This is a genomic window from Buchnera aphidicola (Rhopalosiphum padi), assembly GCF_005080845.1.
GTDB classification, from domain to species: Bacteria; Pseudomonadota; Gammaproteobacteria; order Enterobacterales; family Enterobacteriaceae; genus Buchnera; species Buchnera aphidicola_AO.
In genome coordinates this window covers 173,015-230,685 of sequence record NZ_CP034858.1, presented here as the reverse complement: position 1 = coordinate 230,685, position 57,671 = coordinate 173,015, and the positions used below count along the sequence as shown (strand labels likewise).

50 protein-coding genes, 1 other RNA gene and 1 pseudogene (2 of these 52 running past the window's edge) are annotated in these 57,671 nt (G+C 25.0%); 18 read left to right on the top strand and 34 right to left on the bottom strand.

Annotated features, from left to right (window positions below; genetic code table 11):
* From lpdA to D9V76_RS01065, 4 genes are all read right to left on the bottom strand, one after another.
* Positions 1-1,245, bottom strand: the 5' portion of a protein-coding gene (gene lpdA, locus D9V76_RS01080) for a dihydrolipoyl dehydrogenase (protein WP_158337013.1). It extends 186 nt beyond the left edge of the window; 1,245 of the gene's 1,431 nt are visible here — the first part of the coding sequence; the start codon lies at positions 1,243-1,245; its stop codon lies beyond the left edge, outside the window.
* 25 nt (positions 1,246-1,270) lie between these two features.
* Positions 1,271-2,479, bottom strand: a complete 1,209-nt coding sequence (locus tag D9V76_RS01075) for a 2-oxo acid dehydrogenase subunit E2 (RefSeq protein ID WP_158337718.1) — start codon at positions 2,477-2,479, stop codon at positions 1,271-1,273.
* 31 nt (positions 2,480-2,510) lie between these two features.
* The gene (gene aceE, locus D9V76_RS01070) at positions 2,511-5,177 is read right to left on the bottom strand and encodes a pyruvate dehydrogenase (acetyl-transferring), homodimeric type (protein ID WP_158337012.1); all 2,667 of its coding nucleotides are present in this window, start codon (positions 5,175-5,177) and stop codon (positions 2,511-2,513) included.
* Positions 5,178-5,407: 230 nt separating this feature from the next.
* Positions 5,408-6,457: a GMP reductase gene (locus D9V76_RS01065; protein ID WP_158337011.1), complete on the bottom strand. Its 1,050-nt coding sequence runs from the start codon at positions 6,455-6,457 to the stop codon at positions 5,408-5,410.
* 141 nt (positions 6,458-6,598) lie between these two features.
* On the opposite strand from D9V76_RS01065, the gene coaE reads away from it, so the two are divergent.
* Complete coding sequence (coaE, locus tag D9V76_RS01060) at positions 6,599-7,246, top strand: dephospho-CoA kinase (protein WP_158337010.1); 648 nt, start codon at positions 6,599-6,601, stop codon at positions 7,244-7,246.
* Positions 7,247-7,264: 18 nt separating this feature from the next.
* Here the strand turns inward: coaE and D9V76_RS01055 are convergent, their stop codons facing one another.
* From D9V76_RS01055 to truA, 4 genes are all read right to left on the bottom strand, one after another.
* Positions 7,265-7,654: an NUDIX domain-containing protein gene (locus D9V76_RS01055; RefSeq protein ID WP_158337009.1), complete on the bottom strand. Its 390-nt coding sequence runs from the start codon at positions 7,652-7,654 to the stop codon at positions 7,265-7,267.
* Between the two features lie 34 nt (positions 7,655-7,688).
* The gene (gene secA / locus D9V76_RS01050) at positions 7,689-10,313 is read right to left on the bottom strand and encodes a preprotein translocase subunit SecA (protein WP_158337008.1); all 2,625 of its coding nucleotides are present in this window, start codon (positions 10,311-10,313) and stop codon (positions 7,689-7,691) included.
* 202 nt (positions 10,314-10,515) lie between these two features.
* A complete protein-coding gene (mrcB, locus tag D9V76_RS01045) occupies positions 10,516-12,735 on the bottom strand; it encodes a bifunctional glycosyl transferase/transpeptidase (RefSeq protein ID WP_158337007.1) in 2,220 nt (739 codons plus the stop codon).
* A 148-nt stretch (positions 12,736-12,883) separates the two neighbouring features.
* Positions 12,884-13,675, bottom strand: coding sequence for a tRNA pseudouridine(38-40) synthase TruA (gene truA / locus D9V76_RS01040; RefSeq protein ID WP_158337006.1), 792 nt, complete (start codon positions 13,673-13,675; stop codon positions 12,884-12,886).
* Between the two features lie 306 nt (positions 13,676-13,981).
* Here truA and dksA point away from each other — a divergent pair, with 306 nt between their 5' ends.
* The 3 genes from dksA to panC all read left to right on the top strand — a co-directional run bounded on the left by dksA (position 13,982) and on the right by panC (position 16,199).
* Positions 13,982-14,437 (top strand): RNA polymerase-binding protein DksA, encoded by a 456-nt coding sequence (gene dksA / locus D9V76_RS01035; RefSeq protein WP_158337005.1) that lies wholly within the window; start codon positions 13,982-13,984, stop codon positions 14,435-14,437.
* A 97-nt stretch (positions 14,438-14,534) separates the two neighbouring features.
* Positions 14,535-15,326, top strand: coding sequence for a 3-methyl-2-oxobutanoate hydroxymethyltransferase (panB, locus tag D9V76_RS01030; protein ID WP_158337004.1), 792 nt, complete (start codon positions 14,535-14,537; stop codon positions 15,324-15,326).
* A gap of 15 nt (positions 15,327-15,341) precedes the next feature.
* Positions 15,342-16,199 (top strand): pantoate--beta-alanine ligase, encoded by an 858-nt coding sequence (gene panC, locus D9V76_RS01025; protein ID WP_158337003.1) that lies wholly within the window; start codon positions 15,342-15,344, stop codon positions 16,197-16,199.
* 8 nt (positions 16,200-16,207) lie between these two features.
* Here panC and hpt read toward each other — a convergent pair whose 3' ends face one another.
* Complete coding sequence (gene hpt, locus D9V76_RS01020) at positions 16,208-16,741, bottom strand: hypoxanthine phosphoribosyltransferase (RefSeq protein WP_158337002.1); 534 nt, start codon at positions 16,739-16,741, stop codon at positions 16,208-16,210.
* Between the two features lie 750 nt (positions 16,742-17,491).
* Between hpt and thrA the strand changes: the two genes are divergently transcribed.
* The 3 genes from thrA to thrC are packed head-to-tail and all read left to right on the top strand — an operon-like array spanning position 17,492 to position 22,181.
* The gene (thrA, locus tag D9V76_RS01015; RefSeq protein WP_158337001.1) at positions 17,492-19,939 is read left to right on the top strand and encodes a bifunctional aspartate kinase/homoserine dehydrogenase I; all 2,448 of its coding nucleotides are present in this window, start codon (positions 17,492-17,494) and stop codon (positions 19,937-19,939) included.
* Positions 19,940-19,958: 19 nt separating this feature from the next.
* The gene (gene thrB / locus D9V76_RS01010; RefSeq protein WP_158337000.1) at positions 19,959-20,888 is read left to right on the top strand and encodes a homoserine kinase; all 930 of its coding nucleotides are present in this window, start codon (positions 19,959-19,961) and stop codon (positions 20,886-20,888) included.
* A 3-nt stretch (positions 20,889-20,891) separates the two neighbouring features.
* Positions 20,892-22,181 (top strand): threonine synthase, encoded by a 1,290-nt coding sequence (gene thrC, locus D9V76_RS01005; RefSeq protein ID WP_158336999.1) that lies wholly within the window; start codon positions 20,892-20,894, stop codon positions 22,179-22,181.
* Positions 22,182-22,255: 74 nt separating this feature from the next.
* On the opposite strand, the gene ychF is transcribed toward thrC, so the two are convergent.
* From ychF to D9V76_RS00990, 3 genes are all read right to left on the bottom strand, one after another.
* Positions 22,256-23,344, bottom strand: coding sequence for a redox-regulated ATPase YchF (gene ychF, locus D9V76_RS01000; RefSeq protein ID WP_158336998.1), 1,089 nt, complete (start codon positions 23,342-23,344; stop codon positions 22,256-22,258).
* Between the two features lie 63 nt (positions 23,345-23,407).
* Complete coding sequence (gene pth, locus D9V76_RS00995; RefSeq protein ID WP_158337716.1) at positions 23,408-23,938, bottom strand: aminoacyl-tRNA hydrolase; 531 nt, start codon at positions 23,936-23,938, stop codon at positions 23,408-23,410.
* A 163-nt stretch (positions 23,939-24,101) separates the two neighbouring features.
* The gene (locus D9V76_RS00990) at positions 24,102-24,713 is read right to left on the bottom strand and encodes a Fe-Mn family superoxide dismutase (RefSeq protein ID WP_158336997.1); all 612 of its coding nucleotides are present in this window, start codon (positions 24,711-24,713) and stop codon (positions 24,102-24,104) included.
* A gap of 342 nt (positions 24,714-25,055) precedes the next feature.
* Here D9V76_RS00990 and rnt point away from each other — a divergent pair, with 342 nt between their 5' ends.
* The gene (rnt, locus tag D9V76_RS00985; protein WP_158336996.1) at positions 25,056-25,703 is read left to right on the top strand and encodes a ribonuclease T; all 648 of its coding nucleotides are present in this window, start codon (positions 25,056-25,058) and stop codon (positions 25,701-25,703) included.
* Positions 25,704-25,819: 116 nt separating this feature from the next.
* Here the strand turns inward: rnt and grxD are convergent, their stop codons facing one another.
* The gene (gene grxD, locus D9V76_RS00980; protein WP_158336995.1) at positions 25,820-26,146 is read right to left on the bottom strand and encodes a Grx4 family monothiol glutaredoxin; all 327 of its coding nucleotides are present in this window, start codon (positions 26,144-26,146) and stop codon (positions 25,820-25,822) included.
* Between the two features lie 128 nt (positions 26,147-26,274).
* On the opposite strand from grxD, the gene ssrA reads away from it, so the two are divergent.
* Positions 26,275-26,652, top strand: a transfer-messenger RNA (tmRNA) gene (gene ssrA, locus D9V76_RS00975).
* 29 nt (positions 26,653-26,681) lie between these two features.
* Here ssrA and bamE read toward each other — a convergent pair.
* Complete coding sequence (gene bamE / locus D9V76_RS00970) at positions 26,682-26,996, bottom strand: outer membrane protein assembly factor BamE domain-containing protein (protein WP_158336994.1); 315 nt, start codon at positions 26,994-26,996, stop codon at positions 26,682-26,684.
* 161 nt (positions 26,997-27,157) lie between these two features.
* Positions 27,158-28,036 (bottom strand): NAD(+) kinase, encoded by an 879-nt coding sequence (nadK, locus tag D9V76_RS00965; RefSeq protein ID WP_158336993.1) that lies wholly within the window; start codon positions 28,034-28,036, stop codon positions 27,158-27,160.
* A gap of 107 nt (positions 28,037-28,143) precedes the next feature.
* On the opposite strand from nadK, the gene D9V76_RS00960 reads away from it, so the two are divergent.
* Entirely contained in the window at positions 28,144-28,710 is a 567-nt protein-coding gene (locus tag D9V76_RS00960) for a nucleotide exchange factor GrpE (protein ID WP_158337714.1), read from the top strand.
* 104 nt (positions 28,711-28,814) lie between these two features.
* On the opposite strand, the gene ung is transcribed toward D9V76_RS00960, so the two are convergent.
* A complete protein-coding gene (ung, locus tag D9V76_RS00955; RefSeq protein WP_158336992.1) occupies positions 28,815-29,480 on the bottom strand; it encodes a uracil-DNA glycosylase in 666 nt (221 codons plus the stop codon).
* Positions 29,481-29,599: 119 nt separating this feature from the next.
* Between ung and D9V76_RS00950 the strand changes: the two genes are divergently transcribed.
* A complete protein-coding gene (locus D9V76_RS00950; protein WP_158336991.1) occupies positions 29,600-30,196 on the top strand; it encodes a peroxiredoxin C in 597 nt (198 codons plus the stop codon).
* A gap of 114 nt (positions 30,197-30,310) precedes the next feature.
* Here D9V76_RS00950 and D9V76_RS00945 read toward each other — a convergent pair whose 3' ends face one another.
* A complete protein-coding gene (locus tag D9V76_RS00945; protein WP_158336990.1) occupies positions 30,311-31,021 on the bottom strand; it encodes a DUF2076 domain-containing protein in 711 nt (236 codons plus the stop codon).
* A 275-nt stretch (positions 31,022-31,296) separates the two neighbouring features.
* On the opposite strand from D9V76_RS00945, the gene gyrA reads away from it, so the two are divergent.
* From gyrA to yfaE, 4 genes and pseudogenes are all read left to right on the top strand, one after another.
* Positions 31,297-33,819 (top strand): DNA topoisomerase (ATP-hydrolyzing) subunit A, encoded by a 2,523-nt coding sequence (gene gyrA, locus D9V76_RS00940; protein ID WP_158336989.1) that lies wholly within the window; start codon positions 31,297-31,299, stop codon positions 33,817-33,819.
* 97 nt (positions 33,820-33,916) lie between these two features.
* Positions 33,917-36,208, top strand: coding sequence for a class 1a ribonucleoside-diphosphate reductase subunit alpha (gene nrdA / locus D9V76_RS00935; RefSeq protein ID WP_158336988.1), 2,292 nt, complete (start codon positions 33,917-33,919; stop codon positions 36,206-36,208).
* Positions 36,209-36,258: 50 nt separating this feature from the next.
* Positions 36,259-37,389, top strand: a complete 1,131-nt coding sequence (nrdB, locus tag D9V76_RS00930) for a class Ia ribonucleoside-diphosphate reductase subunit beta (RefSeq protein WP_158336987.1) — start codon at positions 36,259-36,261, stop codon at positions 37,387-37,389.
* A 1-nt stretch (position 37,390) separates the two neighbouring features.
* Positions 37,391-37,650: pseudogene (gene yfaE / locus D9V76_RS00925) on the top strand (class I ribonucleotide reductase maintenance protein YfaE).
* A 9-nt stretch (positions 37,651-37,659) separates the two neighbouring features.
* Here yfaE and pta read toward each other — a convergent pair.
* Complete coding sequence (gene pta / locus D9V76_RS00920) at positions 37,660-39,783, bottom strand: phosphate acetyltransferase (RefSeq protein ID WP_158336986.1); 2,124 nt, start codon at positions 39,781-39,783, stop codon at positions 37,660-37,662.
* A 54-nt stretch (positions 39,784-39,837) separates the two neighbouring features.
* Positions 39,838-41,040: an acetate kinase gene (locus tag D9V76_RS00915; protein WP_158336985.1), complete on the bottom strand. Its 1,203-nt coding sequence runs from the start codon at positions 41,038-41,040 to the stop codon at positions 39,838-39,840.
* Positions 41,041-41,173: 133 nt separating this feature from the next.
* On the opposite strand from D9V76_RS00915, the gene nadE reads away from it, so the two are divergent.
* Positions 41,174-41,980: an ammonia-dependent NAD(+) synthetase gene (gene nadE, locus D9V76_RS00910; protein WP_158336984.1), complete on the top strand. Its 807-nt coding sequence runs from the start codon at positions 41,174-41,176 to the stop codon at positions 41,978-41,980.
* A gap of 26 nt (positions 41,981-42,006) precedes the next feature.
* Here nadE and sirB1 read toward each other — a convergent pair whose 3' ends face one another.
* From sirB1 to prfA, 3 genes are all read right to left on the bottom strand, one after another.
* On the bottom strand, positions 42,007-42,816 hold the full coding sequence (gene sirB1, locus D9V76_RS00905) for an invasion regulator SirB1 (protein WP_158336982.1): 810 nt from the start codon (positions 42,814-42,816) through the stop codon (positions 42,007-42,009).
* Positions 42,817-42,977: 161 nt separating this feature from the next.
* Positions 42,978-43,808, bottom strand: coding sequence for a peptide chain release factor N(5)-glutamine methyltransferase (prmC, locus tag D9V76_RS00900; protein ID WP_158336980.1), 831 nt, complete (start codon positions 43,806-43,808; stop codon positions 42,978-42,980).
* Positions 43,805-44,890 (bottom strand): peptide chain release factor 1, encoded by a 1,086-nt coding sequence (prfA, locus tag D9V76_RS00895; RefSeq protein WP_158336978.1) that lies wholly within the window; start codon positions 44,888-44,890, stop codon positions 43,805-43,807. The genes prmC and prfA overlap by 4 nt, the downstream gene beginning before the upstream one ends.
* A 329-nt stretch (positions 44,891-45,219) precedes the next feature.
* Here prfA and ispE point away from each other — a divergent pair, with 329 nt between their 5' ends.
* Both ispE and D9V76_RS00885 read left to right on the top strand, forming a co-directional pair.
* Positions 45,220-46,095, top strand: a complete 876-nt coding sequence (ispE, locus tag D9V76_RS00890; protein WP_158336976.1) for a 4-(cytidine 5'-diphospho)-2-C-methyl-D-erythritol kinase — start codon at positions 45,220-45,222, stop codon at positions 46,093-46,095.
* A 73-nt stretch (positions 46,096-46,168) separates the two neighbouring features.
* The gene (locus D9V76_RS00885; protein ID WP_158336974.1) at positions 46,169-47,116 is read left to right on the top strand and encodes a ribose-phosphate pyrophosphokinase; all 948 of its coding nucleotides are present in this window, start codon (positions 46,169-46,171) and stop codon (positions 47,114-47,116) included.
* 83 nt (positions 47,117-47,199) lie between these two features.
* Here D9V76_RS00885 and D9V76_RS00880 read toward each other — a convergent pair whose 3' ends face one another.
* The 12 genes from D9V76_RS00880 to nuoG form a co-directional block, all read right to left on the bottom strand.
* On the bottom strand, positions 47,200-47,457 hold the full coding sequence (locus D9V76_RS00880) for a CvpA family protein (protein WP_158337712.1): 258 nt from the start codon (positions 47,455-47,457) through the stop codon (positions 47,200-47,202).
* Positions 47,457-47,660 (bottom strand): CvpA family protein, encoded by a 204-nt coding sequence (locus D9V76_RS03240; RefSeq protein ID WP_158336972.1) that lies wholly within the window; start codon positions 47,658-47,660, stop codon positions 47,457-47,459. The genes D9V76_RS00880 and D9V76_RS03240 overlap by 1 nt, the downstream gene beginning before the upstream one ends.
* A 44-nt stretch (positions 47,661-47,704) precedes the next feature.
* Entirely contained in the window at positions 47,705-48,943 is a 1,239-nt protein-coding gene (folC, locus tag D9V76_RS00870) for a bifunctional tetrahydrofolate synthase/dihydrofolate synthase (protein WP_158336970.1), read from the bottom strand.
* A gap of 79 nt (positions 48,944-49,022) precedes the next feature.
* Entirely contained in the window at positions 49,023-49,904 is an 882-nt protein-coding gene (locus D9V76_RS00865; protein ID WP_172599426.1) for a TerC family protein, read from the bottom strand.
* A 119-nt stretch (positions 49,905-50,023) separates the two neighbouring features.
* The gene (locus tag D9V76_RS00860) at positions 50,024-51,484 is read right to left on the bottom strand and encodes an NADH-quinone oxidoreductase subunit N (RefSeq protein WP_158336966.1); all 1,461 of its coding nucleotides are present in this window, start codon (positions 51,482-51,484) and stop codon (positions 50,024-50,026) included.
* 31 nt (positions 51,485-51,515) lie between these two features.
* Positions 51,516-53,021 (bottom strand): NADH-quinone oxidoreductase subunit M, encoded by a 1,506-nt coding sequence (gene nuoM, locus D9V76_RS00855; protein WP_158336964.1) that lies wholly within the window; start codon positions 53,019-53,021, stop codon positions 51,516-51,518.
* Between the two features lie 86 nt (positions 53,022-53,107).
* The gene (nuoL, locus tag D9V76_RS00850; protein ID WP_158336962.1) at positions 53,108-54,955 is read right to left on the bottom strand and encodes an NADH-quinone oxidoreductase subunit L; all 1,848 of its coding nucleotides are present in this window, start codon (positions 54,953-54,955) and stop codon (positions 53,108-53,110) included.
* A complete protein-coding gene (nuoK, locus tag D9V76_RS00845) occupies positions 54,952-55,254 on the bottom strand; it encodes an NADH-quinone oxidoreductase subunit NuoK (protein WP_158336960.1) in 303 nt (100 codons plus the stop codon). The genes nuoL and nuoK overlap by 4 nt, the downstream gene beginning before the upstream one ends.
* Before the next feature lie 41 nt (positions 55,255-55,295).
* Positions 55,296-55,787 (bottom strand): NADH-quinone oxidoreductase subunit J, encoded by a 492-nt coding sequence (gene nuoJ, locus D9V76_RS00840; RefSeq protein WP_158336958.1) that lies wholly within the window; start codon positions 55,785-55,787, stop codon positions 55,296-55,298.
* 14 nt (positions 55,788-55,801) lie between these two features.
* Entirely contained in the window at positions 55,802-56,344 is a 543-nt protein-coding gene (nuoI, locus tag D9V76_RS00835; RefSeq protein WP_158336957.1) for an NADH-quinone oxidoreductase subunit NuoI, read from the bottom strand.
* Positions 56,345-56,366: 22 nt separating this feature from the next.
* Complete coding sequence (gene nuoH / locus D9V76_RS00830) at positions 56,367-57,335, bottom strand: NADH-quinone oxidoreductase subunit NuoH (RefSeq protein ID WP_158336956.1); 969 nt, start codon at positions 57,333-57,335, stop codon at positions 56,367-56,369.
* On the bottom strand, positions 57,332-57,671 hold the 3' end of the coding sequence (nuoG, locus tag D9V76_RS00825) for an NADH-quinone oxidoreductase subunit NuoG (protein WP_158336955.1). 2,393 nt of this gene lie beyond the right edge of the window; 340 of the gene's 2,733 nt are visible here — the last part of the coding sequence; its start codon lies off the right edge, out of view; the stop codon is at positions 57,332-57,334. Before nuoG ends, nuoH begins: the two co-directional genes overlap by 4 nt.

The following is a 57,671-nucleotide window of genomic DNA, read 5'->3' as shown; positions in this document are numbered from 1 at the left end:
TACTATAGATCCACCAATAATCTTATTAGTATTTTTATCAAAAATTAATTTTGTCATACCTATGTTGCAATTTGATGCATTTGCTCTTCCTGATGCACTCCAGGGAAACAAAGAACTCTCATATTCTATATTATTGTTTTCAGCTTCTTTTTCACTTAAACCAACCCAAGCAATTTCAGGTTCAGTATAAGCTACTGATGGAATTACTTTAGGTTCAAAATAATGTTTTTTACCAGAAATAACCTCAGATGCAATATGCGCTTGCTGTATCGCTTTGTGAGCTAACATAGGAAAACCTGTAACATCGCCAATAGCATAAATATGAGATAAATTTGTTTTTAATTGTTGATCTACCTGAATAAAACCAGATTCGTTTAATTTCAATCCAATTTTTTCCAATCCTAAAAAATCAACATTTGGACTTCTTCCAATTGCAACAAGTATATTATCATAACAAAAAACATTTTCATTTTTGTTTTCTTTAGCCATTGTAACAACAAGATTATTATCTTTTGATCTGTCAACATTTTTAACATGAGTATGTAATAACAAATTAAATCTTTTTTCAACTGTTTTTCTATATATATCAGTCATATCTTTATCTACTGAAGGAAGAAAAACATTAAATCGATCAACAATATCTACTTTTGAACCCAATGCACTGTATATTGTTGCCATTTCTAAACCAATAATACCTCCTCCTACAATTAAAAAACGATTAGGTATATTTTTTAGTGATAAAGCATCTGTTGAATTCCAAATTCTACTATCGTCATTAGGAAAAGAAGGTATTTTTATAGGTTTAGATCCAGTGGCAATAATCGCATGTTTAAAAAAAATCGTAAAATCATTTTTTTTATTTTGTACAAAAATACTATGATCAGTATCAAAAGATGCTTTTCCTCGAATAATTCTTATTTTTCTTTTTTCCCCCATATTAGATAATCCAATAGTAAGTTTTTTAACAATTTTTTCTTTCCAATTGTTAATCTTTTCAATATTAATAATTGGTTTATTAAAAAAAACCCCTGCTTCAGATAGTTCACTTGCATCTTTTATCACCTTAGCTATATGCAGTAATGCTTTGGAAGGAATGCATCCTACATTTAAACAAACACCACCTAATTGTTCATAACGTTCTATTAAAACAGTATCTAAACCTAGATCTGCACATCGGAAAGCCGCAGAATAACCGGCGGGTCCTGAACCTATAACTACAACTTCAGATTGAATTTCTTGATGCATTTTAAAAAACCTCTTTAGAAAAAAATTACATAATTAGAAAACGTATATCAGATAATAATTTTCCAATAAAAGTTAAAAAACGAGCAGCATCTGCTCCATTAATTACGCGATGATCATATGATAGAGATAATGGCAACATCAAAGAAGGAATAAATTCTTTTCCATTCCATAGTGGTTTTATTGTAGCTTTTGATACTCCAAGAATTGCAACTTCAGGAGAATTAATAATTGGAGAAAACCAACTCCCTCCAATTCCACCTAAATTGGAAATTGTAAAACAACCATCTTTCATATCTGATTCATTTAATTTATTTTCGCGTGCTTTATTTGAAAGGAAAATTAATTCAGAAGATAAATTTTCTATATTTTTTTTATCAACATTTTTTAAAACAGGAACAAATAAACCGTGTTCAACATCAACAGCAATACCAACGTTGACATACTTTTTTAAAAAAATTGTTTTTTTATTTGAAGATAAAGAACTATTAAAAATAGGAAATTCTAATAATGCATACGCTACGGTTTTTATAATGAAAGGTAATATAGTGATATTAGAAAAAACATTATTTTTCTGTTTTTTTTGACTATTATACTTCTGACGAAATTCTTCTAATAAAGTTATATTAACTTCATCAAATTGTGTTACATGAGGTATGTTTATCCAATTTTGATGTAAATTTTTTCCGACAATTTTTTGAATATTCGTAATAGATATTTCTTTGAATGGATTTTTATGAAAACCTTCAATATTATTTTCATCTATATTAAAAGAATTTTTTTTCAAAGCATTATTTTTTTTTATATATAATTCAATGTCTTCTTTTAAGATGCGATTTTTAGGACCAGAGGGTATAATATTCTTTAAATCAATGTTTAAATAACGAGCTAAACGTCTTATAACTGGTGTTGCATGAATTAAAACATTTTTTTTAATATCTTTTTCTTCTAAAACATTGTCACTCAATTTTTTTTCTGTTTTTATATAATTAAAATCTTTTTTATTTTTTATAGAGTTCAAATCATTAGATTTAAAAATCATAATTACAGAAGAAGTCGTTACCTTTTCACCAATTTTTATAATAATATCCTTTACAATTCCGGATATTGGTGCTGGTATTTCCATAGAAGCTTTATCTCCTTCTACAGTTATTAATGCTTGATCTAATTCTATTTCTTCTCCAACTTTCACTAATACTTCTGTTACCTCAACCTCGTCTAAACCAATATCAGGCATTTTAACTTCAATATGCACTTTTCTTTACCTCTTAAGCTAAACGCGGATTAATTTTATCTGCATTAATATTAAATTTAATAATTGCCTCTTCTACTACTTTTTTATTAATATTATTTAATTTAGCCAACAAGTTTAAAGCCGCTACTACAATATAATGAGCACTAACTTCAAAATGATCACGTAATTTATCACGACTATCTGAACGTCCAAAACCATCTGTACCCAATACATAATATTCATTTGATGGAATATAATGACGAATTTGTTCAGCAAATAATTTCATATAATCAGTTGCTGCTACCGCTGGAGAGGAATTCATTACAGTTTTAATATAAGCAATTCTTTTTTTTTGACATGGATGCAACATATTCCATCTTTCACAATCTTCACCATTTCTAGCTAACTCTGTAAAAGACGTCACACTATAAATATCTGTAGTTATAGAATAATCATTAGATAAAATTTCACCTGCTTTACAAACACAACGTAAAATTGCCCCAGATCCCATCAATTGCACTTTTAATTCATTGGCCTGTAAAGTTTTTAACTTATAAATTCCTTTACAAATACCTTTTTCTACACCTTTTGGCATAGCTGGCATATAATAATTTTCATTAATTGTCGTGATATAATAGTATATATTTTCTTGAAGAGGGCCATACATTCTTCTTAATCCATCCTGTATAATAACAGCAACCTCATAAGCAAATGCAGGATCATAAGAGATACAATTAGGAATTGTTAATGATTGTATATGACTATGACCATCTTCATGTTGCAAACCTTCTCCATTTAAAGTAGTTCTGCCAGATGTTCCTCCAATGAGAAAACCTCTTGCTTGCTGATCACCAGCTGCCCAAAAAAGATCACCTATTCTTTGAAAACCAAATATTGAATAATAAATATAAAAAGGAATCATCGGGAAATTATTGGTACTATAAGAAGTAGCAGCAGCTAACCAAGATGAAGCAGCACCTAGTTCATTTATTCCTTCTTGCAATATTTGTCCCTTTTTTTCTTCTTTATAATAAGCTAATTGTTCTCGATCTTGAGGAGTATATTTTTGCCCAATAGAACTATAAATTCCAATCATTCTAAATAAACCTTCCATACCGAATGTACGAGCTTCATCAGCAATAATTGGAACTATTAAATTTTTAATAGAATGATTTTTTAAAATTAAATTTAAAACACGAACAAAAGCAATAGTAGTCGAAATTTTTTTGTTTTGTTCTTCTAATAAAGATTTAAAATCTATTAAATCGGGGATATTTAATGCATTAGTAAATTTAGATAAGCGAAATGGGATATAACCGCCTAATTTTTTTCTTTGTTCATGCATGTAACAGTATTCTTCAGAGTTTTTTTCAAAAACAATATATGGTAATTCTTTAATATCTTTATTTGAGAGAGGAATATTAAAACGATCTCGAATGTAAATAATTCCATTAATATTAATTTTTTTTATTTGATGTGCTACATTTTTTCCTTCAGCAATAACACCCATACCATATCCTTTAACTGTATGTGCTAAAATAACAGTCGGTTTATCTTTAATCTCCTTAGCTTTTTTTAATGCATTAAACATTTTTTTAGGATCATGTCCTCCTCTATTTAAATTCCATATTTCTTCATCTGTCATATCTTTTACTAATTCTAGTGTTTCTTTATATTTACCAAAAAAATATTTTCGAACATATGCCCCATCTTTTGATTTTAATGTTTGATAGTCACCATCTATTGTTTCATTCATTAGTTGAATTAATTTTCCGGTTTTATCTTTTTTTAATAAATAATCCCATTCCCCCCCCCATATGACTTTTATAACTTTCCATCCAGCTCCATAAAAAAAACTTTCTAATTCATTTACAATTTTACCATTACCTACTACTGGACCGTCTAATCTTTGTAAATTACAGTTTATTATGAAGATTAAATTATCTAATTTTTCGCGAACAGCAATAGAAATCGCTCCTTTAGATTCTGGTTCATCCATTTCACCATCTCCTAAAAAAGCATAAACTGTCTGTTTAGAGGTATTTTTTAATTCACGATTTTGTAAATATTTTAAAAACTTTGCTTGATAAATAGCACAAAGTGGTCCTAATCCCATTGAAACAGTTGGAAATTGCCAAAAATTTGGCATTAATTTAGGATGAGGATAAGAAGACAATCCTTTTCCATCAACTTCTTGCCTGAAATTATCAATTTGTTCTTTTGATAAACGACCTTCTAAAAAAGATCTAGCATAAATACCTGGAGCAATATGACCTTGAAAATAAACTAAATCACCTCCGTCTTCATTATTTCTAGAACGAAAAAAATGATTAAAACATACTTCATATATTGTAGCAGAAGATTGAAAAGATGATAAATGTCCTCCTAATTCTAAATTTTTTTTTGAAGCACGTAAAACCATCATTATTGCATTCCATCGAATAGCTGAACGAATGCGCTTTTCTAAAATTAAATCTCCTGGATATTCAATTTCCTCTTCGCTACTAATGGTATTAATATAATCGCTAGTAAAAAAACACTTAAAAAAATGTGCTCTAGTTATTTTAGACTTCTTTAAAATCTTTTCAATTAAAAATTTAGCTCTTTCTAGACCTTCTTCACGAATAACAGATTCAATTGATTGCACCCAATCATTAGTTTCGACTGGATCCACGTCATCATTATATAAATTTTCTGACATGGTCTAAATTCCTTATATATTATATTTAACAATAAAATTAATATTTAACTTAAAATATTATCATTTTTTATATTAATAATTAATTTTATATAATTAAGTAATTTTAATTTTTTAAAAAAAATATTTTTTTTATTAAAAAAAGCTATTAATTTCTAAAAAAAATCAACAAAACTAACTATGAGTATAATTAATTTTATTGATTTTATTTTTTAACTTTTAAAAAATATATTTTAATTTTTAAAATTATTAAAAATACAATTTTCTTGTTCGCTAACTCGTATAAAGGTAGTTCTTTTAGTTAACTCTTTCAATTTTTGTGCTCCTACATAAGTACAAGAAGAACGTAATCCTCCTAAAATATCACGTACAGTCATATCTACATTCCCACGAAAAGGTATTTTAACTATTTTACCTTCAGATGCACGGTATCCTGGAATTTTACCTGTATAGCGTTTCATTGCAGAAGTAGAACTCATACCATAAAATAGCATAAATTTTTTAGATTTTTCTTTGATTATTTCCCCTAAACACTCGGCATGTCCTGCAAAAATACCACCTAACATAACAAAATCCGCACCCCCTCCAAAAGCTTTTGCAATATCTCCTGAAACAGTACAACCACCATCACTAATGATTTGACCATTTAATCCATGTGCGGCATCTGCACATTCTATAATAGCTGACAGTTGAGGATAACCTATTCCTGTTTTTATTCGTGTAGTGCATACAGAACCAGGTCCTATACCTACTTTTACTACATCTGCTCCAGATAATATTAATTCTTCAACCATTTCACCAGTAACAACATTACCTGCACAAATAATTTTATCTGGAAAAAAATCTCTTATTTTTTTTAAAAAAGAAACAAAATACTCAGAATAGCCATTGGCTACATCAATGCAAATATATTTTAATTCAGAAGATAATGAAAAAATTTTTTTTATTTTTAAAAAATCTAGATTAGATGTTCCAATCGAAACAATTACATGTTTCAATATTTCTTTAGAAGAAACACTAATAAAATTTTTCCATTCATCTAAAGAATAATATTTATGTACTGCTGTTAATATGTTAAATTTTGATAAGGATTCAGCCATACGAAAAGTGCCTACAGTATCCATATTAGCCGCAATAAGTGGAATTCCAAACCATTTTATGGTAGAATATTTAAAAGAAAAGCAACGCATAAGATTAACTTCAGAACGACTTTTTAAAGTAGATCTTTTTGGTCTTATTAATACATCTTTAAAACCTAGTTTTATGTCTTCTTCAATACGCATAAAATAAAAGTCCTATACTAAATATTAAAATATGATATAAAAAATTTTATAATATAAAAATATATTAAAATAGTTTTTTTTGAATAAAAATTAAATATTTTTAGTACCATCAAATCTCTAAATTTAAATAAATAAAAAATTATGACTTATATTGTAGCACTTACTGGAGGAATTTGTAGCGGAAAAACTACTGTTTCTGATAGCTTTAAAAAAATAGGTATTAATATTATTGATACTGACGTCATTGGACGAAAAACAATAGAAAAAAATAAAGAAGTATCAAGATCTATCAAAAAAAAATTTGGTAAAAAAATATTAAATCAAGACAATTCAATAAACCGTTTTTTACTTCGCAAGCATATTTTCAATGATAAAAAAAGTAGACTATGGTTAGAAAATATACTTCATCCTATAATTTTGAAAGAAAGTAAAAAAAAGATAGAGTTAATAAAATCAACATGGTGTTTATGGGTTGTTCCATTGCTTTTTGAAAAAAAAATAGAAAAAAAAGCAAGTCGAATACTTTTAATTGATACACCAGTAAGAATACAAATTAAACGTATAATAAAGAGAGATAAAATAAATATTTATGAAGCTAAAAAAATTATTTCTTCTCAAATTAGTAGAAAAAAAAGAATTTTTTTATCAGATGATATCATTTTAAATAAAAATCAAAATATTGAAAAATTAAATTTATACACTTATTATCTTAATAATTTTTATGTATATTTATCAAAAAAAAATAATCAAAAAAATATAAAAAAAAATAATTTGACTAAATTTTACTAAAAAAATATGTATTTTTATCTAAAAAAAATCTCGTTTTTCTAAAGCATTAATAATATTTTGATTGAAAGTAGGAAAATTAAAATATTTTAGATTATCAAAAAATATCCATTGATATAAATATCCTTCTCTACTATATATTCTACCTTTCCATTTAGTAATGAAAAAAAAATATAGTTTTATTTTTTTATAAAAATGCTGAACACATCGAAAAAAACGAAACTTTAGTATTTTAAGACCTATTTCTTCTAATAATTCTCGCTTTAATGAACATGCTAAACTTTCATTTTTTTCTACTTTTCCTCCTGGAAATTCCCATAAATCTGACACGTATTTTTTTTTTCTTGCTTTAGTAATATAAATTTTATTTTTTTTTATAATTATTCCAATCACTATATTTTGATACTTCATAAAATAAAATCCAAATTAAAAATTTTAAGAAAAGTTATAAACTTCCATGACAATACTTATATTTTTTTCCAGATCCACAAAAACAAGGCGTATTTCTTCCTATTTTAGGATCATTATTTAAAATAAAAGAATTATTATTAATATTTAAATTGAAATTTCTTTTTATATAAGATAGATCTAGTTTACTAAGAAAAGATATAACTTCATATTTTAATAATTCTAACATGTTAGAAAACATATTAAAAGATTCACGTTTATACTCTTGTTTAGGATCTTTTTGGGCATAACCACGCAAATGAATACCTTGTCTTAAATAATCCATTGCGGATAAATGTTCTTTCCAAAGAGAATCGAGTATTTGCAACATAATAGATTTTTCTATCATTCTAATATTACTAACACCTATTTCAATTTCTTTATTGAGATAATTTTTTTTTGCAATACTAATAATTTTTTTTATAATACTTTCTTTTTTTATATCAGGATCTTTTTTTAACCAATCTTGAATGGATATATTTAAATTAAATTCAGCATTTAACTTTTTTTCTAAATCTAGAATATTTGATCTATTTTTTGGAAAATTAAAATTTATATGTGTTTTAATTGTATTATACAGTACATCTTTTAAAATATCGTAAATAGTTTGTTGAATATTTTCTGAATCAATTAATTTATTACGTTGTGCATAAATCACACGACGTTGTTCATTACATACATCATCGTATTCTAATAATTGCTTTCTAATGTCAAAATTACGATTTTCTACTTTTTTTTGAGCATTTTCTATAGCTTTTGTAACCCAAGGGTGTTCAATCGCTTCATTAAAAGACAGTCCTAACTTTCTCATCATACTAGTAATTTTATCAGATGCAAAAATCCTCATTAGTGAATCTTCCATAGAGAGGTAAAAACGTGAAGAACCACTGTCTCCTTGTCGACCAGAACGCCCTCTTAATTGATTATCAATACGACGTGATTCATGACGTTCAGTACCAATAATATGTAATCCTCCAGACAAAACAACTAAATCATGTTGTTTTTTCCAACTAATCTTGATTTTTTTAACTTTATCTAAACATATATTTTTTTCTAACTGTGATTCTAAACTACCTCCTAGGACAATATCTGTACCTCTACCAGCCATATTAGTAGCAATTGTTACTGATTTTGGTTTTCCTGCTTGAGCTATAATTTCAGCCTCTCTTGCATGAAATTTAGCATTTAAAACATTGTGTTTAATATTTAATTTTTTTAGTTTTTTTGAAATCATTTCTGATTTTTCAATTGAAATTGTACCAACTAATACAGGTTGATTTTTTTTTATACAATTTTGGATATCTTTTAATATCGCATTTATTTTTTCTTCTTCAGTCATATAAACTAAATCAGACATATCTTTTCTTATCATTGGCTTATTTGTAGGAATTATAACAGTATCTAGATTATAAATTGAACTAAATTCAAAAGATTCGGTTGCAGCAGTACCTGTCATACCTGCTATTTTTTTATATAAACGAAAATAATTTTGAAATGTAATAGATGCTAAAGTTTGATTTTCATTTTTTATAGCAACATTTTCTTTAGCTTCTATTGCTTGATGTAGTCCATCAGACCATCTTCTACCAGGCATAGTTCGACCTGTATGTTCATCAACAATAACAACATTGTTATCTTTTACAAGATAATCTATATTTCGTGTAAATAAATGATGAGCACGTAAAGCAGAAATAACATGATGCATTAAGATAATATTATTTGAAGAATATAAAGACTCTTCTTTTTTTATTAATTTTTGATCAAGTAATACCTTTTCAATTTCTACTAAACCTCTTTCAGTTAAGTATATTTGTTTTGACTTTTCATCAATAGAAAAATGACCATTTCCATGAAATTTATCTGAATCTTCTTTTTTTTGACAAATCAAAGATGGTACTAATTTATTAATTTCTTTATATAAAAAAGAACTGTCTTCTGAAGGTCCAGAAATAATCAAAGGTGTTCTGGCTTCATCGATTAAAATTGAATCGACTTCGTCTACTAAAGCATAATTTAATTCACGTTGGACTCTTTCTTCAGAAGAAAAAACCATATTGTCTCGCAGATAATCAAATCCATATTCATTATTAGTACCATAAGTAATATCACATAAATAAGCTTTTTTTTTATCAATAAAAGACATTTCAGATAAATTTAAACCAACTGTTAAACCAAGAAATTCAAACAAAGGCGCATTCTTTTTAGCATCTCGCTCTGCTAAATAGTCATTCATAGTAACAATATGAACACCTCGACCTGTCAATGCATTTAAATAAGAAGGCAACGTAGAAGTTAATGTTTTTCCTTCTCCTGTACGCATTTCTGCAATACACTGTTTATTTAAAACGATTCCACCAAGAATTTGAACATCAAAATGACGCATGTTGAAAACACGACGACTTGCTTCTCTAACTGTTGCAAAAGATTCTGGTAATAAATCATCTAAATTTTCACCATTTTTTAATCTTGTACGAAATAGTTTTGTATTTTCTTGCAGTTTCTTATCTGATAATTTCTTAAATTTTTCTTCTAATTGATTAATTGAAGATACTATATTTTTGAATTTTTTTAAAATACGATCATTACGATTACTAAATATTTTGGCTAAAAATTTAATAAACATATTAGAACTCTCAAGTTATACTTTTTTATTAATTAACATTTAAGAAAATTTTATATTTTTTTAGTAACTAAAATTAAAAAATAAATAATGTTGATTAAAATAATTAAACATTTATTGGATAAAAAAATAGTATTTTTTATTAATTTGTTATAAAAGAAATTTTCTTTTTTTAAACTTTATTAAAGATTTTTTTTAAAACTATTTATTTACCACATATATTTTCATCGTTCAATAACCATATTGGTAACGGTTTTTTATGCTCGTTACTTCTTTCACAAAACAATCTTCCTAATTTATTCATATAAAAAATATTAATATTTTTAGGAGGCTTTAATATTAATGGAGTTGGACGTTGATATTCAAGATATCTTCGATAAATTTGCATAGCACCAGAAGAACTATATAATTTAGTTGATTTATTATTATCTCTTCCTATCCAAGTAATTACAATTTGTCTTCCATCAATACCCACAAACCAATTATCTACTAAATTGTTTGTTGTACCAGTTTTTCCTGCTAAAGAAAATTTTTTAAAAATTGAACCTAATGATTTCGCTGTTCCACAACTAACTACTTCTTGCATGCCATATAGTGTTAAATAAGTTGCTTCAATAGATTCTATATTTTTAGATTGAGGTAAACTTTGGTATAATACTTTACCATCATCAGAAATAATTGATCGAACTGAAGATAATAAGGTTTTGTAACCACCACTTGCAATTACTTGAAAAACTTGAGCTATTTCAATCGGTGTTAAATTAATAGCTCCTAAAGATATAGAAGGAAACGGAGTGATTAATTTTTTAGAAATACCTAGATGAAACCAACTTTTTACCAAATTTTCTAAACCCATATCTATACTTAGATTAACAGTAGGAATATTTATCGAATTAGTTAATGCATCTATTAACATAACCTGACCACTAAAATGATAATTATTATTTTTTGGAATCCAAAACTTACCATTTTTTAATTTAATTGCAATTGGATGATCAGAAATCCACGTGTTTAAACGATATTTTTTAGGATTAGACAATGCCGTTAAATAAGTTATTGGTTTAGATAGAGAACCAATAGAACGACGAGCTTGCAAAGCTCGATTATAACCATAAAATTTTGGATTAGAACCACCAACAAGAGCTTGAATTTCGCCAGTGAAACGATCTACTACAATCATAGCAATTTCTAAATCTTTTAATTTTTTTTTCTTTTTTAAAATTGGTATTCCTATCTTAACAGCTTTTTCAATAGCATTTTGTGAAAAAATATCTAAAGTTGTAAAAACTTTAATACCTGATAAATTTTTAATTTTATTTTGTAATTTTTCTTTTATCTCCATTTGAACAAGCTGTGTAAAATTAGGATAAGAAGAAATAACACATCCCCTGGCTTTAATATTTAAAGGTCTTGCAGACAATTCAGTATAAATTTTTTCTTGAATATATCCCTGATTGTATAATGAAAGTAAAACTAAATTTCTTCTATTTAAAGCAAAATCAGGATTACTCCAAGGATTATATAAAGAAGCTCCTTTAACCATTCCTACTAATAAAGCATACTGATCTAAATTCAACTCATCAATAGGTCTGCCAAAATAATACAAGCTAGCAAGAGGAAAACCTCGAATTTGTTCCTTACCATCTTGTCCTAAATAAACTTCATTTAAATATAACTCTAAAATACGATCTTTTTTATAAAACCAATCTAAAATTAAAGCCATATACATTTCATTAATTTTTCTCCATATTGAACGAGTATTTGTTAAAAAAAGATTCTTAACTAATTGTTGAGTAAGAGTACTACCACCCTGTACTGTTCGACCTGCCATTATATTTACTAAAAAAGCTCTTCCAATAGACGAAATATTAATACCATCATGTTCGTAAAAATATCTATCTTCAATCGCTAACAATGTTTTAATTAAAAGTTCTGGATATTTAGATCTAGGAATAAATACACGTTTTTTTCCTTCTGGAGACTCTAACATAGCAATTAACTTCGGTTCTAAACGGAAAAAACTAAAATTACGATTATTTTCAAGGTTTTGAATTTTCAATAAATAATTATTATCAAAAAATAACTTTACATGAAATTCGTTTTCTCTAAGATCTGGAAAATCAAAAGAACGACGTATAAATTCTATATTATTATTCTTTATACTATATTCTCCTGGTAACATAACAGTATCTACTTCTCTATACATAGTACCCTGCAAGAATTTTGATACTTCTTTTTGAGAGTACAAGTTACCAGGTTCTAAATTTATTATACGTCCATATATTGATGTAGGAAAATGCCATACTTTACCATCGATTAATCGACCGATTTTCATGTATAAAAAAAATCCATAAAAAAATACTAGAACCAATATTAAGAAAAAAAAATTTCCTAATAATTTTATTTTTCTTTTATTTAAATACATCAAAAACCCTTTTAATTAAAAAAATTTTTTATTGACAAAAAAATAAATTTTTATTTGAAAAAATATACGTGATTTATAAAATAAAATGAATTAAATAAATTTAAAAAGGAAGCTGTTCTAAAAAACGATTTAACATTGATTTCTTTCTTTAAACAATAAAATCATTTTTTAATACAGGTAAATTAAAAAACATAGGATATTCTACAAAAAATAAATATAAACCTTGAGCTGGAGCAGTAGGACCTGCATAGTTTCTATCTTTTTTATTTAATAATTTTTTGATATAATTTTTTTCTGTACAATTATTAATTGTAATCAATGAACCAACGATGTTTCGAACCATATGATACAAGAAAGAATTAGCAGTAATATCAATAACAACCCAATGGTTTAAACGCCAAATATTTAACTTGATTATTTTTCTTCTAGGAGAACTTGATTGACAACCTAAAGCGCGAAAAGATGAAAAGTCATGCTCTCCTAACAAGGATTGTGCTTCAAAAAACATCTTATCAACATTTAATTCTCTATAAATATGATTTGATGTATTACGAAAAATAGCAGAACGACATCTATTATTATATATGATATAACGATAAGAACGAGAAATAGCACTATAACGAGCACTAAAATTTTCTGGAACTTCTTTGATCCATTTTACAGAAACATTTTTAGATAAATAAGTATTTACTCCAACTGTCCAAGAAAAGTCACTTCTAATAGAAGAACTTGTAAAGTGTATTACTTGTCCTATACTATGAACACCAGAATCAGTACGTCCTGAACATACAACGTTCACTTTATGATTTGCAATTTTAGATAAAGCATTCTCTATTTCTTCTTGAACAGTAGAAAGTCCTTTTTGACGTTGCCAGCCATGATAATAACTTCCATTATATTCTATTCCCAAAGCAAATTTTTTAGTTTTTTTTTCTTTCATTTGCTAAATTCCATATGAATAAATAAAAAGTATAATTTTTTTAAATCAATATACTTGTATAAAAATATATTTAGCTGAAGTTTATGTTAATATTATTCACAATAATAACTTTTATTTTTTAAAAATATAAAAATTAATTTTTTTAATTATAAAAATTGATTTTATCAAAAAATAATATCTAAATTATTTTTCTACTCTTACTAAATATAAATCTTTTCTAAACATCGTGAATTGTCAATAATTAATATTATATTCAAAATATATTTTTTATTTTAAATACATGTAAATATTTTATTGGAAAAAAATATGGAAAAAGAAAAAAACAAAAAAAAATCATCTCTAAACGTTCTTTCTATTGCTGGTTTAAAACCTTATCAAAAAAGAATAGATGAAGAATATATGAATGAAAAACAAATGTTACATTTTAAAAAAATTCTTGAAACATGGAAAAATCAATTAAAAATTGAAATTAATCACACGTTACTTTACATACAAGACAAATCAACTAATTTTCCAGATCCTATTGATCGAGCAGCTCAAGAAGAAGAATTCAGTTTAGAATTACGAAATCGAGATAGAAGTCGTAAATTAATAAAAAAAATACAAGAAACTTTAAAGAAAATAAAAGAAAAAGATTTTGGTTACTGTGATTCTTGTGGTGTTGAAATTGGAATTCGTCGTTTAGAAGCCAGACCAACTGCAAATCTTTGTATTGATTGTAAAACATTGGCAGAAATTCGAGAAAAACAAATGGCTGGCTAATATATATAGATTAGGATATTCGATTGATATATTAAATTATCTCGAGTATCCTTTCTTAAGGTTAATTAATTATTTTATTTAATAAAAGTAGGTAAATATGGAATCTATTAGTATCTCAAAAATACAAAACTGGAAAAAAAATAAAAAAAAATTTGCTGCTATTACAGTTTATGATTTTAGTTTTTCTAGACTTTTTTCAAATGAAGGAATTCCTATAATGCTTGTAGGCGATTCTCTGGGTATGACTATTCAAGGTCATGAATCCACACTATCTGTACAAGTTCAAGATATTGAATATCATACAAAAGCAGTTAGAAAAGGTGCACCAAATGCCTTTTTATTGTCTGATTTACCATTTATGTCTTATTGTGGAGTGCAACAAACTTTAAAAAATACAGCTAAAATTATACAGTCTGGTGCTAATATGATAAAAATAGAAGGGGGGAAATGGTTAGTTAAAACTATCAAAGAACTATCAGAAAGATCAATATTAGTTTGTGGACATATAGGATTAACTCCGCAATCTATAGATTATTTAAGTGGTTATAAAGTACAAGGAAAAGAAAAAAATGACGCACAACGAATAATAGACGAAGCGTTTCTGCTAGAAGAAGCGGGAATTAAAATGTTAGTTGTAGAATGTATTCCTGCAATTTTAGCTAAAAAAATAACTGAAAACTTATCTATTCCAGTAATTGGAATAGGATCAGGTAATTATACTGATGGACAAATACTTGTTATGCAAGATTTATTAGGAATAACTGACGGGAAAAAACTAAAATTTGTAAAAAATTTCCTTTCTCATAATGGAAGCATTCAAAATGCTATTAAAAAATATATTAGTGAAGTTAAAAATGGTAGTTTTCCTAACGAAAAATATAGTTTTTAAAATTATGGAATTATAATGAATATTATAAAAAACATACATCTGTTAGAAAAAAAAATAAAAGAATTAAAAAAAAAGAAAAAAGTAATTGGATTAGTACCGACGATGGGAAATTTACATAATGGTCATATAAAACTTATTTTGTTAGCAAAAAAATACGTAGATATTGTAATAGTAAGTATTTTTATTAATCCTATGCAATTTAATAATTTATTAGATTTTAAAAAATATCCTAAAACTTTTGAACAAGACTGTTATATTTTAAGAAAAGAAAAAGTAGAAATTCTTTTTTGTCCTGACATACATGAAATGTATCCTCATGGATTAAAAAATTATACATATGTTGATGTACCTAAATTATCTAATATTATAGAAGGTAGAGCTCGTCCTGGACATTTTATAGGAGTAACAACAATAATTTGTAAATTATTTAATTTAGTACAACCAAATTTTTCTTTCTTTGGAGAAAAAGATTATCAGCAATTATTAATTGTAAAAAAATTAGTTAAAGAATTAAATTATCCCATAAAGATTATTAGTTTACCTACAATAAGATTAGAAAATGGATTGGCTTTTAGCTCAAGAAACAAGCATCTAAATTCTTTAGAGCAAGAAAAGGCACCTTATCTATATAAAACTATAGAACACACATGCAATGTTATTATACAAAATAAAGGAAAAAAAATTCCAAAAACCATTAATATATCACGACAATACCTTATAAAAAAAGGGTTTTACATTGATATATTTGATGTATATAATTCTAAAACACTTAATCCTATATCTAAAGAAAATAAAAGTATTATTATACTAGCATCAGTTTGGTTAGGAAATACTCGATTAATTGATAATAAAAAAATTATACTAAAAAATTAAAAAAAACTTTATTTTTTAAAAATCACTTTTCCTATATACGGTAAATATCGATAAGATTGAGCATAATCTATTCCATAACCAACTATAAATTCATCAGGTATAGAAAAACCTATAAAATCAATATTAATATTAACTTCACGACATTCCGGCTTATCTAGAAGAGTGCAAATTGACAAAGATTTTGGATTTCTTAATTTTAAAATACCTAATACTTTACTTAAAGTTTTTCCAGAATCAATAACATCTTCAACAATTAAAACATTTTTATTATAAATATCTTCGTCTAAATCTTTTATAATTTTTACGTCTCCAGTAGATATCATTCCACGTCCGTAACTAGAAGTAGTCATAAAATCAACTTCATGTTCGATTTTAATTCTACGACACAAATCTGCTATAAATACAAATGAACCACGTAGTAAGGCAATTAATATTATTTTATTTTCGCTGTTTTTATATTTTTTAGTAATTGCATTACCTAGTTCACGAATGCGAATATCTAGTTCTTTTTCCGAAATAATAACTTTAATAGTATGTTTCATAATATTAACTAAGTGTTTAATGTATATTTTAAATTTATTATACTAAAAATCATTTATTGATATTTGTTAAAAATATAAAATATATTCAATAATAAAAATTTTAATATAAAATTCAAAAACAAAATATTTATTTTTTAACTATTGCACTAATAATAATCATTATGTTATAAAAATCAAAATACTAATAGAAAAAATAGTATGAATTAAATGGAAATATAATTATAAATTAGTCTAATTCTTTTTTACTTTTTAAGTAATATCTATTCTAGATTAAAATTTTTAATATTTTTTAAATTAATAAAAAAACATGTTGTTTTCTATATATAAATAACAATTATAATTGTAAGAATATCATGTAAAAAATAGAAAAATTTTTATAGTAGAAAACATATCTTTTTTTTCCTAATACTTTTTTACAATATTAAAAAACTAAATCTATGATAAAATTAATAATATTTAAAATATACGTTATACTTATAAAAATATTCTCAATTACAGCTCTAAATCTTATTAAATAACACTATTCAATAAATTAATTCACTTATTTTAATGTTTTATTAATTTATATCTAAGAGATGCTACGTAAAACGTATTAATATCTACTGCTTATCGTTTCTTCGCTATAGAATAACTGTTTTTATTTATTATAACTAATCATACTTAATATGAGATAATGTATATATTTAATAAAAACCCGCTCAAAAATAATGCGGGTTTTTTATGATATGAATTTAAGGATGTAAAAAAAATATGAAACTATTGAAATTTGGCGGAACTTCGTTAGCTAATGCACAAAAGTTTTTATGTGTCGCTGATATTATAGAAAAAAAAAATAAAAAAGAACAAATTGCAGTCGTTCTTTCTGCTCCAGCTAAAATAACTAACTATTTAGTTACAATAATTGAAAAAAATATTGATAATGATAAAATTCTAAAAAACATTAATATTGCAGAAAATATTTTTATTGAATTAATAAAAGATATTAAAAAAATACAATCATTTTTTCCATATAAAAATACAAAGGAAACAATTGAAAAAGAATTTAATAAATTAAAAAAAATAATAAATGGTATTTTTTTAATAAAACAATGTCCAGAAAGTATTCAACCTATAATAATATCTCGTGGGGAAATACTTTCAGTTGTTATTATGAAAAATATATTAAAATCTAGAAATTATGAAGTTACTATTTTAAATCCAGTTAAAAATCTTTTATCAATAGGAAATTATTTAGATTCTACTGTCGATATAAAAGAATCTAAAAAACGAATTAAAAAAATAAATATAAATCAAAAAAATATTATTTTAATGGCTGGGTTCATTGCAGGAAACAAAAAAGGCGAATTAGTAGTACTGGGACGTAATGGTTCTGATTATTCTGCTGCAGTTTTAGCTTCTTGCTTAAATGCAAAATGTTGTGAAATTTGGACTGATGTTGATGGTGTATTTACATCAGATCCCAGAGTAGTCTCTAATACTTACTTATTAGAGTCAATATCCTATCAAGAAGCAATGGAATTATCTTATTTTGGTGCTAAGGTATTACATCCTCGAACCATTGAACCTATTTCCCAATTTCAAATACCATGTATTATAAAAAATACCAATAATATTCATGCTAAAGGGACGTTGATTTGTCAAAAAACTGATTCAGATGAAAATTTTTTAAAAGGTGTTACATACCTTGATAAAATAGTTATGTTCAACGTTTCTGGATCTTGTTTAAAAAATCCAGGAAATATAATATCACGGATATTTACTGCTCTTTCAAGAGAAAATATTAAAATTATTTTAATCACACAATCATCTTCAGAAAATAAAATCAACTTTTGTATTTTAGAAAAAGACACTGATTATATTTTACTAATATTAAACAAAGAATTCAAATTAGAAATAAAAGAAGGATTATTAAATAATTTAAACATAATAAAAAATTTAGCTATTTTATCAGTTATTGGTTCTAATATTTCCGAAAAAAATAATATTGCATCAAAAATTTTTTCTTCTTTAGGTTCATCAAAAATCAATGTACTTGCAATTGCACATGGGTCTTCAAAACATTCTATATCAGTAGTGATTAAAAAAGAAAATGTTTTAAAGGGCATGCAAAATGTTCATGATTCATTGTTTTTTAACAAAAAAATTATAAATGTTTTTTTAATTGGAATAGGTGGAGTTGGCAAAGAACTATTAAAACAAATCTTAAGACAAGAAAAGTTTTTAGATCAAAAAAATATAAAAATCAGATTTCGTATGATTGCCAATTCTAAAAAATTACTTTTTTTAAATGACTTAATTAATTTAAATAATTGGGAAGAAAATTTTAAAAAATCAAACAAAGAATTTAATTTACAAATATTAAATGAATTATTAAAAAATAATTTCGATTCCAATTCAGTCATAATCGACTGCACATCTGATGAAATTTTATCAAAGCAATATGTTAATTTTATTAAAAACGGTTTTCACATAATTGCTTCAAATAAAAAAGCCAATACAAATTCCTTGCAATATTACAATGACATTAGAACTACTGCATTAAAAGAAAATAAAAAATTTTTATATGAAACTAATGTTGGAGCCGGATTGCCAGTTATAAATACACTTCAAAATTTATTTAATACAGGTGATCATCTTATATCTTTTAAAGGTATATTATCTGGTTCGTTATCTTTTATATTTGGAAGATTAGAAGAAGGTATTTCATTATCAGAAGCGACTAAAGAAGCGAAAAAATTAGGTTTTACTGAACCAAATCCATTCGATGATTTATCTGGCATCGATGTTGCTAGAAAACTATTAGTTTTAGCTCGAGAGGTAGGCTATTCCATAGAACTAAAAGATATAAACATCGAACCTATATTACCAGAAAAATTTAAAAAATATCAAAATTCTGAAGAATTTTTATTTAAACTGAAAGAATTAGATCTATTCTTTTCAGAACGAGTTAATAAAGCACATAATTTAGGAAATGTACTGCGTTTTGTAGGAAGCATAGAAAAAAGTGGAAAATGTTCAGTAAAAATTGAGGAAATAAACAGTAATAATCCATTATATAAAGTAAAAAATGGTGAAAACGCACTGACATTTTATACAAACTATTATCAACCCATTCCTCTTGTATTAAGAGGATATGGTGCGGGTAACGATGTTACTGCCTCTGGGGTGTTTTCCGACTTACTACGTACAATATTATAAGCATCAGCGGAGTACAGTAATGATTAAAATTTATGCACCAGCTTCTATTGCCAATGTTGGAGTTGGGTTTGATATTTTAGGTGCAGCCATTATACCAATAAATGGTACTTTATTAGGTGATTGTGTAACAGTAAAGTTATCAAAAAAATTTGAATTAATTAATAAGGGAATTTTTTCTAATAAATTACCTATAAATAAAGAACAAAACATTGTTTGGAAATGTTGGTTTAAATTTTGTAAAATAGTAAAAAAAAATATTCCTGTTTCTATAATTCTCGAAAAAAATATGCCAATTGGATCAGGACTAGGATCTAGTGCTTGCTCAGTAGTCGCCACTTTAGTGGCAATTAATCAAATTTGTAATAATCCTTTAAATTCAAAAGAATTACTACTACTTATGGGAGAAATAGAAGGTGAAATATCAGGAAGCGTGCATTATGATAATGTGGCTCCATCTTATTTAGGAGGTCTTCAATTAATATTAGAAGATTCTGATGTTGTAAGTCAAACACTTCCAAATTTCAAAAATTGGTTTTGGATTATTGCTTGGCCGGGAGTAAAAGTTTCTACTGCAGAGGCAAGAAAAATTTTACCTAAAGAATATAAAAAAGATATTTGTATTAAAAATAGTCGTTATCTAGCGGGTTTTATTCATGCATCATATACTAAACAATCTAATTTAGCAGCTAGATGTATGCAAGACTTTATAGCAGAACCATATCGTAGTAAATTACTTCCTAATTTTCTAAACGCCAAAGAAAAAATTAAAAAAATTGGAGCCATAGGTTGTGGGATATCTGGTTCAGGTCCTACTATTTTTGCAATTTCTGACAATATAAAAACTGCTGAAAAGATATCTTTATGGCTAAAAGACAATTACTTACAAAACAAAACAGGATTTGTTCATATTTGTTGTGTGGATTCAAAAGGTGTGCGCAAAATAGGATAAAAAATGAAACTTTATAATTTAAAAAATCATAATGAACAAGTAAATTTTGAAACTGCTGTAAAACTTGGATTAGGGCAGAAACAAGGTTTATTTTTTCCCGTAGAATTACCAATTATTACACCTTTAGAATTATTAAGAATATTAAAAATGGATTTTATTACACGAAGTACTGAAATACTTTCTAAGTTTATCAGCAGTGAAATATCTAAAGAAGTATTATACGAACATGTTAAAAAAGCATTTTCATTTTCAAAACCATTAAAAGTTTGTATTAATAAAAATATAAGTTGTTTTGAATTATTTCATGGCCCAACATTAGCATTTAAAGATTTTGGGGCACGTTTTATGGCTCAAATGATACTATCTCTTAATAAAAAAAATGAATCTTTTACTATTTTAACTGCAACATCAGGAGACACTGGCGCTGCAGTTGCTCATGCATTTTATGGAATGAAAAATATTCGAGTCATTATTTTATATCCAAAAGGAAAAATTAGTGTACTGCAAGAACAACTATTTTGTACCTTAGGTAAAAATATAAAAACTATATCTATTAACGGTAGTTTCGATGATTGTCAAAAATTAGTAAAAAAAGCCTTTGATGACAAAAAATTAAAAGAATCGATAGGATTAAATTCTGCTAATTCTATTAATATAAGCCGTTTATTAGCCCAAATATGTTATTATTTTGAAGCTTTTTCATTACTTTGTGAAGAACAAAGAAAAAATTTAGTTATAGCTGTTCCATGTGGTAATTTTGGTAATTTAACAGCTGGTTTGTTGGCTAAATCTCTTGGTTTACCGATTAAAGCATTTATTGCATGTACTAATGATAATGATACAATTCCGAGATTTCTTAGTAGTGGAAAATGGGATCCTCAAAAAACTGTATCAACAATTTCTAATGCTATGGATATTAGTCGTCCTAACAATTGGCCTCGAATTGAAGAGTTATTCCGTAGAAAAAAATGGGATTTAAAAGAATTAAGATTCGGAAGTGTATCAGATGAAATCACTAAAGAAACTCTTAAAGAATTGTTTCAATTAGGTTATGTATCTGAACCTCATGCAGCAATTGCTTATAGACTATTACATGATCAATTAAAAAAAGACGAATTTGGTTTATTTTTAGGAACAGCACATCCATCTAAATTTAAAAACACTGTAGAAAAAATATTAGAAAATAATATTTCTTTACCAAAAGAACTAAAAAATAGAACTAATTTGCCATTGTTGTCCTATAATATAAACCCTGATTTCAATACATTAAAAGAATTTTTACTAGAAAAATAAAAAAAAATTAGAGAGGATAAATTGAATTTTCCTCTCTAATAAAAATTTTTATTTTTATAAAAAAATATTTTTTTTTAAACATTAAATAAAAAATTAATAATATCACCATCTTGAATTTTATAAAATTTTCCCTCGCTTCGATATTTACCTACTTCTTTAACTTTAGACTCACTTTTATATTTTATAAAATCTAAATAATGCATAATTTGTGCACGAATAAAACCTCTACTAAAATCACTATGTATTTTATCAGCAGCTTGAAGACTCGTACTACCATTAGGTATAGCCCAAGCACGAATTTCTTTTATTCCTGCAGTAAAAAATGTTATTAAATTAAGTATTTTATAACCAGATTTAACGATATTATTTAACCCTAAATTCGTTATATTAAAAGATTTCATAAAATATTTTTGTTCATTTTCATTCATTTTTATTAAATCTAATTCCAGATTCGAATTAATTGGAATAACTAAAGAACCTTCTTTTTTAGCTAATTTATTTAATTCATTTAAAAAAAAATATGACTCTTTTTCTTCATTAATATTAGCAATATACATCGTTGGTTTTAAAGTTAAGAAACGTAAATAACTAATAATTTTTTTTTCATTTTCATCTAAAGAAAGTGTTTTTAACATTAAAAAATTTTTTAAATGATAAAGACATTTGTTTAATACAACCAGTTTTTCTTCTATCTCTTTTTTATTAAATTTTAGTTTTTTTTCTAATTTTAATATAGATTTTTCACAAGTTTCAAAATCTGATAATATAAGTTCAGCATTAATTATATCAACATCTATTGTAGGTTGGACTTGATTATAAACATGACTGATATTGTCATCTTTAAAACAGCGAACAACATGAGCAATAGCATGAGTATCTCGTATATTACTTAAAAATTGATTACCTAACCCTTCTCCTTTAGAAGCACCTTTGACTAAACCGGCAATATCTACAAATTCTATAAATGCATTAACTATTTTTTCCGGTGAAATAATTTTAGCAAGATTACTAATACGACTATCAGGAACTGAAACAATTCCTATATTTGGCTTAATAGTACAAAATGGAAAATTAGCAACTGCTGAATTACCTTTAGTTAAAGCATTAAATAAAGTAGATTTACCAATATTAGGTAATCCTATAATTCCACATTTAAAACCCATGTTTTATACGCCTTAAAAATAAAAAAGTACAAAAAATAATTAAAAAAATTTTACATCTAATTATTAGATAAAATTTAATAATGTAAAATTTTCCTTTATCGCATATGAAATAGATTTTTTAATTAAATTCATTTCTCTACAATCAGGTATAGAAAGTACAAAAGATGATATTTCGTTTTTATTTTTTGGACGGCCAATTCCGATTCTTAATCGATAAAAATTTACTTTAGTGTTAAATTCTTTAATAATGTTTCTTAATCCATTATGACCACTATGCCCATAACTATATTTATATTTTATCATTCCCGGTTCTAAATCTAAATCATCGTGTATTATTAATATTTGATTTAAATTAATATTGTAAAATGAAGCCATTTTATATACCGCATGACCATTTATATTCATAAAAATATTAGGTACAAGCAAACGAATAGAATTTAATTCTATGTTTAAACAGGTAGTAAAACCAAAAAATTTTTTTTCTTCTTTTAAAATACTAAAATAATGTTTTGCTAAAGAATAAACATACCAAGATCCAACATTATGACGCGTTTTATGATATTGTTTTTTGGGATTAGATAACCCTACTATCATCTTTATTTTATTCAAAAAGAATCCTTTAATATTTTTAGATTTATATAAAAAATGAAAAACATATAATATGCGCTATTATATGTTTTCATTTTATAATATTAAAAATATTGATCAATTAAAGATTTATATTTAAAAAATACAATTTTTATAAATTAATTGAAATTTATTTCAACAAACGATTAGATGCCTCATCCCAATTAACTATATTCCAAAAAGACTTAATATAGTCTAGTCGTCTATTTTGATATTTTAAATAGTAAGCATGTTCCCAAAGATCTAATCCAATAATAGGATAACCAGAAGTACCTGATATTGATTTTCCCATTAATGGATTATCTTGATTTATTGTAGATACTATAGATAGTACACCGTTTTGATTTACTAACCAAGCCCAACCTGAACCAAAATGTTTTAAGGCAGTATCTTCAAACTTACTTTTAAAACATTCAAGACTGCCAAATTGCCTATCAATTTCTGATTTTAAATCACCTTGTAATACTGTTCCAATTTTTAAACCTTTCCAAAATAAACTATGATTTATATGTCCTCCTGCATTATTGCGTAATACAGTTTTATTTTCTAAACTTATTTCATTAAAAATAGACATTAACTCTTCAATTGAAAGTGAATTAAAATGTGTTTTTTCTAAAATAGAATTAGTATTATTAATATAGTTTTGATGGTGTTTTGTATGATGAATTTTCATTGTTTCTTCATCAAAAAAAGGTTCTAAAGCATTATATGCATAAGATAGATCAGGTAAAGAATAACTCATTTTTTTTCCTAAAATAAAAAATAAAACAATAAATTTAAAATTAAATTAATAATTTAATCTTAAACATTTTATTAAATTATAGTACAATTATTTAGTTATAAACAAGAATCATAATTAATATTCAATCAATATCTAAATTAAAAAATATTATTTTATTAGAATATTAATTCTATTTCATTTAAAATTTTTTATAAAAAATATTTTTCACCATTCATTTTTTGATTCATTTTTAATATTTTATCTATACAGTAAAATCAAAAAAATATAACCTAAAAAGATTGATAAAAATAAATCAAAAGTTAACTATATTAAACACCAAGTGTTTTAAATGATGAGATTTTGATGTCTACAACTCAAGAATTCAATTTATTAAGTAATCGCTTTCGAACTTTTTATCCTGTTGTTATCGATATAGAAACAGCAGGATTTAATCCAAAAACTGATGCAGTATTAGAAATTGCGTTAATAACATTAAAAATGGACAAATTAGGATGGCTACATAAAGAAGATACACTTCACTTTCATGTAAAACCATTTAAAGGATCTATTATCAATTCTGATGCTATTGCTTTTAATAAAATTGATCCATTTAACCCTTTGCGTGGAGCAATTAGTGAAAAATTAGCTATTGAATCAATATTAGAAAAAGTACGCAATGGTATAAAAATACAAGGATGTACTCGAGGAATAGTAGTTGCACATAATGCAAATTTTGATCATAATTTTTTAATGGCAGCCATTCAACGAGTTGAAATTAAAAACAATCCTTTTCATCCTTTTGTTACATTTGATACAGCTGCATTGAGCGGATTAGCTGTAGGTCAAACTGTATTAGCAAAAGCATGCAAAGCAATTGGTTTATCATTTGATAATAATCAAGCACATTCAGCATTATATGATACTTTGCAAACAGCTAATCTTTTTTGTAAAATAGTAAATCGTTGGAAAGGTTTAGGTGGATGGCCTGTAAATATTAAAAAAGATAAATAAAATTTATATTAAGTACATGATAAAAAAATATTTTAAAATTTTTACAAAAAAGATATAACATTAACAATAAAAAATCTTAATTTTTTTGTATAATGTCATATCTTAGTTTTTTAAATTTATTTTTTAGAGTTTAATACTGCATTAGATATTATTTTTTTTAGTTCTCCATTTTCTAGCATCTCAAGTATAATACTACATCCACCAATTAACTCTCCTTTTATCCATAATTGAGGGAAAGTGGGCCAATTAGCGTACTTTGGTAATTCTTTTCTAATATCTAAATTTTCTAAAACATCAACATATGCAAATTTTTCTCCACAAATAGATAAAGCTTGTACTGCTTGAGCCGAAAATCCACAACTAGGAGATTGAGGTGTACCTTTCATATAAATTAAAATAATATTATCTTTAATTTGACGTTCTATTTTTTTAATTGTATTCATATATTTCCCAAACTAAAGTTAAAAAACTAAATAAATAAAAATTTTATTGAAAATACTTTTAAAAATATTTTATGGACAATTTTATTTTTTTTTGCAATACTGAATAATAAAATTTAATTTTAAATTATGGGGCTGTTTTTGGATTCGACAAAATTATCAAAAAAATAAAGTGCATGCCGAGGAACGGTTTGCCTCGATAAAAAACCGTAAAAAAATAGCTGCAAATAATAAACAAAACTACGCTTTAGCAGCTTAAAAAACTGTTTTAAAGCCCTTTCATCTCTGACTTATCTCTTGAGAAAGAGAAATTTTTAAGAAAGGTCAAAATTTAAAGAGAAAAACGTGAATACCAAGCTTGACGGTAACACGGAATTGATTTTCAAGCTATGCGCTTAAAATGAGTTTTTCCAAATTAAGCGATGAATTAAAAAAAAGAAAAACTAAGCATGTAGTATCTTTATTTATAGAAATTTTGGACGCGGGTTCAAATCCCGCCAGCTCCAAAAAAATAAAAAAATAACTTATTTCTTATAATTCATTGAATATCTAATTTTGACACTTTATTTTTTTTAAAAAATATGTTTAGTGTCCTTTGATGACATTTAGATCTACTTTCTTTTTCAAAAATAATATAATGAAAGACATTATTAAAAGAATCAGAAATAATTGGATTTCCAAAAATATAAATTATTTGTTCTTTTGTCATTCCTTTATAGTTTTTTTTAAATTTGTTTAAATCAAAACAAGACTCATTTAAATTATTTAATATATAGTGTTTATTCTCTGATATTGAACAACTAGAGAACAAAAATATTATTAATAATATTTTTAAAAAAATCTGATTACTCATTAATCAATCACTGCCTATAGTATTTTATATGAAATGTAATTAATAACAATCTTTAACCATAAAAAAAGTTTGAAATATTAACGCTTTTATAATTAAAAATTATTCTAAAAAAATGTTTTAACATTAATTTAAAAATAAATTTCATTAAAATTCCAAATAATCTAAAAAAATTTTTTAGACCAGTTTAATTTCGAAGTTAAAGTTTCAAAATAATTATAACTTTTAGGATGTATAAGATTTAAATAATAATTACTACGACGAATAAAAACATATTCATTTTTATTAACAGGTAACACTATTTGACTATCACAACTGATTTTTAAATCAGTTTCTATATTAGAAAATCTTAAACAAATTACACTGTCACTACGAATTACTAAGGGACGTGCAGATAAAGTATGAGGAAACATGGGTACTAATAAAATAGCTTCTAAAGAAGTTTCTATAATAGGCCCTCCAGCTGAAAGTGAATAACCTGTTGATCCTGTTGGAGTCGAAACAATCAACCCATCTGAACGTTGAGAAAAAGCAAAATTTTCATTAATATAAACTTCAAATTCTATCATATGAGCTACATGTTTTGGATGTAAAACAACTTCATTAATCGCAATGCTAGATTTAGAAATTTTTTCTTTTTTATAAATTGTTACATCTAATAAAAAACGATTTTCTATTAAATATTTTCCAGACAAAACTTCTGAAAGCTTTTTAAATCTATTATCTGGATTTAAATCTGTAAGAAAACCTAGATTACCACGATTAATACCAATGATTTTAATATTAAAATATGATAAAATACGAGCCGTAAACAATAAATTTCCATCTCCACCTATTACAACGGCTAAATCACACAACTGACCAATTTCCATTAATGTTGCAGTTTTAGGGTTTTTTAAATTTAGTTTTTTAGAAATAGTATGTTCAATAAAAACTTGATAACCTTTTTTAGTTAACCATTTGTAAAGTACTTCATGTGTTATTAATGCACTTGAATGACGCGGACACCCAACAATACCAATACAATTAAAATATTGCTTCATTGCATCAAATTTCCCAATAAAAAAAATATATTTTTAATAAAAAAATTACCTTGAAAGACATATTAAAGACTCTGTGTTTAATTAATAACATTCAAAATGGTGATATTATGGATAATCAAGAGAAAAAAATAAACTATAAAAATACTGAAAAAAAAAATGATTTAGAAAAAAACAAAGAAAGAAAAGATAGTAAATTACTATTTCAGAATAAAAAAATTAATGAATTACAAGAAAAAATATTAGAAAATGAAAAAAAGATACTTAATCTTAAGTTAAGACATTTAGCAAATATAGAAAATATTAAAAAAAATACAGAAATAAAAATAAAAAATATAAAAAATACAGAAATAGAAAGTTTTTTTAAACAAATAATTCCTATTATAAATACTCTTGAAGACATATTAATAATTTCTAAAAAATTAAATTTAAGTGATGAACCATCAATACAAGGAATTAAATTAACATTAAAATCTTTGTTAACTATATTAGTTAAATTTGGAGTAAAAATAGAAGGAAAAAAAAATGAGATTTTTAATCCAAAAATTCATGATGCTGTTTTAATTAAATCATCAAAAGAAATAGAACCAAACTATATTATTTCTGTAAAGAAAAAAGGTTTTACTTTTAGAAAAACATTACTTCGCAAAGCAACTGTTGTAGTTTCTGAAGCATAAAAATATTTTTTATATTCATATAAATATATATTTTTTAAAATTTTTAGTTTTTAAATTTTTTAAATTATATAAAAATAGAAAAAATTTTGAAATTTTTTCTATTTTTAAATTCTAAACCAATCAATTTCATCTCTTTTATGTTTAAGTAAAATTTTATTAGTTTTAGAAAAATGTTTACATCCTAAAAACCCACGGTGTGCTGATAAGGGAGAAGGATGAGATGCTTTTAAAACATAATGTTTATTCATATCAATTAGATCACACTTTTTTTTTGCATCATTACCCCAAATTAAAAAAACAATGAATTCTTTATAATAACTAATAAGAGAAATTACTTTATCTGTAAAAACATTCCATCCTATATTACAGTGAGATTTTGGTTTTCCTGATTCAACAGTTAAAATTGTATTTAATAAAAAAACTCCCTGAACCGCCCAATTTTTAAGACAACCATGATAAAATACGTGATTTTTATTAAAATCACTATTTAATTCTTTATATATATTTTTTAAAGAAGGTGGTATAGTATGATTTTCAGGAACTGAAAAAGCTAATCCGTGAGCTTGATTTTTAGAAAAATAAGGATCTTGTCCAATAATAACAACTTTTATTTCACTAAAAGAAGTTAATAAAAAAGCATTAAACACATCCTTTGAAGAAGGATATATTGTTTTTTTTAGACGCTCTTCTTTAAGATAATTAATGATTTTAAAAAAATATTTTTTTTTTTCTTGAGATAAAAGATCTTTCCAAGTTAAAATATTATTCATAGCACCTCTAGTTTTAATAAAAATTGATTTTAAAAATAATTTTTTATTAATAAAAAAAATTTTTCTTTTATAAAGAACGTATATCTTATTGTATTTTTTTTTAAATTAAAGGAAAAAAAATGACTTTAGTAACACAAACAGCACCGAATTTTGTAGCTCCAGCAATTTTAAAAAATAGCGAAATTATTAACAATTTTGACTTAAAAAAATATTCGAACGGTCAAGCAACAGTATTGTTTTTTTGGCCTATGGATTTCACTTTTGTTTGTCCTTCTGAAATTATGGAATTCAATAAAACTTATGAAAATTTTAAAAAAAGACATGTAAAAATTGTTGGTGTATCCATTGACAGTGTTTTTGTTCATCAAGCATGGCAAAATACTCTTCCTAAAAATGGAGGCATTGGAAAAATCAAATTTCCCATGGTTTCTGATGTGAAACATGAAATTCAAAAGTCTTATGGTATTGAACATCCTGAATTAAATATAGCATTAAGAGCCTCATTTCTAATCGATGAAAATTGGATTGTACGTCATCAAGTTGTTAACGATCTTCCCTTTGGACGAAATATTGATGAAATGATACGGATGATAGACGCTTTAAATTTTCATAATAAATATGGAGAAGTATGTCCTGTAAACTGGAAGCATGGAAAAGAAGGAATGAAAGCTTCTCAAGAAGGAGTTTCTTCATATTTAAAAAAACATTTTTCATAAATATTATTAAATAATTTTAATGAATAGTTTTTAAAGTCAGCAAAAAAATATGCTGGCTTTATTCTTAATTTAAACATAAATTATTAATAACTTTAATTTGACTATTAAAAATTTTTAAATAAAGTTATCATCATTAATCACACTATCGTCAACATGTTCTGTTTCATCAAAATCAGAATAATTATTATCATCAAAGTAATTATTCACTGGTTCAGTTTGGCTATCATAGTTTATTAAACTAGCATTATTATTACTATTTTCGATAGTATCATATTCATTTGTGTCAGATATAGACGATTGATTAATATTGTCAAAAACTTCTTCTTCCGGTGCAGTATGATTGAAAATATTCATTAACATGTTACCTAAAATCATACCTCCTGCTACACCTGTTGCTGTTTGCAATGCATTTTTAAGAAATCCACTATTTCTTGTTGTAGTTGCTGTTGAAGATGTCGGAATATTTGTATTACAAGATTCTAAAGTATTCTGATTTTTTTTCCATATCTTATTGTCATAAGATTCGGTTTGAGAAGCTGGATCTTTTTTTAAAAAATTTGATAAAAAACTTGGTTTTTTCTTTACTTGATCTGAATTTAAAAGTGATATTTGGTTTTTTAATTCTTCAATTTTTAAACTCATTTTTTTTATAGCTGTTTCTTGAATTAATATTGTTTGTACCATGTAGTAAGAAGAATACGGCTGTTTTTTTACTAAACTTTGGATCAAGGCATCTGCTGTATCATCGCGCTCAGAAGAATTCTGCTCAGTCTTTTTTAAACGATGAAATAAATTTTCTATTAAATTTTTTTCTTCATCTTTCATAAAATATCTCGTTTTTAATTAAATTGAGAAAAATTATTATTTCTATAATTGAATACTTATTTATATAAATTATTCTGATAAGTCATTATTTTAATACTTTCATTTAAAATAAACAATATAAAAAATGTTTTTTAATCATTTACAACATATTATTGTAAATAATTGTTTCGTTATTTAGAATCGCTTCTTTCCAGGCATCTAATACTTTAACTATGTTATAATTTCAAACTTAATATAATTCTATTAATAAATAAAAAAAAGAGAAAATAGTTAACATGAAAGACCTCTCTCGAAAAATTGTACAAGTTGATATTGAAAAAGAATTAAAAAGTTCTTACTTAGACTATGCTATGTCGGTAATAGTAGGACGAGCTTTACCTGATGTTCGGGATGGTTTAAAACCTGTGCATAGAAGAATACTTTTTGCAATGCATGTATTAAATAATTATTGGAATAAAGCATATAAAAAATCCGCCAGAGTCGTGGGGGATGTTATAGGTAAGTACCATCCACATGGAGATTCTGCTGTATATGATTCAATCGTGCGCATGGCACAAAATTTTTCATTACGCTATATGTTAATAGACGGTCAAGGAAATTTCGGTTCAATTGATGGAGATGCAGCAGCAGCGATGCGATATACAGAAGTTCGCATGTCTAAAATTTCTCATGAACTGTTAACTGATTTAGAAAAAAATACTGTAGAATTTATTCCAAATTATGATGGAACAGAATATATTCCAGAAATACTTCCATCTAAAATACCCAATCTTTTAATTAATGGATCGTCAGGAATAGCTGTAGGTATGGCAACAAATATTCCACCTCATAATTTAAATGAAGTAATTGATGGATGCTTAGCTTATATAAAAGATAATAATATTACATTACAAGAATTAATTAAGTATATTCCAGGACCAGACTTTCCAACTGCAGGAATTATTAATGGAAAAAAAGGAATTGAAGAAGCATATCAAACAGGAAAAGGAAAAATTTATATTCGTGCTCGTAATAAAATTGAAAAAAACAGAAAAAACAAAAAAGAATCTATTATTTTTTATGAAATCCCTTATCAAGTTAACAAATCACGTTTAATTGAAAAAATAGCAGAACTAGTAAAAGATAAAAGAATTGATGGAATAACCGCTTTACGTGACGAATCTGACAAAGATGGAATGAGAATTGTAGTTGAAATTAAAAAAGAATCTATATCAGAAATAATTCTAAATCAACTATATTCTCTTACTCAACTGCAAATTTCTTTTGGTATAAACATGGTTGCATTATGCCAAGGACAACCAAAAACTTTATCTCTAAAAGAGATATTAAAATATTTTTTATCACATCGAGAAGAAATAGTTACGCGGCGAAGTATTTTTGAATTAGATAAAACGTGTAAAAGAACTCACATCCTTGAAGGATTAAGTGTAGCTTTAATTAATATTAATTATATTATTGATTTAATAAAAAAAGCTAAAAGTTCATCAGAAGCAAAAGAGCTAATAATAAAACAAAGATGGATTTATAAAAATCTTAAAAATATAGATCAAAATTTAGAAAAAAAAACACAAGAAATAAAAAAAATAAATCAAAAAAATAATAATTATTATTATTTTACTGAAGAACAAGTACAAGCTATTTTAGATTTACGATTACATAAATTAACAAGCTTAGAACAAAATAAAATTATTTTAGAATACAGTTATTTAACCCAAAAAATTAAAGAATTAAAAGAAATTTTAAAAAATCCTGATCGTATGAAAGAAGTCATTAGAGATGAGTTAATATCAATAAAAAATAATTTTGGAGATCGAAGACGAACAGAAATTACAGAAAATAATGCTGATATTAACATTGAAGATTTAATTAATCAAGAAGATGTAGTAGTAACATTATCTCATTCTGGATATGTTAAATATCAACCTCTTTCTGATTACAACGCTCAAAAAAGAGGAGGAAAAGGAAAATCAGCAGCTAAAATTAAAGAAGAAGATTTTATAGAAAGTTTAGTTGTAGCTAACACACACGATACGATACTATGTTTTTCTAGCCGAGGTATACTATATTGGATGAAAGTTTATCAATTACCCGAATCCAGTAGACATGCAAGAGGTCGACCTATAGTAAATCTATTACCATTAAGTAAAAAAGAAAGAATTACAGCAATACTCCCTGTTCATGAATTTAGAGATAATCTAAATATTTTTATGGCTACTGCACAAGGTATAGTTAAAAAAAGTTCTTTAAAAGAATTTAAAAAACCTAGAATTGCAGGCATTATAGCAATTAATTTACGAGCTAATGACGAATTAATTGGAGTCGCATTAACAAATGGAAAAAATAACATTATGTTATTTACACAAAATGGAAAAGTAGTTCAATTTTTAGAAAATAGTGTTAGAACAATGGGAAGAACAGCTTCTGGAGTAAGAGGAATTAAAGTTTCAAAAACTGACAAAGTAGTATCTCTAATTGTTCCACATAAAAAAGAAAGTATTTTAATAGCAACAAATAACGGTTATGGAAAACGTACAAAAATAACTGATTTTCCAATTAAATCACGTGCAACACAAGGTGTAATTTCAATAAAAATTACTAAAAAAAATGGAAAAATTATCGGTGCTATACAAGTAGTAGAAAAAGATCAAATTATGATGATTACCAATGCAGGAACATTAGTTAGAATTAGAGCTTCAGAAATAGGTGTTTTAAAAAGAAACACACAAGGTGTCATATTAATCAGAACATCAAAAAATGAAAAAGTTGTTGCTTTACAAAGAATTGTAGAACCTATATAAAAATATTTTAATAAAAAATATTTATACTAAAAAAGTAATTATACTAGATTTCAAAAACAATATTTATAATATATTTTTTAAAATAGGTTAATTTAATATGGAAAATAGCTTGTTTGTTACAAAACGAAATGGAAAAAGAGAAAAAATAAATTTAGATAAAATTCATAAAGTTTTGAATTGGGCAGCAAAAGGATTAGAAAATATATCTGTTTCTCAAGTTGAATTACGTTCACGTATTCAATTTTATAACAATATAAAAACTGTGAATATACATGAGACAATTATTAAAGCTGCAGCAGATTTAATTTCTGAAGATACACCTGATTATCAATATATGGCAGCAAGACTTGCTATTTTTCATCTTAGGAAAAAAGCTTACGGTCAATTTGAACCACCTATTCTGTATCATCATGTAAAAAAAATGGTCAATTTAGGAAAATATGACGAAAAATTATTACAAAATTATTCTTTTAAAGAATATGTAGAAATGAATTCATTTATCGATCATTGGCGTGACATGAATTTTTCTTATGCAGCAGTAAAACAATTAGAAGGAAAGTATTTATTACAAAATCGTGTTACTGGAGAAATATATGAAAGTGCACAATTTTTATATATTTTAATATCTGCATGCTTATTTTCTAAATACGAAAAAAATATTCGTATGAATTATATTCAGCGCTTTTATAATGCAATTTCCACTTTTAAAATATCTCTACCCACACCGATTATGTCAGGAGTAAGAACACCAACTCGTCAATTTAGTTCTTGTGTGTTAATTGAATGTGCAGATAATTTAAACTCTATTAATGCTACAACTAGTGCAATTGTAAAATATGTTTCTCAACGAGCAGGAATAGGCATTAACGCTGGTCAAATTCGAGCTTTAGGAAGTCCTATCAGAAATGGAGAAGCATTTCATACCGGATGTATTCCTTTTTATAAACACTTCCAAAGCGCAGTAAAATCTTGTTCTCAAGGTGGAGTTAGAGGAGGGGCCGCAACTGTTTTTTACCCAATATGGCATCTAGAAATTGAAAATTTATTAGTTTTAAAAAATAATAGAGGAATTGAAGAAAATAGAGTACGTCATCTTGATTATGCTGTACAAATTAATAAATTAATGTATCAAAGAATGCTACTAGGAAAAAAAATTACATTATTTAGTCCTTCTGACGTTCCTAACTTATATAAATTTTTTTTCTCCGATCAAAAAAAATTTAAGGAAATTTATATTAAATATGAAAAAAATAGCAATATAAGAAAAAAAAGTATTAATGCAATTGATTTGTTCTGTTTAATTATGCGAGAAAGAGCATCAACTGGACGTATCTATATACAAAATGTAGATCATTGTAATTCACATAGTCCATTTAATTCTAAATTGGCAACAATAAGACAATCTAACTTGTGTTTAGAAATTACATTGCCTACAAAACCACTAAATAATATTGATGATAAAAATGGAGAAATTGCACTTTGTACTCTATCAGCTCTCAATCTAGGTTTAATTAATAATTTAAATGATCTCAAGGAATTATCTATACTATCTGTACGCGCTTTAGATGAAATATTAGAATATCAAAACTATCCAGTATTATGTGCAAAAAAATCTGCTGTTTCAAGACGTTCTTTAGGAATTGGTGTAATTAATTTTGCATATTATTTAGCTAAAAACAAAGTACGCTATTCAGATGGCAGTGCAAAAAATTTAACGCATAAAACTTTTGAAGCAATACAGTATTATTTACTAAAAGCTTCCTGTGAATTAGCCAAAGAAAAAGGATCTTGTTTATTATTTAATCAAACTAATTATTATTTAGGTAAGCTTCCAATTGATACATATAAAAAAGATGTAGATTCGATATGTAATGAACCATTACATTTAAATTGGAATTCATTACGAAAAAAAATTAAAAAATATGGATTAAGAAATTCCACTTTATCTGCTTTAATGCCTTCAGAAACTTCTTCTCAAATATCTAATGCTACTAATGGTATTGAACCTCCAAGAGGTTTTGTCAGTATAAAAGCTTCTAAAGATGGAATGCTGCGACAAGTGGTTCCAGAATATAAAAAATTGAAATATGAATATGAATTACTTTGGGATATACCAAATAATACAGGATACTTAGAACTTGTGGCAATTATGCAGAAGTTTATTGATCAATCTATTTCAGTTAACACTAATTATGATCCAAAACGATTTTTAAATGAAAAAATACCTATAAAACAACTTATATATGATTTACTTACAGCATATAAACTTGGAATAAAAACTCTTTATTATCAAAATACTCGTGATGGTGCTGAAGATAATCAAAATGTTAACAAATCTACTGAAAACATAAGAGAAGATAATTGTACAAGTGGTGCTTGTACGATATAATAATTGAATAAATTTAATTAAAAAATAAAAAATTTTCAGGTGTAATATAAGTGTCTTATACAACTTTTTCAAAAAAGAAAAATAATCAACTTAAAGAACCTATGTTTTTTGGACAATCTGTAAATATAGCTCGATATGATCAACAAAAATATAATATTTTTGAAAAACTAATTGAAAAACAACTTTCATTTTTTTGGAGACCAGAAGAAATAGATTTATCTAAAGATAGAATAGATTTTCAAAATTTACCTTCTAACGAAAAACATATTTTTATAAGTAATTTAAAATATCAAACTTTACTTGATTCTATTCAAGGAAGAAGTCCTAACATCGCTTTTTTACCTATAGTTTCTATTCCCGAATTAGAAACATGGATTGAAACATGGTCTTTTTCAGAGACAATTCATTCACGTTCATATACACATATAATTAGAAATATTATTAATCATCCATCTGTCGTATTTGATGATATTATTTCTAATAAAAACATTAATGATCGTGCAGAAGATATTTCTATTTATTATGATAAATTAATTAAAATAACAGCTTATTGGCATTTACTTGGAGAAGGACATCATAAAATTAATGGGAAAAAAATTGAAATCAATTTAAACTTATTAAAAAAAAGACTATATCTTTGTTTAATTAGTGTAAACGTACTAGAAGCCATTAGATTTTACGTTAGTTTTGCTTGTTCATTCGCATTTGCTGAAAGAGAAATAATGGAAGGAAATGCTAAAATTATCCGATTAATAGCACGAGATGAAGCATTACACTTGACTGGAACTCAACATATTTTAAATATTTTAAATAACGAAAAAAATAACGAAAATATGAAAAATACTATTTTAGAATGCAGAGAAGAGGCAATTAAAATATTTATATCTGCTTCAGAACAAGAAAAAAAATGGGCTAAATATTTGTTTCAAGATGGTTCGATGTTGGGATTAAATCAAGATATATTATGTCAATATATAGAATATATTACTAATGTTCGTATGCATGCAATAGGTTTTAAAATGCCTTTTGAAAAAAAATCAAACCCAATTCCTTGGATCAATTCTTGGTTAAATTCTGATTATATACAAACGGCCCCTCAAGAAACAGAAATCAGTTCATATTTAGTGGGCCAAATTGAATCAGAAGTATCTAATCAAGAATTCAAAAAATTTAAACTATAAAATGAATAATTTTACTATTAAAATACTAAATAAAAAAACAATAATTTATAAAAAAAAACTTCTTTATTATCAATTTTAGAAAAAAATAATGTAAATATTGAATATCAATGCAAATCTGGTTATTGTGGATCATGTCGTATTCAGATATTAAAAGGTAGTGTATCTTATTCAATAAAACAGCCCATGGCCGCTCTATTTAAAAAAAGAGAGATTTTTCCATGCTGTTGCGAACCCAACGGAAATATTATAATAAAAATATAAAAATAAAGTTTATAAAGATTGAATTGATGTCAATGCAATTGTATAAACAATGTCTTCAACTGATGCACCTCTTGATAAGTCATTTACTGGTTTTTTTAATCCTTGTAGCATTGGTCCAATGCAAATAAGATCTGTTGAACGTTGAACTGCCTTATAAGTTATATTACCAGAATTTAAATCCGGAAAAATAAAAACATTAGCTGATCCTAAAATAGATGAATAAGGAGTTTTTAACTTAGCAACTTCCTTTGAAATCGCTGCATCATACTGAATTGGACCATCAATAATTAAATCAGGTCTTTTTCTTTTTACGATAGAAGTTGCATCCCTAACTTTTTCTACTTGCCATCCAGATCCAGAAAAACCAGTAGAATAAGATAACATTGCTATACGTGGTTCTATACCAAATATTTTTGCTGAATCGGCAGATTGAATTGCAATTTCAGCTAATTCTTCTGCATTTGGTTCTATATTAATCGCACAATCGCCATAAATCAAAACTTCATTTGGTAACAACATAAAAAATATAGATGAAACTAAAGAATAAATAGAATTAGTTTTGATAATTTGCAATGCTGGACGTATAGTATTAGCAGTTGTATGAACTGTTCCAGAAACTAATCCGTCAACTTCACCAGATTCTAATATCAACGTTGCTAAAACAACGTTATCTTTTAATTGTTTTTTTGCAAAAACTTCATCTATGTTTTTATTTTTACGAATTTCTAATAAACGTGAAATATATTTATCTCTTATTAAAAAAGGATTTATTATTTCAATGTTTTTATTCAAAAAAATTCCATTTTGATTTGCAATATTATAAATTTTTTTTGGATCACCTAACAATATACATTCTGCTATACCTAAACGATGACATATCTCAGCTGATTTTAATATACGTATTTCATATGATTCAGGAAGTATAATACGTTTAGATTTTCTTTTAGATAATTTTTTTAATCGATAACAAAAATTTTTAGGTGAGTACGTTTTTTTATAATCAATAGTAGTTTTATTCTTTTCGCTGATTAAAGAGTTTTTATTAAAAAAACTAGAAATATATTCTAATAAATTTTTAATAAAAACTTTGTTTTGAATATTAATATTAAAATTAAACTTTTGTAATTGAGATAATATTTCTATTGTGTTTTGTTTCGTAAAAAATATAGGAATACCTTGATTTATTAAAAATTTTAATAATTCAATAGAATTCTTATTTATTTTCAATACTCCTGTTAGTAAAATTGCACCTATTTCTTTTGGTTTTAATAATAAACGCAATGTTTTAAAAAATATTTCCATTCGACTCAAAGCAACTAATACCAATGTATTAGTATAATTTTTTTTCAAAATTATTGAACAATCTTCATCAAATATTGTTATATTTTTTATAAAAGTGTTTTTTATACTTATTGTATTTATAAGATTTGCATTTAAAAATTTAAAAATATTGATTACAGATGATTGAAGTAAATTTTTATTCCAAGGAATAAAAGCTATAACAGTAAAAAAACTATTAAAAGAAAATTTTTTTTTAATTTCGTCAATGCATGTACTTTGTTTTATATTTTTTAAAATTGTTAATTTATCAATGAAATTATATTTCATTTTAATAAAAGGAGAATTAATTTCATTAAAAATAACACCTAAAAAATTTTTATATTTTTTTTGCTGTAAAAAAAAATGGATTTTTTCTTCCTTTTTTCGAAAATATTCTAAGGACAATTCTTTTAAATTTTCTATTAATATCACTTCTGCATCTATATTTTGTGCAATATCAAAATTGATTTGATCTGCATCACAATGCTCTTCTTTATTAATCCCCTTGATTAAAATCAATTCATTCATCTTCTCTCTATTAAAACATTCTTTAATAATCTTATTTACAAGAGAAGAATATTTGTAAGAATTAAAAATTTTTTTAGAAAAATTTATATCATCTAGTATATTTATTTTTTTTGAAAAACATTTTCTGATAAAGTTTATATTATCTGATTTTATAAGAGGAAAATAAGAAAAAGATTTAAAATAATTTTTTTGTTCTTCTTTATTAAAGAAATAAAGTAAACTTAAACTAATTGTAGTTAAACTAACGTTTTCATCTAAAGGTACTAACATTATAATACGCGACATAATTTCTTTTTTATTTTAATTTAATATAGAAAATACTATAAAATAATTATGATTTTAACTAATTATCTTTATAGTCTCCTGAGCTATTGCCAATTCTTCATCTGTTGGAATAACAAATGCTGGACGCGATGTATCTGTAGTAATTAATCCGTGCTTTCCATTTTTAATAGTAAAATTACGTTTTATATCAACTTTAAAACCTATTAAAAATAATTTTGATAAAGTAATTTCTCTAATTAATGGAACATTTTCACCAATGCCTCCAGTAAATACTATAGCATCTAAACGATTTTCCATTAAGGCCATATAAGAAGCAATATATTTAGACAAACGATGACAGAATATATCTACAGATAATTTTGCATTTTTTTCGAAATAGTAATTTTTTTCAAAATAACGAAAATCACTACTTATTCCACTTAAACCTAATAAACCAGACTTTTTTGTGAGTATTGTATGAATTTCATCAATACTCATACCAAGTTTTTGGTGCATAAAAAAAATAATTGAAGGATCTATATCACCACTACGAGTACCCATTACTAATCCTTCTAAAGGCGTTAATCCCATAGAAGTATCTACACATATTCCATTACAAACTGCAGAAACAGAAGCCCCATTACCTAAATGACATGTAATAATATTAAGTGAATTAAAACTTTTATTCAAAATAACAGCAGCTTCAGAAGCAACATAGTGATGGCTTGTACCATGAGCTCCATATCGTCGAATACGGTATTTTTTATAAAAAAAATAGGGGATAGCATACAAAAAAGAAGTTTCTGGCATATTTTGATAAAAAGATGTATCGAAAACAGCTACATTTTTTTTTGAAAAAGCAGGAAATTTTTCTATAGCTATTTTGATACCTATTAAATTTACTGGATTATGTAATGGAGCGAATGGAATAGCATTTTGAATCAATTGAATAATATCATCATCTACTAAAACAGATGATTTTATTTTGTTTCCTCCATGAACTACTCTATGTCCTATACCTATAATATTATTAAATATATCTTTTTTTTCTAAAAGAAACTCATCAAAAATAAAGTTCAAAGCATCTTTATGAGATAAATTAGATCCTATACATGTTTTGTGTTCTATTCCTAAATATTTCCATTTAATATATGTTTTTGATAAAAATAAACACTCTACTAAACCAGATAAATATTTTTTTTTATTATTAGGATTTAATATTGCAAACTTTACAGAAGAACTACCACAATTCAATACAAAAATTAAATTATTCAATATTTTTTACCGTTTTTTATTTATTAAAATAATTATATTTTAATGTAAACTTTCGAAATTATTATTTTTAATATATAATAATTAGCTTTATTAACAAAGTTAATATTTAAAATGAAACGATAATAAAAAGAAAAAAATGACATTACAAAAAAAAATTATCAGATTATTAGGGGTTAAACCGCTAATTATACCAAAGAAAGAAATAGAAAATCGTATTCAAATATTAAAGACGTATTTAATTAAAAATACTCATTTAAAATCGTTAATAGTAGCTATTAGCGGAGGACAAGATTCAACCTTAACTGGAAAATTATGTCAATTATCAATTCAAGAATTGAGAAAAGAAAAAAAAGAAAAATCTTATCAATTTATTGCATTACGTTTGCCGTATGGTATACAATTAGACGAAAAAGATTGCAGAGATGCAATTAATTTTATAAATCCAGATCAAATTTTTACAATTAACATAAAAAATGCAGTGTTAAATAGTGAAATATCGTTAAAAAATCAGGGAATAAAAATCTCAGACTATATTAAAGGAAATGAAAAAGCAAGAGAAAGAATGAAAGTACAGTATAGTATTGCAGCTATAAAAAATGGACTGGTTGTTGGAACAGGAAACGCAGCAGAAACTATTACTGGATTCTTTACAAAACATGGAGATAATGGAACAGATATTAACTTAATTTCTAAATTAAATAAAAGACAGGGTAGATTGTTGTTAAAAGAATTAAATTGTCCTGATCATTTATATTTAAAAAAACCAACTGCTGATCTTGAAGATGAAAACCCACAAAAAGAAGACGAACTAGCGTTAGGTATAACATATAATGAAATTGATGATTATTTAGAAGGAAAAAAAATAAATACTTTAAATAAAAAAATAATTGAAAAATTATATTTAGCAACAGAACATAAACGTAAAATAATTAACTTAGGATGAAATATTTAAACAATCTCCTAATATACCTAATGTAATATCATCTTTTTCTGCTCAATAGCATGAATTTGTACTTTAATTATTTCACTAATAGGATCTTCAGGACAATTTTCAACAAAATAAATTAAATCTGTCAAAGCAACATGATTACATTCTAAGTTTGCATATATTAATCCTCTATCACGGATTTCATATGGATCATTCGGACTAATTTGTAATAATAAATTGCTTACATTTAATGCTAATTCCATTTTTTTTTCTTCCATCAATGCGGATTTTAATGTGTCTAACATTTTACGAACAACAGTAATAGATTCAGATTTGTACAAATCATTTTCATATAGTTCTGCAGTAGGACTAATGTTGCCTTTTAACCATACTTCTAAGGTATGCCGATCTAAAATTTCTCCATTAAAAGGATTAATTAACCATTTTTTTTTATTTGTCCACTCTGCCCTTAAAATTAGTTGTGTAGGAAAGACTACAGGATATAACGGTAATTTTAATTCTTGTGCAATATGTAAAAAAAGAACACCTAGAGAAACAGCGGTACCTTGACGAGTCTTTAAAACATTATCAATCCATAGCATATCTGAAAGTTTATATATCCCGCTTGCAGCACCAAAATTCCAATTTTTATAAAAAAGTGTCAGCAATTTTTTTAATTTTAAATTCGGTTCAATTTCAGATGAAATATAAGATTTTGCTTCTTTTACCTTATTATATAAATCAGAAACTACAGATTTTGTAGGAAAATCTTCTCTAATAACTTGAGAAGTTGCAATAATAGAATCGAAAAGCGATAATTTAGAAAAATCAATATTGGGAAAAGATTTCATATTATTAGTTATAGCAACATTTTTTAGATAATAAAAAATTTAAAATTTATAGGTAGATATATATTAATATATATTTTATGATAATGTAAAATTATATTTTCGATTTTTTTCACATATAAAAAATACTAAATCATTTTATTAAAAATATTATTTTAATAAATTTATTGTTTTTTTTGACCAAGAGTAATTCGATCATTACCTCCATAATCTTTAAAAGATTCTATGTAAAAAAAATTATTTTTTTTAAATAAATACTGTACCTTCAATTTTTGTTTCCATCCATGTTCGATCAACAACCAACCTTTATCTAGTAGATATTGACTAGATTTTTTTATAATCAATTCAATATCTAATAATCCATCTTTTTTTGATATTAATGCATTAAATGGTTCATAAAAAAGATCTTTTTTAAGTAACTTTATTTCTTTTATGCCAATATATGGAGGATTGCTTACAATAATATGAAATTTTTTATTTATATGAGAAAACCAGTCACTATAAAAAAATTTTACATTTTTCAAATTAAATTTTAATGCATTCATCTTAGCTATTTTAAGGGCTGCATTTGAATTATCAACACCAGTAACGTCCCAATTAGAACAAATACTAGCTAAAGCTAAAGCAATTGCTCCAGAGCCTGTACCTAAATCAAGGATATATTTTAAACTTTTATTAGTTTTAGATAATATTTTTTCTACTAAAATTTCAGTGTCTGGTCTAGGAATAAGCGTTGTATATGAAACACACAAAGATAAAGACCAAAATTCTTTTTTTCCTATTATATAAGCTATAGGTTCACCTAGCGACCTTCGATAAACAAAATTATTTAATTTTTTATATTGTTCTTTACTTAATGTAATTGTATCATCAATTATAATTGAAATACGTGTACGTTTTAAAACATGACTTAATAAAATCTCAGCTTCGTATCGAGGATTGTCAAAATGAGATAGTACTTTAATTGCTTTTTTTAACCAGTAGTGTATATTCATAATTTAAATTGAGATAAAGAAGCAAGCATGTCTGCTTGATACTCTCGCATTATTGGATTGATAAGTAAATCTAATTTTCCTTGCAAAACTTCATCTAGTTTATATATAGTAAGATTAATTCTATGATCCGTAATTCTATTCTGAGCAAAATTATATGTTCTATTTCTATCTGATCTTTCACCAGTTCCCAATAAAATTCGTCTCATAGATGAATTTTCTTTTTGATTTTTTTCTAATTTATCAGCGTACACACGAGCAGATAAAATAGATAAAGCTTTAGCTTTGTTTTTATGTTGTGATCTTTCATCTTGGCATTCTACTACATGTCCAGTAGGAATGTGGGTGATTCGAATGGCAGAATCAGTAGTATTCACATGTTGACCACCAGCTCCAGAAGAACGAAAAGTATCAATTTTTAAATCAGAAGATTTAATTTCTTCTTTTTCAGTCTTAGGCCTAACAGGCATAATTGCTACAGTACAAGTTGATGTATGAATTCTTCCTTGAGATTCTGTTTCAGGAACTCTTTGAACACGATGTCCTCCAGATTCAAATTTTAAACGACCACATGCACCTTTTCCTGTAATTTTAGCTATTATTTCTTTAAATCCTCCTCTCTCGTTCTCACTTGAGCTCATTATTTCTGTTTTCCACATACAATTTTCAGCATAACGTGTATACATTCTAAATAATTCTCCAGCAAAAATTGAAGACTCATCTCCTCCTGTTGCGGCTCTAATTTCAATAAAACAACTATGCTGATCATTAGGATCTGTAGGTAATAACAATATTTTGATATTATCTTCTAATTTTTTTTTTTGTTTTTTAACTATAAAAAGTTCTTCTTCAGCTACATCGTGCATTTCTATATCATTGCATAATGAATTAATGTTTTTAATATCACTTTCTAATTTTTCCCATTTAATAAAATTTTTAACAATTTCAGAAATTTTCAAGTATTCTTTAGATAAATTCTTAAAATTTTCTTGATTTGATATAGTATCTTTCTGAGAAAGCATAATTTCAATTTCTTCGTAACGATTTCTTAAAGATTTTAATTTATTAAAAATAGATGAATTCATAAAATATTATCCTGTTTATAATCTATCTTATAAATAATTTTATTTATTGAAAACAAAAAAATAAGAAATATTAATTTTACATATTAAAAATAGAAGCATTATGTATGTTTAATATAATTTTTAACAAATAACTATTTTTTTTAAAAAAATATATCAGAATAATTTTAAATTAAATGTCTTAGTAAAAAAGAGATATTTTTAATATAATTTCAAGAAAAACAAAAATAAAACGTTTTCAACTAAAATGATTATATCATTTTTAACATTTTTCAGTATAATTTTAACCAACATCAATATAAAAATAATTATTTTAAGATATAAATATTAAAATGATACATACATGGCCATCTCCTGCAAAAATTAATTTATTTCTTTATGTAACTGGTGTTCGTTCAGATGGATATCATTATATACAAAGTTTATTTCAATTTCTTAATTATGGTGATACGTTAAAAATTATACCAAATAAAAAAGGTACTATTGAATTATTTACTGGAAATAATTCTCTTTTAAATATAAAAAATAGCATAATTACTGCAGCTGAATTATTAAAAGAAAAAGCGTTATATTATGGAAGAAAAAAAACTTCTAATTTTGGAGCAAAAATTTTTTTAAATAAAAAAATACCCATTGGAAGTGGATTAGGAGGTGGTTCGTCTAATGCTGCAACCACATTAATTGTACTAAATAGTTTATGGAAAATAAAATTTACCTTAAAAGAACTAGCTACATTAAGTTTAAAAATAGGTTCAGATATACCGGCTTTTATCATGGGAAATACAACAATTGTTGAAGGAATAGGAGAAATTTTACATCCTATTAATAGACAAGAGAAATGGTACTTAATTGTTTATCCTAATCTCCCAATATTAACAAAAGATATATTTTCTAGCTATTCTATTAAAAAAAACACAACAAAAAAATCAATTGATTTTTTATTATCATCACAGTTCTACAACGATTTTGAGAACACAGTTAAAAAAAAAAATAAGAAAATAAAAAAATTAATTTCTATGTTATCACTTTATGCACCTTCACGTATTACTGGAACAGGATCTTGTGTTTTTGCTGAATTTAACGACGAAAAATCTGCACAAAAAATATATTCTCTACTTCCTTATAACGTTCAAGGATTTATTACAAAAAGTGTTAATATTTCACCATTGCATCGTGCTTTTTATAAAAAAAATATGCAGTTTTTTTAAAAAAGACTAGATTATCTTAATGTTTAAATAATTCAAAAAATAAACTTTTAAATAAAAAAAACAAGGTTTTTTTATGCCAGATATGAAATTATTTGCTGGAAACTCCATTCCAAAATTAGCAAAATTTATTGCACATCGACTTTATATGAATTTAGGAAACGCAGCTGTAGGTAGATTTAGCGATGGTGAAATTAGTGTTCAAATAAATGAAAATGTTAGAGGTAGTGATGTTTTTATAATTCAATCTACTTGCTCACCTACTAATGATAATATTATGGAATTAGTTGTGATGGTAGATGCATTAAGAAGAGCATCAGCTGGTAGAATTACAGCCGTTATTCCTTATTTTGGATATTCTCGTCAAGATCGTCGTGTAAGATCAGCACGTGTTCCAATTACAGCCAAAGTAGTAGCTGATTTTTTATCTAGTATTGGAGTTGATCGAGTATTAACAGTAGATCTTCATGCAGAACAAATACAAGGTTTTTTCGATGTACCTGTAGACAATGTTTTTGGTAGTTTGATTCTTTTAGAAGATATGTTGCAAAGAGAACTAAAAAATCCAATTGTTGTTTCACCAGATATCGGTGGAGTAGTAAGAGCTCGAGCTATTGCTAAACTTCTTTATGATACCGATATGGCCATTATAGATAAAAGAAGACCTCGTCCTAATATTTCTCAAATCATGCATATCATAGGCGATGTAGCAAATAGAGATTGTATTTTAGTTGATGATATGATTGATACAGGAGGAACACTTTGTAAAGCAGCTGAAGCACTTAAAGAAAGAGGAGCTAAAAGAGTGTTTGCATATGCGACACATCCTATTTTTTCTGGACAAGCTTCAGAAAATTTAAAAAAATCTGTTATTGATGAAGTGGTTGTATGTGATACTATTCCTTTACAAGAAAAAATTAGATTATTACCAAATGTAAGAACTTTAACGTTAGCAGGTATGCTAGCAGAAGCTATAAGACGAATTAGTAATGAAGAATCTATTTCTGCTATGTTTGAACATTAAAAATTTTTTAAAACTAACTCTAATAATTCTAAGCACACTATATTTTTTATTAATGTGCTTAGTATTTTAAAAAATTATAAAAATTACCAGAAATTCAAGGAAAAATAATCTTTTACATGCAATAAAAATTTGATTAATAAAGAATGATTTAAATAATCCAAACAAAGTAAGTTGTTAAAATAAAAAACAAAAAAAAGAAGAAAAAAAACTAATATAATTCCACGAAATAAACCAAATACACCTCCTAAAGCAATATTTAAATATGATAATCCAATTTTTACAAATACTTTTTTTAAAAAAAAATTTAAAATAATATTTAAAATATAAAATATAAAAAAAATTATAATAATAAAAAAAAATCGTTTTTAACAAAAAATTTTGATTTTTTTAAATAAAAAGAACTAAAATAATAATAATTACTAAAAAAATAAATACTAAAAAATAAAAGAAAGAAAGAAATTAATTCTTGAACAAAACCACGAAATAATCCAAAAAAAACAGAAATAAAAATAATAAAAAGAACAACATAGTCTATAAAAGTCATAATTTTTTTTCCAAAATTATATTTTTAATATAATATTAATCTTTTTATCTTTTTATAGACATAAATTCAGAAACAGTAAAAAAAGAACCAAAAACTAAAACAATATCTTTTTTAGTTATGACGTCTTTGAGAGCCAACCAAGCATCATCAATATTTTTAAAAAAAAACGCATTGTGAAAAGGTATTTTTTTTTTTAAATAATTGATACTAGCACTACGATTTGTTTTTAAACTTAAAGCATACCAATAGTCAATTTTTTTTTGTAAAACTTGAATAATTCCTGTAACATCTTTATCTTTTAAAATTCCAAAAATAGCATATATTTTCCCTTTTATATCTATTTCATCAATTTTTTCTGAAAGATATAAAGCAGCATTAACATTATGAGCAACATCAAGAATAATTCGGGGGGAATTGGAAATCGTTTGAAATCTACCAGATAATTGAACTTTAGAAATAGTAGCTCTTAAGATATTTAAATTAATTTTCAATCCAGAATAAAATAAAGATGATAGAGCAATAGCTGTATTAGGTAATGGTATTTGAGAAATAGGAAGATCATACAATTGAATATTTGAATGAATAAATTCCCATGAATCAATATTTTTTTTTCTCCAAAACCAGTCTACATCAATTTTTTTTAAAATTGTTTTTTTTTCTCTAGCTATTTCATTAACAGAACTTGGAATATTTTTTTCTCCAATAACTGCGATTTTTCCTTCTCTAAAAATACCAGATTTTTCACGACCAATACTCAAACGATCTGTTCCTAATAAAGAAGTATGATCAATTCCTATATTAGTGATAATAGATAAGTCCGAATCTATAATATTAGTAGCGTCTAAACGCCCTCCTAAACCTACTTCCAATATTATAATATCTAAAGAATATTGACTAAATAAAAATAAAGCTGAAAGAGTAATAAATTCAAAATAAGTTAAAGAAATATTGCCTTTTTTAGAATCTATAATTAAAAAAGAAAAAATATGATCTTTTTCACTGAGATATGATCCATTAACTCTAATTCTCTCAGAATAATTTATAAGATGTGGAGAAGTATATAACCCTACTTTATAACCTGAATTTAAAAGTAATCTTTCTAACATTGCGCAGGTTGTTCCTTTTCCGTTAGTTCCACCAACAGTAAAAAAAAAAGATTTTAAATTTAATAAACCTAATTTTTTTGCAATCAATCTTAATTCAAAAAGATTGTTTCTATTTTTTTTATCAAATTTTTCTAAATATTCAATCCACATAGAAAAAGTATATTTTTTTTTATACATTTTTTTTACTTATTAAAAAAAATTATATTTTTAACTACTATAAAAAATAAATAAAATTTTGGGGTTTTTTAAAAAATCATCAATATTTTTTAAAATTAAAAATTAGATTTATTAAAAATGTAATAATAAATATTACCAGTATAGTAGCTAGGGTTAAAAAAATTGAAATAGGAAAAAATTTTTCAATCAATATTTTAAATCCGATAAACATTAAAACGAGTGACAAAGCATATTTCATTATAGGAAAAACTTTTAAAAAATTTGTTGTAAATAAATACATAGATCTTAATCCTAAAACAGCAAAAAAATTTGAAGAAAAAACAATAAATAAATCGTTAGTAAGAGAAAAGGAAGCAGGAATACTATCTATTGAAAATACAATATCACTCAATTCTATAAGAATAAGAGATATGAATAACGGTGTAATATATATTTTCTTTTGCACCTTTAAAAAAAACTTTTCGCTACTAATATTTTCAGCAACTCTGAAAATTTTATAAATCCATAATTTTTTTGTTTTTTTTTCTTTGTTATCAGATTCTATATTAGAAAAAAAAATAAATTTAAAACTAGTTAATATAAATAATATTCCAAATAAATATAAAATCCAATTACATTTAGAAAACAAAAAACTTCCAGAAAAAATGAAAATAGAACGTAAAATTAAAGCACCTAAAAAACCATATAACAAAACTTTTTTTTGATAAATTAGTGGTATTTTAAAAGATTTAAAGATAAGAAACCATGCAAAAACATTATCAACTGAAAGTAAAATTTCTAAAAAATAACTGGTTAAAAAACAAATAATTTTTTCATTAGCTACTTTGATCCCTTTATCACTATAAAGTACAAACCAAAATGTAAAAACAAATAATAAAAATAGAAAAAAATAAGAAAAAAAGCAATTTTTTAAAAAAAAACTTATTTTTTTTATATTTTTAAAAATATGTTTACTGAACATTAATATGATTAAAATCAAGAAAAAAAATGACAAGATAAAAAAGAAAATCATTAAAAATATTCTTATTATATTTTTTAATAAAAATTGTTAGTTTCATATAAAAAAATTAAATTTTTAAATTATTGGGCTAAATTTATCAAATTGATTAATGGATTAGGATATATTCCTAATATCAATAACATTATTCCAGAGATGAATATTAAAACCCCGGAAGGAGTAAATAACCAAAAACGAGATACTTTTATATTATTAAAAAATAATTCTTCTGATGGATTTAAATACATATTAACAATTAATCTTAAATAACCGTATAAACCTAATATTGTGCCAATTAAGAATGAAAAACCAAGAGCCCAAAAATGATTTTTTATAATAATAGAAAAAACACAAAATTTACCAAAAAATCCTAAAGTTATAGGAATTCCTCCTAAAGAAAACAATACAATTGTAACTATAGTAGCTAAAAGAGGCTGTGACCAAAATAAACCTTTGTATAAATGAATTGAATCTATATCATGGTCATAGGTACTGGAAAATAAGTTAATAACACCAAAATATGCTATGTTAATAAACAAATAATTAAATAAAAAAATTCCACTTGTTTGTAAAGAAAAAAAATACTCATTTTTTGATACAAGTAATGTTATTAATAAATAACCTAATTGTGATATAGATGAATAACCAAAGAATCTTTTAATATTATTTTGAAATATAGCCATTAAATTACCAAATAATATCGAAAAAAAACTAATCAATGAAAATATTAAAAATATTATTTTGTGATCAAAAATTGAAAAATATGAAAAAAAATAAAGTAAAACACTAAAAATTGCAATTTTTCCAGAAACAGAAAAAAAAGATAAAACAGATGCAGGAGTTCCTTGATAAATATCAGCTATCCATAAATGAAAAGGAACTAGAGATAACTTAAAGAAAAAAGACATTAATATCATTATGATACCAAATAAAACTATCATTTTTTCGCTATTTGATAAATCAGAAAAAATTTGATTTATACATAAAAGACTAAGATCTCCAGAGATAGCATATACCCATGAAATACCTAGTAATAAAAAAGAGGAAGAAACACCAGATAAAATAAGATATTTTAAAGATGCTTCTAAAGAATACTTTTGAAAATTAGAATAAGCAATTAAACCAAAGATTGGTAAAGACATTAATTCAATATTAATAAATACAGATGACATATGATTAGAAACAGTTAAAAAAATTGCACCTAATGTTGAAAGCAGAGTTAACAAATAAAATTCTTCTTTATTGAAAGCATATTTTAATAACCAAGGATAGGCAAAAACACATGTAGCAATACTAGAAATTATAATCATACTTATATATAAAATAGAACGTCTCGTAATATGAAATAAACTAGTTATATTAATAGGTACTATGGAAATTAAAAAATATAATGAAAACAGACTTATTATTAAACTAAATACACTTAAAAAGGCAACAAAAAAATGATTTCGATTATAAGAAATAGATATAATAACTATTACTACAGCTAGTAGTAAAACTAAAAACGGTAAAAGTGCTATTAATTCTTGTAGATTAATTATCATTATTAATCATAACCTTATCTTTAAAATAGAATTAGTACATTCTTTTTGAAAAATTATATATAAAATGTATAGATTCAAATGAAATATTTAATATTTTTTGAGGAATTAAACCTAGAAAAATTAATGCAAAAATTAATATTATTGATATCCAAAATTCTTTTATATTCAAAAAAAACTTTGGAAAATTTTTTTTAGACACACCATAATAAATTTTTCGAATCATATTTAAAGAATAAATAGATGAAAAAACAATACCTATCGTCGCAACTATAGATATCAATGGATACTCTTCAAATATGCCAAATAATATCAAAAATTCACCAATAAAATTCCCTGTTCCTGGAAGACCTAAATTTGATAACGCAAAAAACAAAGAAAAACCTGGAATCCAATAAACATTTGTCCATAATCCTCCCATTTTACTTATATCTTGTGTTTTTAGATATTTATAAATTTGACCTGATAAAATAAATAAAGCAGAAGTAGATATGCTATTAGATAACATTTGAATAATTAAACCTTGAAAAGATATTTCGTTACCACCATAAATAGCAATTAACATTAATCCCATATGAGAAATAGACGAGTAAGCAACTAAACGCTTAATATTAACTTGAGAAAAAGCAATCCAAGCTCCATAAAACAGACTAAAAAGACCTAAAAAAATTGCTATAGGTGCAAATTGTTCTGTTGCATGAGGAAAGAGCACTTTATTGTAACGCAAAAGACCATATGGAGCAGTTTTTAATAAAGTACCAATTATATCTATAGCACCGCAATACGGAGATTTTTCATGAAAATCCATCAACCATCCATGAAAAGGAACAATTGGCATCTTGATCATAAACGCCAAAAAAAATCCTAACATAATAATATATTCTATATTCTGATCAACTGGTTTAAGAAGTAACAAATCATAATTAAAAGTTAAAATATTATTGTTTTTATAATAAGTTAGTACTAATAATAAAATTGATGCTAACATTATTAAACCTGATGTTTGAGCATATATAAAAAACTTATTAGCAATATTTATACAAGTTTTTTTATCTTCTTTTTCTTGACCCCACAATGAAATTAAAAAATACATTGGAATAAGTATGATTTCCCAAAAAAAGAAAAATAAAAATAAATCAAAAGCAATAAAAACACCGATTGTGCCAGTTAAAACAAGCATAATGTTTAAATAAAAAAATCCTTCATTTTTTTTAATTTCATTCCATGAACACAAAATGGATATTATCCCTAAAAATGAAGTTAAAAAAAGCATAATAATCGAAAAACCATCAACAGAGATATGAAATTCAATTCCAAGACTTGAGATCCAAGGAAATATTAATTGATAGCTTGAATGAGGATAACTTTGTACCTGATAAGTACAAAAATCTTCAAAAAACCATATTTTAAAAATAGTTAATAACGTTAATCCCATTCCTATTAACGCAATCCAACGAGGAATATTTTTCTGAAATCTAAAAGAAAAAAATGAAAAAATACCACTAAAAAATGGAATTATAACTAATAGAGAAAGCAACATCAGACGTAGATTCCTATTATTTACTATATTTATATAATCAAAAAAAGGGGATTTTAAAATTTATAAAAAAATAATTAAAAAATATTTCATGATAAAAACGAACACAAAACTAAGATAAAAAATAAGTTAATACCAATTAACATTGTTGATATATAATGTTTCACGTTACCATTAACACTTTTTAATAAAACTAAATTAGTTTTTTTAATAAACTTAACAAAAAATATAGGAAAAAAATTAAATGATTCATAAGATAAAATTTTAGATATAAATAAATAAGAATTAATAAATAAAATTTTATAGAAAAAATCAAAACACCATCCGTTTAGCAAAAAATTGTGAATTAATCTAATCGCTTTCAATTGCAAAAATTGAAAAATCCAATTTGGGTTTTTAATCCAAATATAATAAGCTATAAATATACCGAAAAATGACATAAAACTAGATATGATTTCATATAAAAATTTACCATTTTCTGAATTTTGAGAAACAGGAAAAATATAAAATAAAGGTAGTTTTATTATAAAATAACCAAAAAAAGTAGAAAAAAACAATAAAATTAATAATGGTAAATTATGTGCTAATCTTTTATTAGAAAAAACAAAAGAAATACTACTTCTATGAAAAACAACAAAAATCATTCTAAATGTATAAATAGATGTTAATAAAGAACAAAACAAACCAACCAAAAAGAAATTAACATAACCATTTTGTAAAACACTAAATAAAACATTTCCCTTACTGTAAAAACCTGCTGTAATTAAAGGGAAAGAAATCAAAGATGCACCTCCAACTAAAAAAGACGCGTATAAAAGAGGACATTTTGAACTCAAATTGCTCATCTTAAATATATTTTTTTCATTATTACAAGATAAAATTAAAGAACCTGAAGATAAGAATAATAATGCTTTAAAAATAGCATGAATAATTAAATGTAAAATTGCCGCAGTCCATGCTTGTACACCTAAAGCCAAAAACATATAACCTATTTGACTCATGGTAGAATATGCAAGAATACGTTTTATATCTGTCTGAACTAAAGCAGAAAAACTAGAAATAAATATTGTTATTATACCAATAAAACTTATAAGATATAATATTTTAGGAGTTAACAAAAATAAAAAATGCGTTCTTGCTATTAAATAAACACCTGCTGTTACCATAGTAGCTGCGTGTATTAAGGCAGAAACAGGAGTAGGACCGACCATAGCATCAGATAACCAAGTATGCAATGGTAACTGCGCAGATTTTCCAATCACTCCTATTAATAAACATAGTGTAAGAAAATTTAAATCAGAACAATCTTGTATATTTAAAAATTTTGATAAAAATTTGATTTCTTGAAAATTAAAGGTACCATATTTTTTATATATTAAAAAAATTGAAACTATTAAAAATACATCTGAAATTCTAGTTAAAATGAATGCTTTAAGAGCACAGGAATTATTGTTAGAAGTTTTATAATAAAAACCAATTAATAAATAAGAACATACACTTACAATTTCCCATCCTAAATACATGAATACAAAATTATCTGCTAAAACTAATAAAGACATACTTGCTATAAATAAATTAGTATATGCAAAAAATCGTGAATAACCTTCCTTGCCTTCCATGTACCAACTGGAAAAAATATGTATTAATAATCCTATTCCTATAATCATCGACAACATGCTTAAGGATAATCCATCTAAAATTAAACTAAAATCTATATTTAATTCATTAACAGAAATCCAACTACATAATTTTTGAGTAAAAATTTGAGATGAATGGTTTACAAAACTTGTCATATAAAAACAAGTAATAATAAATGCAATAAATATTGAAGATATACCTATAATAGCTGCATTTCTTTCAGAAATAGTTCCTTGTATAAGTGACAAAAATAAAAAACTTATTAATGGAAATAAAATTATCAAAAAAATAATATTCATCCACTCATCTCACTTAAAACATTAATGTTTAATGTTTTTTGACGTCTATAAAGTTGTAGTAATAGAGCTAATCCTACACTAGCTTCAGATGCGGCTAATGTAATAGCAAGTATATACATTATTTGACCATCAGACTGTTTCCAATAACTTCCCACTACTACTAATGCTAATGCAGCAGCGTTCATCATTATTTCTAAACTAATTAACATAAACAGTACATTGCGACGAACTATAAGAGATGTCAAACCTAAAGTAAATAATATTAATGATAAAAACAAACCATGAAATAAAGAAATCATAAAACATTACCTTTTTAATAATTAAAATGATTGTTTTTAATTCATTTTTTTTCTGTTCCAATATGAAAAACGACAACTAAAGCAGATAATAAAAGTAAAGAAGAAAGTTCTACTAACAATAAATATGGACCAAATAAATTAATACCTACATCTTTTGCATCAATTAAAGTAAAATATATTTGTTTGTTTTTAAGGAAAAAAATAACATATATCATTGTTAAAAATAATATTAATGATAAGAAACTTGGACCAATCCAAAAAATAGGATTTAAATATTTTTTCTCTTGAAGATTATATTTTTTACCAAGATTGAGCATCATAATTACAAAAACAAACAGAACAATAATTGCTCCAGCGTAAACAATAACCTCTAAAGCACCAGCAAAAAAAGCTCCGAATATAAAAAAAATACCAGATATTGATAAAAGTGAAATTATTAAATATAATAAAGAATACACTGCGTTTTTTTGAATAATAACCAATAGAGTAGAAATAACTGCTATCGAAGAACATGTGTAAAAAACAAATTCCATTGAACTACTCCTCCTTATGGTAATAAATCTTTCACATTAACAGGTTTTAATTCACTTGACAATTCACCTACTTTTTTATCTTTAATAACTACGCCAGAAAAATTATAAAAGTCATAATCTGGATATTTTCCTGGTCCTGAAATCAATAAGTCTTCTTTTTCATACACTAAATTTTGTCTTTTAAAATCTGATAATTCAAAATCAGGCATTAATTGAATAGCAGCTGTAGGACATGCTTCTTCGCATAAACCACAAAAAATACAACGAGAAAAATTAATTCTAAAAAATTTTGGATACCAACGACCATCTTTTTTTTCAGATTTTTGAAGAGAAATACAATCAACGGGACAAGCTACAGCACATAAATTACAAGCTACGCAACGCTCTTCTCCATTTATATTACGTGTTAAAATAACTCGACCTCGATATCGAGGAGATAAATATAATTTTTCTTCTGGATACATTTTAGTTTCAGATTTAGAAAATATATTTTTAAAGACCATCCAAATACTTCTTATTTGCACTAAAAATCCAATAACAATTTCTTTTAAAATCATACAATTTATCTCTTAAGACAACTTATATTAATACGAAAAAAGCTGTCGTAATTAAATTTAATAACGTTAATGGTAAACAAATTTTCCATCCAAAAGACATTATTTGATCATATCTAGGTCTTGGTAAAGAAGCTCGAATTAAAATAAAGACTAAAATAAAAAAAACTGTTTTTAAAAACAACCAAATAAAACTCGACCCCCAAAAACCAAAATATCCTCCAAAGAATATTGTCGATATTAATGCTGAAATTGTAATAATAGAAATATATTCACCAATAAAAAACAAACCAAATTTCATACCAGAATATTCGATGTGATAACCATCAGCCAACTCTTGTTCAGATTCGGGTAGATCAAAAGGATGTCTATGACAAATAGCTATACCAGCTATAAAAAAACACAAAAAACCAAAAAATTGAGGTATAAAATTCCAAATTTCTTTTTGACTGTTAATAATATCTATTATTTTAAAAGATCCTGATCGAGCTACTACACCCATCAATGATAAACCTAAAAAAACTTCATAACTTAAAGTTTGAGCAGAAGCACGAACAGCACCTAATAAAGCATATTTATTATTGCTTGACCAACCAGCAAATAATACTGCATAAACTGATAAAGCTGCCATCATTAAAAAAAATAAAATTCCAATATTTAAATTAATTATCAAAAAATTAGGTGTAAGTGGAATTATAGGAATAACTATTAACAAAGAAATAAAAGCTATGATTGGAGATAAAATAAAAATTGATTTTTCACTAAACAGTGGTACCCAATCTTCTTTAAATAAAATTTTAATCATATCTGCACATAATTGTAGGCTTCCAAACCAACCAACTCGATTAGGACCATGTCTATTTTGAAAAAATGCTAAAAATCTACGTTCAACAATACTTAAAGTTGCTGAAAAAAATATAATAAAAATTAAAATTAATGTTATTTGTAAAATTTTAAATAATATTTCATAAAAATTTATTCCTAAACAGTTCATCTAATAAATTCCCGTAAACATTTAATTTTTTCACCAATAAGAGAGATAGGAAATCCTTTTCTTCCTATAGGCAAACCTATTTGTTTTTGAGTTAAATATTTTGATAATCGTATTGTTAAACGAAAATCTTGATTTAAACAATTAAATTCCACTATGGAGTTTTTTTTAAAACCTAATTCCAATCCATCTATCTCACTTATTAATACATATTCTAAAGGTATATTTTTTTTTATAATAGATGAATATTGAGTTAACTCTTCATTTCCAAAAATATGATAATATGGAATGATATACCAGTATTTTTCTTTAATAAAATTTTTAGGAGGAAAATTAAAA

Coding starts and splice junctions, on each gene's coding strand:
- D9V76_RS01075 (WP_158337718.1), bottom strand. CDS start 2,479: ATGCCTGATATTGGTTTAGACGAGGTTGAGGTAACAGAAGTATTAGTG.
- aceE (WP_158337012.1), bottom strand. CDS start 5,177: ATGTCAGAAAATTTATATAATGATGACGTGGATCCAGTCGAAACTAAT.
- D9V76_RS01065 (WP_158337011.1), bottom strand. CDS start 6,457: ATGCGTATTGAAGAAGACATAAAACTAGGTTTTAAAGATGTATTAATA.
- coaE (WP_158337010.1), top strand. CDS start 6,599: ATGACTTATATTGTAGCACTTACTGGAGGAATTTGTAGCGGAAAAACT.
- D9V76_RS01055 (WP_158337009.1), bottom strand. CDS start 7,654: ATGAAGTATCAAAATATAGTGATTGGAATAATTATAAAAAAAAATAAA.
- secA (WP_158337008.1), bottom strand. CDS start 10,313: ATGTTTATTAAATTTTTAGCCAAAATATTTAGTAATCGTAATGATCGT.
- mrcB (WP_158337007.1), bottom strand. CDS start 12,735: ATGTATTTAAATAAAAGAAAAATAAAATTATTAGGAAATTTTTTTTTC.
- truA (WP_158337006.1), bottom strand. CDS start 13,675: ATGAAAGAAAAAAAAACTAAAAAATTTGCTTTGGGAATAGAATATAAT.
- dksA (WP_158337005.1), top strand. CDS start 13,982: ATGGAAAAAGAAAAAAACAAAAAAAAATCATCTCTAAACGTTCTTTCT.
- panB (WP_158337004.1), top strand. CDS start 14,535: ATGGAATCTATTAGTATCTCAAAAATACAAAACTGGAAAAAAAATAAA.
- panC (WP_158337003.1), top strand. CDS start 15,342: ATGAATATTATAAAAAACATACATCTGTTAGAAAAAAAAATAAAAGAA.
- hpt (WP_158337002.1), bottom strand. CDS start 16,741: ATGAAACATACTATTAAAGTTATTATTTCGGAAAAAGAACTAGATATT.
- thrA (WP_158337001.1), top strand. CDS start 17,492: ATGAAACTATTGAAATTTGGCGGAACTTCGTTAGCTAATGCACAAAAG.
- thrB (WP_158337000.1), top strand. CDS start 19,959: ATGATTAAAATTTATGCACCAGCTTCTATTGCCAATGTTGGAGTTGGG.
- thrC (WP_158336999.1), top strand. CDS start 20,892: ATGAAACTTTATAATTTAAAAAATCATAATGAACAAGTAAATTTTGAA.
- ychF (WP_158336998.1), bottom strand. CDS start 23,344: ATGGGTTTTAAATGTGGAATTATAGGATTACCTAATATTGGTAAATCT.
- pth (WP_158337716.1), bottom strand. CDS start 23,938: ATGATAGTAGGGTTATCTAATCCCAAAAAACAATATCATAAAACGCGT.
- D9V76_RS00990 (WP_158336997.1), bottom strand. CDS start 24,713: ATGAGTTATTCTTTACCTGATCTATCTTATGCATATAATGCTTTAGAA.
- rnt (WP_158336996.1), top strand. CDS start 25,056: ATGTCTACAACTCAAGAATTCAATTTATTAAGTAATCGCTTTCGAACT.
- grxD (WP_158336995.1), bottom strand. CDS start 26,146: ATGAATACAATTAAAAAAATAGAACGTCAAATTAAAGATAATATTATT.
- bamE (WP_158336994.1), bottom strand. CDS start 26,996: ATGAGTAATCAGATTTTTTTAAAAATATTATTAATAATATTTTTGTTC.
- nadK (WP_158336993.1), bottom strand. CDS start 28,036: ATGAAGCAATATTTTAATTGTATTGGTATTGTTGGGTGTCCGCGTCAT.
- D9V76_RS00960 (WP_158337714.1), top strand. CDS start 28,144: ATGGATAATCAAGAGAAAAAAATAAACTATAAAAATACTGAAAAAAAA.
- ung (WP_158336992.1), bottom strand. CDS start 29,480: ATGAATAATATTTTAACTTGGAAAGATCTTTTATCTCAAGAAAAAAAA.
- D9V76_RS00950 (WP_158336991.1), top strand. CDS start 29,600: ATGACTTTAGTAACACAAACAGCACCGAATTTTGTAGCTCCAGCAATT.
- D9V76_RS00945 (WP_158336990.1), bottom strand. CDS start 31,021: ATGAAAGATGAAGAAAAAAATTTAATAGAAAATTTATTTCATCGTTTA.
- gyrA (WP_158336989.1), top strand. CDS start 31,297: ATGAAAGACCTCTCTCGAAAAATTGTACAAGTTGATATTGAAAAAGAA.
- nrdA (WP_158336988.1), top strand. CDS start 33,917: ATGGAAAATAGCTTGTTTGTTACAAAACGAAATGGAAAAAGAGAAAAA.
- pta (WP_158336986.1), bottom strand. CDS start 39,783: ATGTCGCGTATTATAATGTTAGTACCTTTAGATGAAAACGTTAGTTTA.
- nadE (WP_158336984.1), top strand. CDS start 41,174: ATGACATTACAAAAAAAAATTATCAGATTATTAGGGGTTAAACCGCTA.
- sirB1 (WP_158336982.1), bottom strand. CDS start 42,816: ATGAAATCTTTTCCCAATATTGATTTTTCTAAATTATCGCTTTTCGAT.
- prmC (WP_158336980.1), bottom strand. CDS start 43,808: ATGAATATACACTACTGGTTAAAAAAAGCAATTAAAGTACTATCTCAT.
- prfA (WP_158336978.1), bottom strand. CDS start 44,890: ATGAATTCATCTATTTTTAATAAATTAAAATCTTTAAGAAATCGTTAC.
- ispE (WP_158336976.1), top strand. CDS start 45,220: ATGATACATACATGGCCATCTCCTGCAAAAATTAATTTATTTCTTTAT.
- D9V76_RS00885 (WP_158336974.1), top strand. CDS start 46,169: ATGCCAGATATGAAATTATTTGCTGGAAACTCCATTCCAAAATTAGCA.
- D9V76_RS03240 (WP_158336972.1), bottom strand. CDS start 47,660: ATGACTTTTATAGACTATGTTGTTCTTTTTATTATTTTTATTTCTGTT.
- folC (WP_158336970.1), bottom strand. CDS start 48,943: ATGTATAAAAAAAAATATACTTTTTCTATGTGGATTGAATATTTAGAA.
- D9V76_RS00865 (WP_172599426.1), bottom strand. CDS start 49,904: ATGTTCAGTAAACATATTTTTAAAAATATAAAAAAAATAAGTTTTTTT.
- D9V76_RS00860 (WP_158336966.1), bottom strand. CDS start 51,484: ATGATAATTAATCTACAAGAATTAATAGCACTTTTACCGTTTTTAGTT.
- nuoM (WP_158336964.1), bottom strand. CDS start 53,021: ATGTTGCTTTCTCTATTAGTTATAATTCCATTTTTTAGTGGTATTTTT.
- nuoL (WP_158336962.1), bottom strand. CDS start 54,955: ATGAATATTATTTTTTTGATAATTTTATTTCCATTAATAAGTTTTTTA.
- nuoK (WP_158336960.1), bottom strand. CDS start 55,254: ATGATTTCTTTATTTCATGGTTTGTTTTTATCATTAATATTATTTACT.
- nuoJ (WP_158336958.1), bottom strand. CDS start 55,787: ATGGAATTTGTTTTTTACACATGTTCTTCGATAGCAGTTATTTCTACT.
- nuoI (WP_158336957.1), bottom strand. CDS start 56,344: ATGATTTTAAAAGAAATTGTTATTGGATTTTTAGTGCAAATAAGAAGT.
- nuoH (WP_158336956.1), bottom strand. CDS start 57,335: ATGAACTGTTTAGGAATAAATTTTTATGAAATATTATTTAAAATTTTA.